The organism is Moorena sp. SIO3E8, assembly GCF_010692445.1.
In the GTDB taxonomy this organism is placed as follows: Bacteria; Cyanobacteriota; Cyanobacteriia; order Cyanobacteriales; family Coleofasciculaceae; genus Moorena; species Moorena bouillonii.
The window spans coordinates 59,520-117,190 of record NZ_JAAHHM010000002.1; the positions used below are offsets into that span (position 1 = coordinate 59,520).

At 41.9% G+C, this 57,671-nt stretch carries 45 protein-coding genes and 1 pseudogene (2 of these 46 cut by a window edge); 27 read left to right on the forward strand and 19 right to left on the reverse strand.

Features of this window, described 5'->3' with window-relative positions; all coding sequences use genetic code 11:
- The 5 genes from F6K46_RS00945 to F6K46_RS00965 form a co-directional block, all read right to left on the reverse strand.
- Window positions 1–1,352: the 5' portion of an aminotransferase class I/II-fold pyridoxal phosphate-dependent enzyme gene (locus tag F6K46_RS00945; RefSeq protein WP_293055049.1), read on the reverse strand. It extends 109 nt beyond the left edge of the window; 1,352 of the gene's 1,461 nt are visible here — the first part of the coding sequence; it begins with the start codon at window positions 1,350–1,352; its stop codon lies off the left edge, out of view.
- Window positions 1,353–1,895: 543 nt separating this feature from the next.
- Entirely contained in the window at window positions 1,896–2,312 is a 417-nt protein-coding gene (locus F6K46_RS00950) for a helix-turn-helix domain-containing protein (RefSeq protein ID WP_293055051.1), read from the reverse strand.
- Window positions 2,313–3,184: 872 nt separating this feature from the next.
- The gene (locus tag F6K46_RS00955) at window positions 3,185–3,682 is read right to left on the reverse strand and encodes a hypothetical protein (RefSeq protein WP_293055053.1); all 498 of its coding nucleotides are present in this window, start codon (window positions 3,680–3,682) and stop codon (window positions 3,185–3,187) included.
- Complete coding sequence (locus F6K46_RS00960) at window positions 3,592–4,254, reverse strand: WD40 repeat domain-containing protein (RefSeq protein ID WP_293055055.1); 663 nt, start codon at window positions 4,252–4,254, stop codon at window positions 3,592–3,594. Before F6K46_RS00960 ends, F6K46_RS00955 begins: the two co-directional genes overlap by 91 nt.
- Window positions 4,255–4,609: 355 nt before the next feature.
- Window positions 4,610–6,208, reverse strand: a complete 1,599-nt coding sequence (locus F6K46_RS00965) for a gamma-glutamyltransferase family protein (protein WP_293055057.1) — start codon at window positions 6,206–6,208, stop codon at window positions 4,610–4,612.
- 292 nt (window positions 6,209–6,500) lie between these two features.
- On the opposite strand from F6K46_RS00965, the gene F6K46_RS00970 reads away from it, so the two are divergent.
- The 7 genes from F6K46_RS00970 (at window position 6,501) to F6K46_RS01000 (ending at window position 14,627) form a co-directional block, all read left to right on the forward strand.
- A complete protein-coding gene (locus F6K46_RS00970) occupies window positions 6,501–8,207 on the forward strand; it encodes a hypothetical protein (protein WP_158069432.1) in 1,707 nt (568 codons plus the stop codon).
- Window positions 8,208–8,300: 93 nt separating this feature from the next.
- Window positions 8,301–9,845: a DUF1822 family protein gene (locus F6K46_RS00975; RefSeq protein WP_075897021.1), complete on the forward strand. Its 1,545-nt coding sequence runs from the start codon at window positions 8,301–8,303 to the stop codon at window positions 9,843–9,845.
- A gap of 49 nt (window positions 9,846–9,894) precedes the next feature.
- Entirely contained in the window at window positions 9,895–10,035 is a 141-nt protein-coding gene (locus F6K46_RS00980; RefSeq protein WP_293055060.1) for a hypothetical protein, read from the forward strand.
- 65 nt (window positions 10,036–10,100) lie between these two features.
- Window positions 10,101–12,488, forward strand: coding sequence for a CHASE2 domain-containing protein (locus F6K46_RS00985; protein WP_075896274.1), 2,388 nt, complete (start codon window positions 10,101–10,103; stop codon window positions 12,486–12,488).
- 416 nt (window positions 12,489–12,904) lie between these two features.
- Entirely contained in the window at window positions 12,905–13,054 is a 150-nt protein-coding gene (locus F6K46_RS00990) for a hypothetical protein (RefSeq protein ID WP_293055063.1), read from the forward strand.
- A gap of 386 nt (window positions 13,055–13,440) precedes the next feature.
- Window positions 13,441–14,370, forward strand: a complete 930-nt coding sequence (locus tag F6K46_RS00995; protein ID WP_293055065.1) for a DUF928 domain-containing protein — start codon at window positions 13,441–13,443, stop codon at window positions 14,368–14,370.
- Between the two features lie 56 nt (window positions 14,371–14,426).
- Complete coding sequence (locus F6K46_RS01000; RefSeq protein ID WP_293055067.1) at window positions 14,427–14,627, forward strand: hypothetical protein; 201 nt, start codon at window positions 14,427–14,429, stop codon at window positions 14,625–14,627.
- Here F6K46_RS01000 and F6K46_RS01005 read toward each other — a convergent pair.
- Entirely contained in the window at window positions 14,607–17,474 is a 2,868-nt protein-coding gene (locus F6K46_RS01005; protein ID WP_293055069.1) for a CHAT domain-containing protein, read from the reverse strand. The genes F6K46_RS01000 and F6K46_RS01005 overlap by 21 nt on opposite strands.
- 117 nt (window positions 17,475–17,591) lie before the next feature.
- Here F6K46_RS01005 and F6K46_RS01010 point away from each other — a divergent pair, with 117 nt between their 5' ends.
- Window positions 17,592–17,882: a hypothetical protein gene (locus F6K46_RS01010; RefSeq protein WP_293055071.1), complete on the forward strand. Its 291-nt coding sequence runs from the start codon at window positions 17,592–17,594 to the stop codon at window positions 17,880–17,882.
- On the opposite strand, the gene F6K46_RS01015 is transcribed toward F6K46_RS01010, so the two are convergent.
- The 5 genes from F6K46_RS01015 to F6K46_RS01035 form a co-directional block, all read right to left on the reverse strand.
- Complete coding sequence (locus F6K46_RS01015) at window positions 17,827–22,938, reverse strand: LamG-like jellyroll fold domain-containing protein (protein WP_293055073.1); 5,112 nt, start codon at window positions 22,936–22,938, stop codon at window positions 17,827–17,829. The genes F6K46_RS01010 and F6K46_RS01015 overlap by 56 nt on opposite strands.
- Window positions 22,922–24,205, reverse strand: coding sequence for an RNA-guided endonuclease IscB (gene iscB, locus F6K46_RS01020; protein ID WP_293055075.1), 1,284 nt, complete (start codon window positions 24,203–24,205; stop codon window positions 22,922–22,924). Before iscB ends, F6K46_RS01015 begins: the two co-directional genes overlap by 17 nt.
- A 552-nt stretch (window positions 24,206–24,757) precedes the next feature.
- Window positions 24,758–24,895, reverse strand: coding sequence for a hypothetical protein (locus tag F6K46_RS01025; RefSeq protein WP_293055077.1), 138 nt, complete (start codon window positions 24,893–24,895; stop codon window positions 24,758–24,760).
- 25 nt (window positions 24,896–24,920) lie between these two features.
- The gene (locus F6K46_RS01030; RefSeq protein WP_366510687.1) at window positions 24,921–25,148 is read right to left on the reverse strand and encodes a hypothetical protein; all 228 of its coding nucleotides are present in this window, start codon (window positions 25,146–25,148) and stop codon (window positions 24,921–24,923) included.
- 281 nt (window positions 25,149–25,429) lie between these two features.
- Window positions 25,430–26,359, reverse strand: a complete 930-nt coding sequence (locus F6K46_RS01035; RefSeq protein WP_293055079.1) for a pentapeptide repeat-containing protein — start codon at window positions 26,357–26,359, stop codon at window positions 25,430–25,432.
- A gap of 264 nt (window positions 26,360–26,623) precedes the next feature.
- Here F6K46_RS01035 and F6K46_RS01040 point away from each other — a divergent pair, with 264 nt between their 5' ends.
- The 3 genes from F6K46_RS01040 to F6K46_RS01050 all read left to right on the forward strand — a co-directional run bounded on the left by F6K46_RS01040 (window position 26,624) and on the right by F6K46_RS01050 (window position 29,652).
- Window positions 26,624–26,890 carry a hypothetical protein gene (locus F6K46_RS01040; RefSeq protein WP_293055081.1) on the forward strand — a complete coding sequence of 89 codons (267 nt, stop codon included), beginning with the start codon at window positions 26,624–26,626 and terminating at the stop codon, window positions 26,888–26,890.
- A gap of 5 nt (window positions 26,891–26,895) precedes the next feature.
- On the forward strand, window positions 26,896–28,683 hold the full coding sequence (locus F6K46_RS01045) for a metallophosphoesterase (protein WP_293055083.1): 1,788 nt from the start codon (window positions 26,896–26,898) through the stop codon (window positions 28,681–28,683).
- A 345-nt stretch (window positions 28,684–29,028) separates the two neighbouring features.
- Window positions 29,029–29,652 carry an IS607 family transposase gene (locus F6K46_RS01050; protein WP_198954275.1) on the forward strand — a complete coding sequence of 208 codons (624 nt, stop codon included), beginning with the start codon at window positions 29,029–29,031 and terminating at the stop codon, window positions 29,650–29,652.
- Between the two features lie 131 nt (window positions 29,653–29,783).
- On the opposite strand, the gene F6K46_RS01055 is transcribed toward F6K46_RS01050, so the two are convergent.
- The 3 genes from F6K46_RS01055 to F6K46_RS01065 all read right to left on the reverse strand — a co-directional run bounded on the left by F6K46_RS01055 (window position 29,784) and on the right by F6K46_RS01065 (window position 34,005).
- Window positions 29,784–31,100: a D-arabinono-1,4-lactone oxidase gene (locus F6K46_RS01055; protein ID WP_293055085.1), complete on the reverse strand. Its 1,317-nt coding sequence runs from the start codon at window positions 31,098–31,100 to the stop codon at window positions 29,784–29,786.
- A 96-nt stretch (window positions 31,101–31,196) separates the two neighbouring features.
- Window positions 31,197–32,519, reverse strand: a complete 1,323-nt coding sequence (locus tag F6K46_RS01060) for a tetratricopeptide repeat protein (RefSeq protein WP_293055087.1) — start codon at window positions 32,517–32,519, stop codon at window positions 31,197–31,199.
- A 142-nt stretch (window positions 32,520–32,661) separates the two neighbouring features.
- Complete coding sequence (locus tag F6K46_RS01065; protein ID WP_293055089.1) at window positions 32,662–34,005, reverse strand: tetratricopeptide repeat protein; 1,344 nt, start codon at window positions 34,003–34,005, stop codon at window positions 32,662–32,664.
- Window positions 34,006–34,106: 101 nt separating this feature from the next.
- On the opposite strand from F6K46_RS01065, the gene F6K46_RS01070 reads away from it, so the two are divergent.
- Window positions 34,107–35,156, forward strand: a complete 1,050-nt coding sequence (locus F6K46_RS01070; RefSeq protein WP_293055375.1) for an IS630 family transposase — start codon at window positions 34,107–34,109, stop codon at window positions 35,154–35,156.
- A gap of 1,454 nt (window positions 35,157–36,610) precedes the next feature.
- Here the strand turns inward: F6K46_RS01070 and F6K46_RS01080 are convergent.
- Both F6K46_RS01080 and F6K46_RS01085 read right to left on the reverse strand, forming a co-directional pair.
- Window positions 36,611–36,844, reverse strand: coding sequence for a hypothetical protein (locus F6K46_RS01080; RefSeq protein ID WP_293055091.1), 234 nt, complete (start codon window positions 36,842–36,844; stop codon window positions 36,611–36,613).
- A 570-nt stretch (window positions 36,845–37,414) separates the two neighbouring features.
- Window positions 37,415–37,594 carry a hypothetical protein gene (locus F6K46_RS01085; RefSeq protein WP_293055093.1) on the reverse strand — a complete coding sequence of 60 codons (180 nt, stop codon included), beginning with the start codon at window positions 37,592–37,594 and terminating at the stop codon, window positions 37,415–37,417.
- Between the two features lies 1 nt (window position 37,595).
- On the opposite strand from F6K46_RS01085, the gene F6K46_RS01090 reads away from it, so the two are divergent.
- Window positions 37,596–37,736: a hypothetical protein gene (locus F6K46_RS01090; protein ID WP_293055094.1), complete on the forward strand. Its 141-nt coding sequence runs from the start codon at window positions 37,596–37,598 to the stop codon at window positions 37,734–37,736.
- Window positions 37,733–38,482 (forward strand): prolipoprotein diacylglyceryl transferase family protein, encoded by a 750-nt coding sequence (locus tag F6K46_RS01095; protein ID WP_293055096.1) that lies wholly within the window; start codon window positions 37,733–37,735, stop codon window positions 38,480–38,482. The genes F6K46_RS01090 and F6K46_RS01095 overlap by 4 nt, the downstream gene beginning before the upstream one ends.
- Here F6K46_RS01095 and F6K46_RS01100 read toward each other — a convergent pair.
- Complete coding sequence (locus tag F6K46_RS01100) at window positions 38,472–38,651, reverse strand: hypothetical protein (protein WP_293116707.1); 180 nt, start codon at window positions 38,649–38,651, stop codon at window positions 38,472–38,474. The two genes, F6K46_RS01095 and F6K46_RS01100, sit on opposite strands and share 11 nt — an antisense overlap.
- A gap of 183 nt (window positions 38,652–38,834) precedes the next feature.
- On the opposite strand from F6K46_RS01100, the gene F6K46_RS01105 reads away from it, so the two are divergent.
- From F6K46_RS01105 to F6K46_RS01165, 12 genes and pseudogenes are all read left to right on the forward strand, one after another.
- Entirely contained in the window at window positions 38,835–39,908 is a 1,074-nt protein-coding gene (locus tag F6K46_RS01105; RefSeq protein ID WP_293055100.1) for a radical SAM protein, read from the forward strand.
- 979 nt (window positions 39,909–40,887) lie between these two features.
- Complete coding sequence (locus tag F6K46_RS01110) at window positions 40,888–43,086, forward strand: polysaccharide biosynthesis tyrosine autokinase (protein ID WP_293055102.1); 2,199 nt, start codon at window positions 40,888–40,890, stop codon at window positions 43,084–43,086.
- A gap of 123 nt (window positions 43,087–43,209) precedes the next feature.
- Window positions 43,210–44,568 (forward strand): lipid II flippase MurJ, encoded by a 1,359-nt coding sequence (locus F6K46_RS01115; RefSeq protein WP_293055104.1) that lies wholly within the window; start codon window positions 43,210–43,212, stop codon window positions 44,566–44,568.
- 50 nt (window positions 44,569–44,618) lie between these two features.
- Window positions 44,619–45,869, forward strand: coding sequence for a hypothetical protein (locus F6K46_RS01120; RefSeq protein ID WP_293055106.1), 1,251 nt, complete (start codon window positions 44,619–44,621; stop codon window positions 45,867–45,869).
- Between the two features lie 161 nt (window positions 45,870–46,030).
- Window positions 46,031–46,204 carry a hypothetical protein gene (locus tag F6K46_RS01125; protein WP_293116710.1) on the forward strand — a complete coding sequence of 58 codons (174 nt, stop codon included), beginning with the start codon at window positions 46,031–46,033 and terminating at the stop codon, window positions 46,202–46,204.
- Between the two features lie 57 nt (window positions 46,205–46,261).
- Entirely contained in the window at window positions 46,262–47,593 is a 1,332-nt protein-coding gene (locus tag F6K46_RS01130) for a hypothetical protein (RefSeq protein WP_293055110.1), read from the forward strand.
- A 23-nt stretch (window positions 47,594–47,616) separates the two neighbouring features.
- Window positions 47,617–48,324: pseudogene (locus F6K46_RS01135) on the forward strand (aspartyl/asparaginyl beta-hydroxylase domain-containing protein).
- Between the two features lie 40 nt (window positions 48,325–48,364).
- Window positions 48,365–49,690, forward strand: a complete 1,326-nt coding sequence (locus F6K46_RS01140; protein WP_293055112.1) for an O-antigen polymerase — start codon at window positions 48,365–48,367, stop codon at window positions 49,688–49,690.
- A gap of 318 nt (window positions 49,691–50,008) precedes the next feature.
- Window positions 50,009–52,273 carry a glycosyltransferase gene (locus F6K46_RS39980; RefSeq protein WP_366510688.1) on the forward strand — a complete coding sequence of 755 codons (2,265 nt, stop codon included), beginning with the start codon at window positions 50,009–50,011 and terminating at the stop codon, window positions 52,271–52,273.
- The gene (locus F6K46_RS01155) at window positions 52,270–52,488 is read left to right on the forward strand and encodes a hypothetical protein (protein WP_293055114.1); all 219 of its coding nucleotides are present in this window, start codon (window positions 52,270–52,272) and stop codon (window positions 52,486–52,488) included. Before F6K46_RS39980 ends, F6K46_RS01155 begins: the two co-directional genes overlap by 4 nt.
- 51 nt (window positions 52,489–52,539) lie before the next feature.
- A complete protein-coding gene (locus F6K46_RS01160) occupies window positions 52,540–53,580 on the forward strand; it encodes a hypothetical protein (RefSeq protein WP_293055116.1) in 1,041 nt (346 codons plus the stop codon).
- Window positions 53,581–53,594: 14 nt separating this feature from the next.
- Window positions 53,595–54,761 (forward strand): glycosyltransferase family 4 protein, encoded by a 1,167-nt coding sequence (locus F6K46_RS01165; RefSeq protein WP_293055118.1) that lies wholly within the window; start codon window positions 53,595–53,597, stop codon window positions 54,759–54,761.
- On the opposite strand, the gene F6K46_RS01170 is transcribed toward F6K46_RS01165, so the two are convergent.
- Window positions 54,756–55,286 carry a YdcF family protein gene (locus F6K46_RS01170; RefSeq protein ID WP_293055120.1) on the reverse strand — a complete coding sequence of 177 codons (531 nt, stop codon included), beginning with the start codon at window positions 55,284–55,286 and terminating at the stop codon, window positions 54,756–54,758. The two genes, F6K46_RS01165 and F6K46_RS01170, sit on opposite strands and share 6 nt — an antisense overlap.
- Window positions 55,287–55,779: 493 nt before the next feature.
- Between F6K46_RS01170 and F6K46_RS01175 the strand changes: the two genes are divergently transcribed.
- Window positions 55,780–56,790, forward strand: coding sequence for an NAD-dependent epimerase/dehydratase family protein (locus tag F6K46_RS01175; RefSeq protein ID WP_293055122.1), 1,011 nt, complete (start codon window positions 55,780–55,782; stop codon window positions 56,788–56,790).
- On the opposite strand, the gene F6K46_RS01180 is transcribed toward F6K46_RS01175, so the two are convergent.
- Window positions 56,773–57,671, reverse strand: the end of a protein-coding gene (locus F6K46_RS01180) for a nucleoside-diphosphate sugar epimerase/dehydratase (protein ID WP_293055124.1). The gene runs 1,021 nt beyond the window's last position; 899 of the gene's 1,920 nt are visible here — the last part of the coding sequence; its start codon lies off the right edge, out of view — the gene reads right to left on this strand; the stop codon is at window positions 56,773–56,775. The two genes, F6K46_RS01175 and F6K46_RS01180, sit on opposite strands and share 18 nt — an antisense overlap.

Below are 57,671 nucleotides of genomic sequence, written 5' to 3' on the forward strand. Positions count from 1 at the left end.
TCTCCTGGCATTAGGGCTGGTATTCCTGGTGGATAGGGACAGATTAATTCGGCACTGATCCGGTTGATGGTTTCGGTTACCGGTAGGGTTTCGGTGGGAGCAAAGAAGGCTTCACGGGGGGAGAGTAAGGGTTGCAGGTTACAGGTTGCAGGGTGCAGGTTACAGAAGGCAGGTTGCTCAGTGGAGGAATTGTCATTATTTTGGGCAACTTTGATGAAAGCTTGTACAAGTTGCTGAATATCGGTTTGGGTATTGCCTAGGCTAATGATAAAGGTTAAGTGGTGAAGTGTGGGTAACTCCGCTGTGACACCAAGCTGTTGATGAAGAATTTCATCGGCTTCAAACCCACTTAATCCTAATTCGGTCACTCTTACGGTTAAGCGAGTTGGGTCTAGGGCTTGGAATCTTCGGGGTTTAATTAGTTCTAAACCTGGAATTTGGCTGATTTTACTTCTGGCATCCTGGGCTAGCTGCAAGGTATGACTCATTAGTCGTTCTCCATGGAGTGCCATTTGTTGTCGTGCGGCATCTAGGGACGCGAGTAGTAAGTAACTGGGACTGGTGGATTGAACTAGCTGTAATGCTTTACTCAACTGCTGAGCATCAATGCGATTGCCCTGAATGTGCAACATCGATGCCTGAGTCATGGCACCGAGTACTTTATGAGTTGATTGTACGCTTAAATCGGCTCCGGCTGATAGGGCATCTAGGGGTAAATCGGGATGGAAAGCAAAGTGAGGTCCATGGGCTTCATCCACCAGTAGGGGAATATTATGTTGGTGAACTATTTTAGCGATCGCTTTTATGTCACCACAGATCCCCTGATAGGTTGGATAGACCATCATTACTGCTTTGGTGTCCGGATGCTGATTCAGGGCTTGGTTAACTGCAGTTGGGGTGATGCTATAAACCAAGTCAGTGGATGGGTCGTACTCGGGGTTAATAAAGATCGGGATAGCACCACACAAGACTAATCCTGCGATCGCGGATTGGTGGATATTGCGCGGTAATAGGATTTTGTCCCCGGTATAGCAGGTGGCTACTATAGCAGCCATCACCCCACAAGTGGAACCGTTAACTAGGAACCAGGTTTTGCTTGCACCAAAGGCTGCTGCTGCTAGGTCTTGAGCTTCTTGGATTACCCCTTCTGGAGCAAAAAGATTATCTAACTCCGGTAATTCTGGCAAATCAGCCCTAAATACTGATTTTCCCAGCAAATCCGCTAATGGCTCTGGTATTCCCTTCCCTTGTTTGTGTCCTGGTGCATAAAAGGCTGCATGGGGCTTCTGGGCTGATGCCCGCAGAGCCTCTAATAAAGGTGTCTTTTCCTGAGAAGGTGGTCGATTGTTCACAAATTTTTCCCAATGGCTCTAGCTTATCAAAAATTGAGCCAACTATGAACCTCTTTCTGAGAGGATATCTCCCAAGTTTTTTGATACTTAATTTTGCCCCCCTAGCCCCCCAACTTTGGGGGGAATAAGAGTCAATTTGCTTCTAAAAGTCCCCCGCCCCCCTAACCCCCCAATTCTGGGGGGAATTAGCGGATGCTTCGCTTTTTTACAGATGGGGACCAACGGGGGCTTGGATGTAGCAAATGAGACTTCTCAGACAACCTCTGAGGTGAGTAGGGATTCAAAACCAGTATACTAAGGGAATCGCGAAAAGTGATATCCTTGATCAGATTATCAAGTAATTTGTCAGCTAATGATCTCAACTATTACTGACTCACTAGTTTTTTAAATTCCGTTTATTGCTAGTAACGAATAATCAAATACTAGTCCACACACTGCTAGATACGGCCATGGATAAATTGCTTGCTGATTGATAACCAGGATATCGATAATTTTTAATTTATATTATGTCCGAAAGTTCGGATCACTGATAGCTTAGACGTTTCAGATCACTTGAAAATCAGAGATAGTCTCTATCCACACCCTTGCTCCACAATGTAGGGGATTATCAGGACGATACATTACTCTACATGGTCCATTGACTTCCACGGTATGACCATAAGTGTTTTTAGACCCTCGTTTTACGGTAATCACAGGGTTGCGCTCTCCGGTCTTGAGATTTTGGCGAATCACTTTCTGGTTAACGTGAATCACTGCAGGAGTGTAATTTGTACGCTTTGACCAGTTCCGCTTTGGTCCGCGAGTGCCGGGAGTGACCACTGGCATGCCGTCAAACAGAGGAATCACCCAAGTTCTACCCACTTTATAGGCTCCTTTGACTCTGCCTTTACCCAGAAGGTAACGGACGCGAGTGGCGGAAACACCTAGTAAATTGGCGGCTTGTGCGGTGGAAATCATCATAGCGGCTTAACCATTGCGTTTACTATACTGTTTATATTAGCATAATTTTAAGTAAAATGCAAGCTTTTAAAAAACTATTGCATTTTAGCAATGTAAAATACTATAAGTGCTGTAAATAGGGTAAGTGTGGTAAATAGGGTAAGTGTAGGGAGGTGGGAAGAAAGTGCTAGGTATGAATGGAACTCGAGTACAGAAAAACTATTGCACGCTCTGCAATAGATTGAGTTAGCGGTGCGCGTTCAAGCCTTATACTGATGACTGATATAGGAAAAATGCGATGCTCGGTAGAGCCGCTACGCGATCGCATCGGCTATCAAGTTGGATTTACCAACTTGGAGACATAAGAACTATTGCACTGTCACCATCAATTCGGTCAGTGGATGATCTTACTTTGATACTGACTACCGATATTCCAAAAATGAGATTGATGACCCTATCAAGTTGGTAAATCCAACTTTGGGAAATAAGAACTATTGCACTGTCGCAATCGACTGATTACCTAGGTGATCAAATCTTGGTCTGTTCGACTCAAGTGAAAAAAAATACCAATTAACGTAGGGTGGGCAAAGCCATCATTTTATTAATACTCATTTGAACCAAACTGTTTTTGCCCACCCTACAAGTAAGACAAATACCAATTAACGTAGGGTGGGCAAAGCCATCATTTTATTAATACTCATTTGAACCAAACTATTTTTGCCCACCCTACAAGTAAGACAAATACCAATTAACGTAGGGTGGGCAAAGCCATCATTTAATTAATACTCATTGGAACCAAACTATTTTTGCCCACCCTACAAGTAAGACAAATACTACAAGTAAGACAAATACCAATTCAAGTAAGGTGGGCAAAGCCATCTAATCATTAATACTCATTGGAACCAAACTGTTTTTGCCCACCCTACAAGTAAGACTTCCCCCGATTCCCGATTCCCGATTCCCGATTCCCGATTCTTGATTTCCTGTTCAAAACTAATCGGATTCAGGACTAACGACCAAATTCTAATCGTACCATCCTCCCCACCACTAACTATAGTGTTTCCATCTGGACTAATCGCAACTGACCAAACCCAGCCATCATTTCCAGAGAGAGTGCGCAGCAATTGTCTACTGTCTACATCCCATAGCTTAATAGTTTTATCACTGCCAGCACTAGCGATAGTTTTGCTATCGGCACTAATCGCAATGGTAAGAATTGGTGCAGAGTGACTTTCGAGGATAGCTAATTCTTCGCCACTGTTAATATCCCACAACTTGACGGTTTTATCAACACTAGCAACTAGTATCTTGCTATCTTCACTAATGGCAATATCAGAAATCTGGGTTGTTTTGAGATGGTTTTCCGCAATTCTAGGGTGGACAAATCCCAAATCTTGATAGAACGATCTGACCCGCCACTGGCACTAACCAAATGTTTTCCATCGGGACTAATGGCAACAGCAGTAACCCAGTCGGAATGCTCGGTAATGGTGCCTAAAGTTTTGCCAGTGAGGAGATCCCACACCATAACGGTCTTGTCAGGAGAGCCACTTACTAGGATTTTGCCATCGGGACTAATTGCGATTGATCTGACTATACCCGTATGTCCTTTCAAGGTACGAGGTGGTGCTCCAGTTTCTAGGTTCCAGATATTAATTTGTCTTTCTGTTGCGGCAGCGAGACGTTTACCATCAGCACTGATTACTAGAGAACTGGGCGTTCTGGTAAAGTCTTTGATCGTCTTCTGTAGCCTACCATCCCTGAGATTCCAAAACTTGATGGTTTTGTCTTTACTGCTGCTAATTAGGGTTTGGCTATCTGGACTAATGGCGAGAGAATTAACATCTGACCGATGACCTGAAATTAGTTGAGTCAGCTGAGCCTCTTGCCACGACTGGGCTAGCAATGGTTGTTGAGAATGTGAGCGTCCTAGGGTTACCGGATAGACTATCCCTGTAGCCATAGTTAAGATAACCGTAGTGCTAGATATATAGGACTTACGAAGTTTATTTGGTTTTGCCCCCCTAACCCCCCAAATCTGGGGGGAACTACTCTTAAAGTCCCCCAAGTTTGATACCGTTGGCGAAATTAATATTTCTTTACACAAGAGTAGCAGATGGGTAACTTTAAGTTCATGCTCCCCCAGAATTGGGGGTTGGGGGGCGATAAAGACTGCTGTCTTCAGGCTGATATTACTAAATGTTAAATTCGCCAGCAGTATCAAGTTTGGGGGATTTAGGGGGCAATGGGTAAGTCCTGATATAGTCAACAGCGGGATTAATCTTTCACTAAACATTAGTTGGATTGTCATTACTCCTTCACCCTACCAAGGCTAACCCATCACCACGGGGTTCAGATGCCGCTACCAAAACCCCTGACTGACGCCAGATAACTTGACCTTTCCCAAAATTTATGCTATCTGCCATAACCTGAATGTCATGACCCATCTCAGCTAGCTCCAGAGCAATATGACGGGGTACACTCTGTTCCAATAGGACTTGTGACCCATCCACAAATCGCCATCTGGGAGCATCTAGAGCAGCTTGAGGATTCATCCCGTAATCTGCTAGGTTAACCACTACCTGTACATGTCCCTGAGGCTGCATGGGGCCTCCCATAACTCCAAAGGGCCCGAGAGGTTGACCATTTTGAGTCAGAAAACCGGGAATAATGGTGTGATATGACCGCTTACCTGGTGCGACTTGATTAGGATGACCGGATTCTAGGGTAAACCCTAAGGCTCGGTTTTGCAAGGCAATCCCAGTGCCAGGGATAACAATCCCACTCCCAAAGCCTTGAAAGTTCGATTGGATAAAGGATACCATTAATTCCCCATCTGCTGCTGCGAGATAAACTGTGCCACCTTTGGGTAAACCGGGTTTTGCTAAGGCGATCGCTTCTTCCCCAATTAACTTCCGGCGTTCCCTGGCATACCCATGGTCTAATAGCGTTTCGATTGGGAGTTCCATAAACCGAGGGTCAGTGATATGGCGATGAACATCAGCAAAGGCTAGCTTCATGGCTTCGATTTGTAGATGGTAGCTTTTCGCTGATTCACGGGGATAGTGGCTTAAGTCAAAACCTTCGATTATATTCAATGCCATTAAGGCCGCCATCCCTTGGGTGTTGGGGGGAATCTCCCATACGGTCAGGTCACGATAGTTACTTGAAATCGGGTCTACCCACTCAGCTTGGTGAGTAGCTAGGTCAACTTTGGTCAGCACGCCACCAGTATTAGCCGCAAAGTTTGCGATCGCATCAGCAATTTCCCCTTGATAAAAGCTTTCACCACCACTGTTTGCTATCGCTTTCAAGGTCTTAGCATGATCCTTACTCCCCCATACCTCCCCAGCTACTGGTGCGCGCTGGTTAGGGAAAAATACCTGTTTAAATGGTTCAAACTCTGATCCAGTCAGGGACAGATACAGAGCTTCCGCTTGTTTCCAAGCTCTTGCTGTGACTGGAGAGACTGGAAATCCGGTTTCGGCGTATCGAATCGCTGGGGCAAACAATTGCTCAAAGGGTAGCTTTCCCCACCGTTGCCACAAACTACGCCATGCTGATACCGCTCCTGGCACTGTTACCGATAACCAGCCGATAGCAGGAATCTGACTCATGCCAGCAAAATGCTCAAGGGTCAGGTGTTGAGGGCTTTTGCCAGAGCCATTGATACCATGGAGTGACCCATCCCATACTAAAGCGAAGGCATCAGAACCGATACCATTACAGGTAGGCTCAACCACTGTCAACGCGATCGCTGTGGCTATAGCAGCATCTACAGCATTGCCTCCAGCCCAAAACATTTCCATACCAGCTAGGGTGGCTAGGGATTGGCTAGTGGCTACGGCAAATCGATTACCCATGACTACCCGTCGTCTTGATGGGTAGGGATAATGGGTTAAGTTACCCTTGAGCATAATCTTCGATTATCAAATGTTATGTAGTTATTTTATAGATAAGCTGCATAACCCCTAAGCTTGAGTACTAAGTAAATAATGAGGTTTCCTTCTACTTAGTTAGTTGTTTGACCTATGAATCGATTTAAGTTAGGAGTTAAGGTAAAGCGCTACTAGAAGCTAGGGTAAAGAATCAATGCCTACTAACAACTCAGGTATCAAACCGTTTTCGACATCTATTTATTTAAAAGACCCCCAAGGTGATAGGGGGCTCGAAGCGGTTTTTCAATCTAATTCTAGATTAGAGGGTTTCATGGCACATCTAGTCCAGTCTGAGCCAGACAGGAGCGAAGCCGATTGGGCTGCTTGCTTCTTATATCAGTTGAGACAAGCATCTGGTATTTACCGGATTTTATCCATGACTAATCCTGCGATAGTGGTGATCAGAGCTTATCTATTATTGTTAACCTTATCTGATCAGCTCTTATTCAATTACCTACAGTTTGTTTGTTGGTCTGCATCTCAAGCGATCGCCCATCAGTTGAGTAAATCTCATAATCTTGCGTTACATTATCCTGTAGAGGAATGTTTCATCATTGCTAGTGAAGCAGCCAGCCAGCCAGCTAAACTCCTCAGAGGATTTAATTTTTATGCTAAGTCTTCTATCAATGCCTATGCTTTCAATGCCCTCAAGCGAATTATTAGAAATCAAGTCGCCAAGGAACTCAGGTTAAAATCTATCAAATTTTCTGATTATGGCTTGTTGCGATATTTGGATAAAACCGAACTTGAGCAAGCACTTAATAACTATGGAATCACTAATCAAGATTTCAACTATTATCGTCTGGCTTGGCAATCGTTTAAAGACTACTTTAACGAGATTTATCCTCCCAGCAGCAAGGGAAAGTCTCGCCATCATTCCCCAATTAAATTCCTAAGCCAGCAACAGCTTCAACAAATTGCTATTCGTTACAACCAGCAGTTAAATCGGTTAACTCAAATGGTTAGTTCTGAGTTAAAAATTGCTGATTTTAAGAGGAATAACCCTAAAATAAGTGATTCAGATTGGTTAAGACAAGTAGTACGTTACTCAGCTAATGGGCCACGCCCACGCTACGGGAACAGCAATCAGCAATCAGCAATTAGCAATCAGCAATCAGCAATCAGCAATCAACACTCAGCATATGGGCTACGCCCACGCTACGGGAACAGCAATCAGCATATGGGCTACGCCCACGCTACGGGAACAGCAATCAGCACTCAGCACATTGAAGAAATGCTAGCCATTTGCATCCAAGCGGTGCGGATGTCTCAACACAGGAATTCAGTATCCTTAGATGAGTATGGGGAAATTACTGATATAGCATCTAATCCTTTGGAGGTGGTAATCCAAGAGGAAGAAAAGGATGAGTTGGCTCAAGTCAGGACTATTATCTTAAGAGAATTTACTGCTTTAGATCAGCTAGCTCAAACATCCCTAAGACTTTGGCTTGGTCTAGGCATCAATCAACAAGATTTTATCGAGCTTTTTGGGTTTAAAAAGCAATATCAAATTGCTCGCCAGTTTCAACGTTATTTTAAACGAATTTTGAAGGCAGTCGTCACCTTTTATTTTCAGGATGCTATGAGTACAAGTCTAACCTCTAAAGACATCAAGCAGCGCCTTAATGCAACCACTAAAACTAACTATATTAATAACTATCTAAAAGCTTACTTAAGTGCTGATAGTCAAGACTTATTTTCTAAAGTTATTTATAAAATTTATGATGAAGATATTGCTAACTCAATGACTATTAATTTTAGTAATTTAGAAAAAAATAAACTCAAAAAACTAAACCAGAGTTTACTTGAATTAATTCAACCAAGGTTTGAGGTATTAATTGAAAAAAAAATGTCTATAGAACTGATTGAATTTAGATCAGCTAAACCAGCGATAACTAAATTTATTGAGCGGTGGCTCCAGCAAAATCAGGCACTACTAGAGCAATCTCGATCAGGAAATAGGGCAAAACCAATGTAGCCAAAGTAAAACCTGAAACCTGAAACGTGAAAACACCAAATATCCCAATATCCCAAATACCAATTAACGATTAACCAAAAAGGAGATGAGTCAATGAAATTAAGTTTAGAGGATGTAGCTTTCCTACACCCAGACCAATTGTTGATAGAATTCTCCCCAGAAGAACGAGAACAAGCATGGCACCAAACCCAAGCTCAAGGTTATTCTAATCAAGCTGCTCGTTGGCGAGCGTATCTGAATTGTCTCTGTCTGAATACGTTTTTAAGCTATCTGGACACAGAAGCAAATTTAACAGAAGCAAATTTAACAGAACCAAATTTAACAGAACCAAATTTACTAGAAACAGCACTAGACACAGCACTAAAGAAACCACTAAACAAAGCATTAGTATGGCCAGAGTTGGGGGATTTACCAAGTTTCTGGGAAGTAGTGAATGGTACAGCTGTTGAGCTAAACCAGATGCGACTGGTATTAATTCCTAGTGAAGAAATCAAGTTTACAGCGTTGCGAGTACCGCGAGAGTGGGTTGATATTCCTGAGTGGGCTAGTCATTATTATGTGGCGATGCAACTGAATTTAGAAGAATGCTGGTTACAGGTGTCGGGATACACAACTTATCAACAGTTACGTGATCATGGTAACTATGACATCATCGATGAAACCTACGCTGTGGATGCAGTAGATTTAATTGAAGATTTGAATGTGATGTGGGTAACGGAGGAACTTGCTCCTAGTCCCAAACTGGTCGTAAAGCCAATGGCAAGATTATCCTGTGATGAAGCAACAACGTTAATCAAGCAATTGAGCCAGGAAACTCCTTATTCTCCGAGGCTAGATATTCCTTTTGCTAAGTGGCAGGCACTGGTATCAAATTCTAGATGGCGCAAGGAATTATATAAACAACGTTCCCTAGTTTACTCTCGTAAGCCATCTATAACCTTACTCTCATGGCTGGATAATTTCCTGGAGGCTGGTTGGCAAACTGTTGAGGAAATTCGAGCACGTAATGGTGAACCTACTTTAAGCTTAGCTTACCGGTCTCAACCGACTCGTTTGAAGGATCGTTTTAACGATAATTCTTCAGCATCTTCCCCTTTTTCGGAAAATATCCCTGAAGCTGTGACCGCAATTATTAAACTATTAAAAACCAATAGCAGTAAAGATACTAACTTACCCGCTATAGAATTATTGGGTGAAATTGGTCATAGTAACTTAGAGGCGATCGCATTGCTTGCTGAGATGATCAATACTACTGACGATCATGACTTACGTCGCCAAGCCGCTGTCAGTTTGGGAAAACTTGACCCAAATCATCCCCAAGCTGGGATTAGGCGAGTTAAGATAATTGATTTAGAAATGCAACTGAATGGGAGCAAAGTAGCATTTATGGTTACTTTCATACCTGAAGCAGATGGGGAAATTAATGTTCACTTACGGGTGTATCCTACTAAGAGTAAATATCTAAAACCTAATCTCGAATTGCTAGTACTTGATCAGCAGGAAGAAATTTTCTTGTCGGCTCAGTCGAGAAGTGCTGATAATTGGATTCAATTAGAGTTTAATGGTGAAAAGGGGGATAGGTTTATGGTAAAACTAGTACTGGGAGATGCCAGCTTTTCCAAAGAGTTTGTATTGTAATCTATCTTGGGTTGAAACTTTAGGGTTGAAAGTTGTGAGGTTGAAAGTTGTGAGGTTGAAAGTTAAAGGTTGTGAGGTGGAAGGTTTTCAGATAGCGTTTCTGATACTTATCAGGTACCTTCAAGTTTCTTACCCCGACTCCCGACTCCCGACTCCCGACTCCCGACTCCCGACTCCCGACTCCCTATAACCAAGGACTTTCTCTGCCACCCAATTGAAAATACTATTAATAAATTGAATTATAGGGGATTAAAAATGACGAAACTAGTAACCTTTAAAATAGTTGATGGTGATTTTAAAAAGGGCTTTCGGGTAATCCTAAAAATTGGGATTGATGCCAATGAAAATAATTTAATGGCTAGAGAAATTGACGGTTGGTTACCGCCAGCACCTGAGATTAACCAATTGTGCAACAGTTGGCTCTTAAGCTATCGTGCTCAAGGGAGAATCAAACTGCATCCACCGGATCGGAAACTGACAGCTCCCTCAGAACAGATAACCAACTATTCAATTATCAACTCAGCTCATGATTTAGAAGAGGCGATCAATAATTGGCTAAATTCAACCGATAGAAAGTTTCAACGCTTCCGGGATCAAGTGTTAAAATCTTTATCGACCAATGACCAGATTCGGTTTATTATTCAAACTAATAATATCAAACTTTGGCAATTGCCTTGGCATCTCTGGGATGTCTTGTCCGATTGTGATATTGAGGTTAATTTCAGTACCTCAGAATTTCCCTTACCCTCCCAAGCAATCGACCAATCTAGAAATAAAGTCAGACTATTGGCAATTCTAGGAGATGACACCGGGATTAATATCGAGAAGGATTTGGCATTACTCCAGGAGGAATTACCGGATGCAGAAATTGTCCCTTTAATCAGTCCCAAAAAAAAAGAATTAAGCCATGAATTATGGGATGAAAGGTGGGATATATTGTTTTTTGCTGGTCATAGTTTTACCCAGAAAGATAATTTACAAGGACGATTTTTCATCAATGAAGATGAAAGCCTAACCATTGAGGAGTTAAAGTATGGTCTAAGCAATGCGATTGAAAATGGTTTAAAATTGGCTATTTTTAATTCCTGTGATGGGTTAGGATTAGCAGCAGAATTGGTTAGTTTACCAATCTCGACAACCCTGGTCATGCGGGAACGGGTGCCAGATGAGGTAGCTCAGACGTTTTTAAGGTATTTTCTCAACGCATTTGCCACAAAGCAAAAATCCTTATCGGATTCAGTTTGGGAAACCCGGAAAAGATTGCAGGAGGAGGTAGAAGATAACTATCCCTGTGCCAGTTGGTTACCAGTGATATTTCAAAATCCTGCTCTGGAACCGCCAACTTGGGAAGACTTGATCCGAAATATTAGCAATCCTATTGATGATCGAGACTATCTCAAGCATAAACCCAAACTCCCAAGGGTTTTACTGGTAAGTTTGATTGTCACTATTGCAGTGATCACAATGCGATTGCTTGGGCTGTTACAAGGATCAGAATTACGTGCTTTTGACCATCTTATGGGTCTGCGACCACCTGAAAAGCCGGATGAGCGGGTTTTAGTAATTGCGGTGGATGAACCAGATATTCAGTATCAGGAAAAGATGGGTTGGTCGAGGAAAGGGTCGTTATCCGATACAGCCTTGGCAGAACTGTTGCGAAAACTCAACCGTTATCAACCGCGAGTGATTGGCTTAGATATTTATCATGACTTTGAGTTTGAACCTAACTTAGGGACTCAATTGAAACAAAATCCCCGTTTCATTGCGGTGTGCCAAATGAAAAGTAATGATCACCCTGGTATCGCTTCACCACCGGGTATGACATCACAACAGATCGGCTTTAGTGATTTCCCTCGTGACCCAGATCATATTATCCGTCGCCAACTTCTAGGGATGGGCTATCCGGATAATTGTAATACTCGTTACTCTCTAAGTTTACAAGTGGCTCTGAATTACCTAGCCGAAGAGGGAATCCCGCCGATGAAGAGAAATTCAGCAGGGGATGTAGAAATCGGTGATGTGGTGTTTCGGAAATTCGCACACAATGCTGGTGGATATCAGTTAAAGCCAGAACATGCAAGGGGATATCAGATACTCCTTAATTATCGTGCCAATAATCCCAAACAAGTTAATCTCCAAGACTTACTCAAGGGTAAACTTGACTCCCAACTGCCGGATTTAGTCAAAAATAAGATTGTCTTGATTGGGGTTGGTAAAGATTTAAAGGATGTACACCAGACTCCCTATACTAAAGGGCCATGGTCTGACAAAATACCTGGGGTTATGGTTCAAGCTCAGATGAGTAGTCAGATTATTAGTGCCGTTTTGAAGCAACGACCCTTGCTCTGGTGGTTGCCACAGTGGGGGGAAATGCTTTGGATTGGTAGTTGGTCTGTGGTGGGAGGCCTATTAGTTTGGCGTTTACATTCCCCATCCTACTTGGGAATTGCTGTTTTTGTTGGTATCAGCCTTTTATCTGGAGTCTGTTATGGTCTGTTACTCCAAGGGGGATGGATACCTTTTATACCATCAGCGTTGGCCTTAGTGGCAACCAGTGGAGCCATCGTAGTTTCTAGCATTTTTAAATCAAATGTAAACAAGGATGACAGTTTTTTATATTACCAAAAATCCCTAGATACTTGATTATATCTTGCTTTTTGCTTCTTGCATCTTGCCTTTACTAATCGCGCTTCTGTTTACATCTCAAATGTAAAGGCTAGATTGATCATCCAATTGTTTTAGATAATTTTGATAAAAAGATTATTTGTTTAAAGATTGAATAAATTTTAATCCAACTAAAGAAATGAGTCGGGCTTGATATGTAATACTTTTTTTGATCAATAAATCAGTCATCAGCGATGCAGAGGTGCGACCCGTGACGAATTAAATTCGCCACGGGTCAAGCGCACCTAAGCGCTCATGGGGAGGCAGCGCCGCCAAAGGGGGTCTCCCCACTCGCTATTGCCGTGGTTTCCCCCGGAGACGAAACCTGATTACGTTGAGCTGAGCCTTTATGGTTGGTAGGCTATGCAAAAAAGGTTAAAACTTATTGATTAGCGATGCAGCGCGGTCTTGGGGGTTTCCCCCATGAGCGACTGCATCAAGACAAGGCGAGCCTGTCTTACGGTAACTTCAAGGCCTGCCGACGCTTGGCCGTAGGCCACGCCAAAGGAGAACGCGAACAAACTACTCGCGCTTTGCATGGCTGACAAGGTCAACTGCGTCATTCTTCTCATAGCTACCAACCTAAGAGGATATCTGAAAAGTTTTTTGATACTGAATTTTGCCCCCCTAGCCCCCCAATTCTGGGGGGAACAAGAATCTATTTGCTGGTAAAAGTCCCCCAAAATTGGGGGACCAACGGGGGCTTATATGTAGCAAATGAGACTTCTCAGACAACCTCTAAAGGCGTAAAGCACAAGACACCCAGGTTGAGGTCAGCAGTTGAGATCTAGCCTTTCCCGATCTATTTGGAAATGCTCTATATCCGATCGGTGTGATAAGAAATGTAAAGGTTTGCAGAAAATCCCTGACTAAGGACTGATAAAGATTATGGAATCCTTTAAAAAAATTAATTTTTGTCAAACCTCTGAGTATGTATAACAAAAAGCTAGCCTTGTACAAACCTTCTTTGATCTTGACCCTGGTCTGGGTACTACTTAATTTCACCATTTACCCTCTACGAGCGCGTTCGCACTCTGTTGCCCTAAACAGTAACTCCCCCGCAAATAGTTTCTCTAAATCCGATACTCCATCAGCTCAACCAGATCTAGACTTTGACGGTGATGGTAGACCTGATCAGATTACAACAGCTGGAGGACGTTTATATTTCCTCCCACCAAATGCTACAGAACAGGAAAGCTTTGATGATGTCGGCAGACCACCGAAACGGACATCAGGAGGATCACGTGGTCTGTGTTCGGATCAGCTGATTGCTATAGTCCCTGGCAGTAGCGAGATTGTCGAGGCAACTGGCAACTGTAGTAATGACTCGAAATCTTTCTTAGCACTGACCTTAGCTGAGTCTCCTAGCTTTTGGTTTTATGTTCCTAAACAGTCTACTCCTGAACTGACGGTGGAGTTTGTACTGCTCGATCAGAACCAACACTCTCTACTACAAGAAACGATTCGGTTATCTGGAACTCCTGGTATTGTCCGTGTTCCCTTGAGCAAACCTCTAGAAACTGACCAGGTATATCGATGGCAGTTCTCTGTTGTAGTTAATCGCCGCCGCTCTGGGAATCCCAAGGTGGAAGGATTAGTAAAACGCATCATACCAGACTCTACCCTCAGTAGTAAGCTCAAGGCTGCTACTTCACCACGGGAGCGTATTGCTGTTTATGCCAGTCACGGTATTTGGCATGATGCGATGACAGCCTTAGCTGAACTACGGTACCAGAAACCAGAGGATTTGAGGTTAGAACGGGATTGGCAGGATTTCCTAGGTTCGGTGGGTTTGCGTGCGATCGCATTCAAACCTCTAGTTGATTGTTGTACAGCACAGGGAGTAGGGAGTAGGGAGTAGGGAGTAGCGATGCAGCGCGGTCTTGGGGAGGCAGCGCGGTCTTGGGGGTTCCCCCCATGAGCGACTGCCGTGGTTTCCCCCACTCGCTATTGCATCAAGACGGGAGTAGGGAACTTCCGAGTGGTAGTTCTGACGAAAATATCATCAACAGGCAACTTCATCCCGATTCCCGATTCCCGATTCCCGATTCCCTACTCCCGATTCCCGATTCCCAATTCCCGATTCCCGATTCCCGATTACAGCCAATTTCCGACTAAAACATAGGCTCCCCAGAAATATGGAGCTTGATAACCACGGCTTTTTAAGAGCTTAACTTGAGCACGGCGCAAGGCTTCAGCTTTGGTAACCGTTGCGCCAGAATCAGCTAATTCTTGGTAAAAAGATGCCATCAGTTTAGCCGTAGAGTCATCATCAATGAACCATAGGGAAGCCATAGTACTCCTGGCTCCTGACTGAATCGCTACTCCGGCCAAGCCTAAGCTAGCACGACTATCACCATCGGCAGTTTTACAAGCACTGAGCACTAGTAATTCAATTGCTTCTAAACTATTGTCACTTCTGTTCTGGATGACATTGCTTAAATCCTTGAGATTGATTCGCTTATCCCACGCCAGCAGAAAGGTCTCGTCTGGATCTGAACTAAACTCACCGTGAGTAGCTAAATGCACCACAGGAAATGCCACTGAACTGATTAACTCTTGCCATTTTTGACTGGTAAAGTCTTGATTGAGCAATTGCTGACTGGGAATTTGGGATTTAATTTCCCCTAATTCTGTTTTAACATTGGGTAGGTTAGCGAAACCTTCATGATCACGAAAACCCTCGCGCATGTCTGAAAGTCCAAAGGCTAAGGCATTTAACTCTACTTGAGCTAAGGGTTTGGGCTCCAGTAGACTCAAACCAGGAATGAGTGCGATCGCATAGCCTTTTTCTACTAGATACTGTTCACCATCATGAAGGGTAGCCATAGGAACATTGCGCAATCCACCATCAAGAACAAATACTAAGGTTTTAACTTGATTGGCTTCGAGCAACTCTTCCGCCGGTTGAATTAACCAGTCATAAACCTGTTGGGATAAGGCGAGACTTTCTTTAGAAATAAAAGGTCTTTCTAGCTGTATACGGAGACTTTCTAAGGTTTGCTCCAGTTTAGCTTTAGGTAAAGCAGTGGTGTAGTGAATAAATTCTCCTGATTTCGGTAATCTGACGATCACCACTAACCGGTCATCCAGAATAATCGGATAGACTAATGCTGCACTCGGATCGATTTCTTGCTCCGCCAATTCCACAATTTCAGAAAGGTTACACCCCAGAAAATTCTCAATTTGGGCTAGCTGAAGAGAGTCAATGGCTGCAGTAGCTTGCTTGAGCTTGTTCTCTGCGATCGCGTTATTTGCGATCGCGTTATTTGCGATCGGTTGAGCGGTTTGCTCGTCTTTCAAGAGTAAATCGACTAATTCTCGATAGACTTGCTCAACATTTTCCCGAAAGGAAAACTGCACATCTGAACTCAGAGCCAGTAAATCTTGGCGCAGAGAATCTAGGGTTTTGACCGTTGCTTGGTAAGCGGTAATTGCTTCTTCAGTTTTTCCCAGAGCTTGATAAATTCGTCCTAACTGCCATTGCCATTGATAGGCAATATCATCGGATTGAATTCCTTGAGCTATGGTTAGGGCTTTTTCGGTAAATTCTTGAGCTTGATACCATTGCTGAGTTTGTTCATATAGCTTACCCAGGGTACCGAGGGCATAGGATTCGGCTCGTTTATCGTCTAAAAGTTGAGCCTCTTGGAGAGCTTTTACTAATGTATGGGCAATTTCGTAAGGCTGAAGGATAAAGGATGACCGCTGAAGATTGTCTTGATGCTTGTTTGATTTTAGATCATAGGTGATCAGACTTTCGACAAAATTGATTTGAGCATAGATTGCGGTTCGACTAGCTGGTAATTTAGTAATCTCGCTGTTGAGTAATTCCTTGACTTGGTCATTAATTTTATATTTTAATTCTTGGAGCCTTGTAGTTTTGTTTTGATCTTTGTCTTCATCCGTTAAGGTCTCTAACCAATTGTGGAAGTCAATGATTAGACTTAATCGCTGTAGTTTCGGTTCAATATCTAAGCTGGTTGATGCTGATAATTTGCTTGACTCTTGAAGAGATTCTTGATAGTAGTTTAGAGCATACTTAAACTTATCATCAACTTTTTTTTGAACTTTTTCTTGTTGTTCTATCTGGTTATTTCTGGTGTATAATTGTTTATAGTGGTTGTACCAAGAACGTTCTGTATCTCCCAAACTCAGTAAGGTCTCTCGTTTTTCCAGAGGAGGTTGAGCTACTTTCAAACTTGCCTTAAGCACTTGCTGAGAGTGCTTCAAGTCCCCAAGGAGACGGAGAGTATTCCCAAGGCTACGTAAGCCAAGGATTTTAATCTGGGGATCAGGGGTTTGTTGAAAGGTTTGCAGCACCGTTTCAAACCTTTCTTGATTGGACAAATCGCAATTATTGTCCAGGTTTAAGGCTTGTAATAAGGTTTTACAGGTGCGACGGTGAAGTCCTAAGGCTTCCATCGCTTGAGCTTGATTAATTAGGGTACCTGTAATGCCAATGTCATCCTTTAATTGTTGATAAATCTCAGTAGCCAATTGCCAGGCTTCTAGAGCAGTGTCTGGTTGTCCTAAGGCTAATTCTAAACTACCTAGGGTGTTGAGAGCTTGGGCTTGGATTTGCTGGTAGTCTGGGCTATCCCTGAGATCTGCTCCGGTCTCTAACAGCTTGAGGCTAAATGCGATCGCATCTTCTGCATCAAACCACTGTTGCAGTTTCTGGTAAGCCAAAGACAGATAACTCAATGCCATCGCCTGATGTAGTTTATCCCTTTGGGATTCATAGGCTTGTGCTGCCTGTTCCCAAGTGCTTGCTGCTTGATTAAACTGACCTTTGGTGTAGAATGCTCTGCCTTGTTCCACTAAATCTGACGCTGACCAATCTTGAGGAATTGGCTTAACAGTTGTGGGATAGGATAAGACCGGAAGGATGCCAATGGGGAGAACTAAATTTAGGAGAAAAAAAATTAGGGTTTGTGTGCCAATTAGGGTCGCGCGAAGCATGAGGACGCTAAATCTAGGGTTTCTATTAAATTATCTCTTGAATGGAGTATGGTGTTTCATCGTAATAGTCAGGTATATCTAAATTTTTCTCATTGCTGAGGGGCGGGATGACTATGAGTGGGTTCGGCATCTTGTCTGCCTGAGGCAGAATACAGGCAAGATGCCTGTTCCACCCTTGATGCTGGGCAGGATACAGGCAAGATGCCTGTTTCACACCTGATGCCCCTGGAAATTGAAACAGGCAAGATGCCTGTTCCACGCTGCATCTGTGTTCCCGATTCCCGATTCCCGATTCCCGATTCCCGATTCCCGATTCCCGATTCCCGATTCCCAATTCCCTGCTCCCTGTTCCCTAGCGCAAATAACAAGACCCAGGTACCTGCCGAAATCCATCCGGTGTCACGGTAGTTGGATAAGCAGTCAGAAAGATATTGCCATCAGCATCAATCATCAAGCCTTGAGCTTCTATAATCCGTTTTGGCTTAGGGGTAGTGGGTTTAACAGGGGGGTTAACCAGTGCAGTCGGGGAACGATAGCGTCCACGGGCAGTGGGACGGCGTATATCTTCCCAAAGGGTATTGCTGCTGATTTCACCTGGGCGAGGAGGTAAGCCGCCACGTCCAGTATTGACAAAACTACTGCCAGTACTATTACCCGGTTGGCAGCGCTGGTCAAATTGAGCCTTGCCTGGTTCGGTGGGTAAGCTGTTGGGCTCCCGTTCCAGAAAGTCATTGGTAGTGTTGATGGTCACCATACCACTGTCTGTCTGACCAGAGGCATCTATATCATTGGTGCCATTGCCATCAATAGCTGGGCGCTCTTCAATACCAAAGATACTGAAGGCATTGATAGTGATATTACCGCCTTGTCCCATGGGAGCATTAGCAATGATATCACTACCATTAGAACCAGTTGCGGGGAAAGCAATCAGGAATGGGTTATCATTCGGATTATCATTACGGTTCTCATTAATAGTGATGTTACCTCCGTTAGCTTCTAAAGCCTTTGCGGAGATCAGACTTTCGTTTTTGAGCTGTATTAGGTCTGATATGTTTAGTATGATATTCGCTCCTGATTCCCCAGGATTTGGAGTTTGAGCAGTTTCAGCTTCTAGTGTTCCGTTATTGAGCAACAGGGAATTAGCATTAATTATCAGATTACCTGCTACCCCGTTCTCACTTCTGACTGTTATTATCCCTTCATCTTCAACCTTGAGGGAATTACTATTGATTCTGATATCACCAGCTTGAGCTGTCTTACTGCTTACGTTTATTTCCCCTCTATCCTCAACCTTCAGGGAATTAGTATCGATGGTGATTTCACCAGCTTCACCACTGAAATTGCCTGAGCTGCTAGACACTAAACCACTGGCAATGTCACTATTAGTGGGACTAACTCCAGAAATAGTAATGTCATCAGCATTGACTGTAATCTTACCAGCATTTGCTGCACGATCAGGTAAGGATTCCGGAGATACAAGATTTAGTTGCCCCAATAAAAAGTGACTAGTAATGGTTTCAGGGGATAAGGCTTTGTCATAGACTGCGACTTCATCAATCACACCATTGAAGGGTTGGTTGAATCCTCCGTTACCCCTCGTCCAATTGCCGATCAAGACACGGGGGTTTTGACTTTCAAAAGCACCTTGCTTGTTACTGTTGACTTCCCTACCATCCACAAAAATAGTGTTGGTGTTGGAGTCTTGGTCATAAGTAGCTACAATGTGATACCAAGTATCTGGTTCGATGATGTTACCTGGTGTTTCCAAGTCCTTTGGAAAGTCACCAAAACGAACAGACCCCTTACGGCTCACTCGGAAATATAGACTGTCACCGTTACCATCGTTGCGGTTATTGCTTGGATGTATCCCGAGATAAGATTGCTCTTTCAGTTCGTTTGGCTTTACCCAGGCTTCTACGGTGAAGGATTGATTGCTGATATCTAATTCCGACCCTGGTGCAATAATACCAACATCCACAGCATCATTGTTGCCATCAAATTCTCCTGCTGTGCCTGATACTCCTGGAACGCCCTGAATTACGCCATTCCTGTAAGTACCGTTGAAGCCATTGCCAGAACTGTCAACAGCCGTTATTGAAGTGGTTTCGTCTAAACGCCAGTAGGCTACTGGCTGATCTGCTAGCACAAATTCTTGATAGGACTGGTTGGTTAACTCTGGATTTAGAGCTGCTTGACTGACACCAAAGGTTCCTGCTTCGACCCGCCCACCATTAATAAGAGATAGGGAGGAAGTAGTGATCTCAATATCTCCTCCATCACCAGTAGCTCCCTCATTTACACGGCTCTGAATGAGTGCATCATCAACAGTTACTGTATTGCTGCTGGTTAATTTTATATTTCCACCATCCCCGCTGCCGCTGGTGCCAGCACCTAGGGTTCCACCATTAGTCACAGCAATGGAGTTAGCCTCAATGCTAATATCACCACCGTCACCATCTATTGTCCTAGGTCCCACACCAGTCAAGATCCGACTAGCTTCGTCATTAATGCCTATTCCGTCTATTAAAACCTGGTCACGAACCTTAATGATCACATCACCACCATCCCCCTTGCCTTCAGTACCAGATGCTAACTTGGCACCTCCAGTAATTTCCAATGAACCTTCTGTAACTGTTATGCTAATATCGCCACCATTCTTCTTGCCATCCGGTTGAACATCACTAACTATGGCACTATCTGCTCCAATCAGCTCGCTGACTCCATCAACTAAAACGCGATCGCGAGCTATTATTTCCACATCACCCCCTTTTCCTTTGCCACGGGTTTCAGAATTTATCTGAGCACCATTGGTAAAGTCAACTGACCCAGCATCAATCAATACGTTGCCACCGTTACCCTCTGCTTGAGGTCTAACGCGAGTGAAGATAATACTTGAAAATTTATTCTCCTTTCCCTTTACTTTATTCTTAGCAGCGCCATCAAAGATAACTTTATCTTCAGCAATAATTGATATGTTGCCAGCATTTCCTTTGTCATCGATTTCAGTACTTACTTGACCGCCATTGGTCACAAAAACTGACGTTGCCTCTATGGTGATATTGCCACCATTACCTTCAGCTTGTGATTGCTCACTCAAGGGTATGTCTTCTCTATCCGGACCGACCCGAGAGCGCAAACCGCTGGCTATATTATCCTTCTTATCCTTATTTGCTACTCCGTTGGATACGTTTGCCTTAGCTATCCCGTCAATCCTAACTGTATCGCGAGCTTTTATAGTTATCTCGCCTGCATTTCCTTTTCCCAGGGTGTCAGCTAAGACTCTAGCACCATTTTTGATAGTGACTGATTCGGCATCAATCGATATATTTCCTGCGTTGCCGATTGCGTCAGGATCCACTAGGGTCTGAATTGAGTTAATGTTCTTGTCAACGATAACTTGATCCTCAGCCGTAATTATTACACCACCACCATTTCCCTGTCCTGTGATCCTCGACTGCAAGAAAGCATCATTCATAAACAAAGAGCCTGTGGTAATGGAAATACCACCACTCTTCTCACCGGTAGCGTTTCTTTCTATGTTGTTGAAAATTCCAGTAGTCTCACGATTTTCCGAATTTTCCGTTTTCCCTTCAAAGGTGACTGTGTCATCAGCCACAATGGTAATTTTCCCAGCATTTGCTTGACCAAAGGTACTCGTTTCGATCTGAGCACCGCCTGTGGCAAAGAGTGACCCAGTATCGATAGTGATATCCCCACCCTTTTCGGTGCCGAAGGTGTTGCTAATAATGAAACTTCCGTTAAGGGATAGTTGACCATTTGTAACCACAGTAATATCCCCTGCTGTCCCAGAAGCCGAAGAAGCATCAATGCGTTCGCTTATTTCAATCCCGCCTCGATAATCGATAATCACATCACCACTATTTCCCACAAACCTACCGAAATTGTCATCGGTGCGGAGTGTTCCCATCTCCAGCTTGTTAGTAGGATTAGTTCCGTTCGGTTGATACTGATTGGTTAACAATACCAGTCCATTCGGAGCATTAATCGAGATGTCACCAATCGTGATATCAGCACCAGTTGCACCAGTAACCACATTAGGAGCAAGGTTTCCTGTATCCACATTTCCTGGAAAACCTCCCAGTAATGTCCAATCTATGCCAGCACGAATATCTAAGGTAGGTTGGTTACTACCATCAATTACGACAGACGTTCCGACTTGGTCCGATAAGGTAACATTGGCCAAACTTGCCAAGAACGGATTGGAGTTATCAGGACTAATGGCATTGTCGGCGGTATCGGTAGAGTTAATCTCCAGGTCTCCAACCGTAACACTCCCTCCTGCCAAAATATGGAGTGAGGCTCCGGTATAGTTTCCTAAACTGACATCTCCATTGGCCAGAATAATTGGGTCATGGGGGCTGACTAAATTTCCCGGTGATCCATCCAACTGCTCGATGCTGAAACTGCCGCCAGCGGTATAGTGAGCATCCCCTGCTATGGGACCCGGCGATTGGCCTTGGCCTTTGGGCCACGCTGCGCGAATGGCCACGCTACGCGAACGCAACCGTAAATCAGAACCAGCGAATAAACCACTATCGGTATGGTTATGGGCAGCAATATCAATGGACTGATTCCCCTGAATTAGCAGCAAACCACCGGCATTGGCAATAAAGGGTTGCGCTACACTATCGCTGATGCTAACCGTATCTTCTCCAAATAGAGTCAAATTGTTACCAGCCTCCAGTTGACCCTGTAAATCTAGATTGCCTGCAGCTAGAGTTAAATCTTGTCCTACTGCTAAATTCCCAGCATTTTGAATTGTTGTCCTGGGGTCATACTTGCCATACTGCAATCCTGGGGTAATATTAATGGTTAGCAGTGGCGGGGCTTGTGGGGATGTGGCACTAAACTCCTGCCCATTAGCAAAGACCAGGCTATTGGCAGTAGAGGCGAAAAAGGAACCAGCTACATCTAATCTCGACTGCGGTCCAAACACAATGCCATTAGGATTGAGCAAAAACAGATTCCCTGGCCCATCTACTCCCAAAGTGCCTAGAATATTAGAGAGATTACTTCCAGTTACCCGGGTTAGAATAGTCTCAATTCCAGAAGGATTAGCAAAATAAACCCGTTGTAGTTCCCCTACATTAAATTCCTGAAAACTGTGGAATAGGTTAGACCCTCGTGTTGCGCCACCTTCGATTTTATCTGCTATTTTTCCTCGGACATTGGTATTAGGTATCACCACAGACGATTCTGAACCTAATGTGCCATCCGGAACAATATCAGCCAAGGCATAGTTTCCCGACATGGCTAGGGTTAACCAACCCAGGGGGAACGCCATTGCCCTGGCCCAACCTAAGGTGAGGGTGATTACTAGCTTTCTTCCACCTAAAATAGCGGTAAGGGGGCGGACGCCTATACCCGTTAGGGTTAGCGTCTGGGGAATTACCGCCAACAAAAAAATCGAGCGGTAGCGAGTCCGTTTATAGTCTGTATTCATAGCCGTCCGCTCGGTGAATGGTTTTTAGGTATTTCGGATGTACATCAAAGCTTTTCTCTAATGTGCTCAGCTTAAAGCTTGGCCTATAGCGAATGGCAATTCGTCCGGTATACTTCCCTGCGTACTTCCGAGACGGGATATCGGCTTTTACTAAATCCCCCGTTTGAAACCCCATAAAAAACTTCTGTGAGGGAGCGTGGGCTATAGGAAAGCCATATCGGTCGGTTCGACATCGCTGCCGCCTCCCATGACCCTTGGCTTTGACGATCAGAGGTCTGACCCCTTTAAGTAGTAGTCTTTCGGGGGTAGAAGCCCCAACACAAGCCGCGTCTGTCCAGTGGGTTTTAGGAATGTTGCGGAGTTTGCGATTGAATTTAGTCCGACCACCAGTACCCGTTTCCACAGGGAACCCGTACCCTTTCAGTCTCCTCAGCAATTCCCATCGGGTGGAATTAACCGCCGCCGCATCTTTCAATGGGGCTAATGCTTGCGCCAATACCTGCTTGAGCACGTCGGGTTTCTTTTTGAGAAATGCCTCAACAGGTTTATTCCCCTTGGCTTGATTGCAAGGGCGGCAGGCTAGGGTGAGGTTACTGACTCGGTTCGAGCCACCCTTGCTCAAAGCTTGGATATGCTCGATTTCAAGGGGGGTTTCTTTGGCGCTACAGTAAGCACATTTTCTTTCCCATTTCTGGAGTAAGTATTCCTTTACTTCAAAACCGAACAACTCACCTCGCTGGTACTCAACGCCCCTAATTTCGGGGTTCTGCATTTTCTGCATGTCGAACCGTACTAATTCCATTGAGAGCGCGGAGATTGGACAGACCCTGATCATTCGCCCGACCCATGTCTCGACGTTGGCCACCCGGCTTTCTATCGAAGGAGCAAGCCATCCTTCTGGGCGAATCCGATTCAGGAACCTTCGCTTGCGATACCTTAGTTTCCGGTTACGTCGCCCTCGTCTTAAGGCTCTGCGAGAGTCGAGAGCCTTCTTGATTTGTTCTGTTCGGTGTTCGATCTCTAAGGCATGGGTCACCCGGTAGGATTGTTCCTGGACTACTGCCATTCCCGTGACCTTGGAGCCTGGATCAATTTTAAGTCGGTGGGGATGGGTAACTGAATCCTCCACCGTCCTGTCTAGCAGTACGATGGTGAACGGGTAGCGCTTAAACACCCTGGCGCGTCCGTTATTGAGCAGCTTTCTTGCCCGTGCTGGATGACAAGGATCAAGGGGTTTAAGGTTTTTATCTAGAACAAAGGCGTACATTACTGCACCTCTCAATTTCTTGGTAAGGTTTGCCTCGACGTTGTTAGTACTCGGTACTTTCCTGATCACACTGGCTTTTCCGAATGACCTGTTTAATGACCCGGTTGTAGAGCTTGGAACTGGCACGCATCCCAAGGTACGAACTTTAACCCTTGCTACTAACGGCTGCCTGAGGCGAGGCCAGAAATCCTCGTCTCGTCTCAGGCCATCTGGTCAACAGGCTTGATTCAAGCCCACACTGTACCCAGTAGGGTCAGTGTGCGGTAGTTGACCCATATTCAGTTCTAAGTTATTTCTTTAAATACTTTCTGGATAATTATACCAGTGATTGCTGCTTTTTATTGGAACTATGGGAATTTTAAGACGTGTGGTAAAATGGGGACAGATCACCCTATATTTATGAAATATCTAGGGTTTTTATATAGGTTTTAAACAGGCTTATGGTAGTCATTTATATGTATGGAAAATGGTAAATCTAAGAGGGGAAATAGCTTCGGAGTTTTATGGTTAAAGAAATAAATACTGCCTAATTTTACATCTCATTTATAAATGCTATAACGCCTTCAAGCTAGTAAGGTGCAAATTTATAGATTTTAGGGAGCAGGGAGCAGGGAGCAGGGAGCAGGGAGCAGGGAGCATAGAATACAAAAGTCGAAAGAGGGAAGAGGTAAAAAATAATCTGTACCTCATAGCTACGATAAACCCTATAACTTCATTATTTAAGAATTTCATCATACTGATTGCTGTCATCTTGTTGTTCCTTGATTGAGTTTATAATCTCGTTTAATGGCTTTTGGTTTAGCCACTGATGGCGTTCTTGCGTATAATCACCTTGACCCCAGTTAAAATATTGAATAAACCGAATTGCATCAACCATTCCTAAAGCATCAACTAAGGCTTGATATCCTTGTTTTATAATTTCCTGTTGGGGTTTAATGATCATCGTTATTATCCATTTGTGTAGATTATATTAGCCAACGCACAGGATTATCAACAGCTACATTGATTGCCCTAATATTTCGTTGAGCTTTGTTAATAAGTCTGTCATCTGTAGATCAGGGGGTGGCAAAAATCTAAAAATTAGGCGTTGCTTAATAATGGAATGATTTTAATAGTTTTTAGGTGCGCTTGACCTTGGCGAATTTAATTCTTCATGGGTCAAGCGCACCTTTGACTAAAATAAGCTATCAGCTGATAGCTGATAGCTTATAGCTTAGGTTGCTGTTACCCAAAAGGAACATTCAACGCGCCATTTTGCTTAAGCCATTGGCACTGTTGAGCACTTAATCCTTTAGCATCGGTAAACACCGCACCGGCCACCTCGCAGTTAGAGAAATCAACACCATTCCAAATAGTATTCTCCAAATTAGCGTACTGTAAATCAGCATTTTTAAGATTAACCTTAGATAAGCGAGCCCCTTCTAAATTCGCAGAAAATAAAGACGCTTCAGTTAAATCAACATCGTTTAATAAGGCATTTTCCAAACTTGACTCCAGCAACTGAGCACCACGCAAAATTACCTCGGTCAAATCAGCAGCTCTGAGATTAGCAACAATCAGATTAGCAGAGGTTAAATCTGCTCTGAGTAAACTAGCACGGCTTAAATTTGCCCGTTCCAAATCAGCACCAAGCCACTTAGTATCGATTAACTTAGCCGCCTCTAAGGTAGCTAGATCAAGGGTTGCCCCACTGAAATTAGCCTCAGGGAAATTCACAGCTCCTAAATTGGCCATCTTGAGATTGGCATTGATAAAGCTTATCCCTTTCCCAGTTGCTTCTCTCAAATCAGCCTTTTGCAGCTGGGCTAAGGACGCCTCAACCCCATCTAGTCTTGCTCCACAAAGCTTAGCCTTTGTTGCCCAAGCCCCTCGGAGATTCGCCCCCTCCAAATCAGCACAATTCAGTTGAGCTCCTGAGAGTCGGGCATAAACCAAAGTCGCCCCCGATAGGTTGGCCCAGCTGAGATTGGCTTGAGTAAAGTCTGTCTCTTGACAAGATGCTCCCGAGAGATTGGCATTACGTAGGTAAGCGTGGGCAAACTGAGCCTGATCCAGATTCAACCCCTGTAAATCAATATGACTCAGCTCGGCTTTCTGTAACGACAGTCCTTGCTTAAGTTGTTTAAGAACTTGATTAGTAGTTAATAATGTCATAGTATTGCTTATACAAAACCTGTAGTCAGTTCGTTTTGTATCTAATCTAACTTTATTGTCACACAATATGTGATTACAGCAATAATCTTTTACATAAATACATTGAGCGTTTGAGGCATAGGAGCAGTCAAAGTATTAGGGAATCGGGAATCGGGAGTCGGGAATCGGGAATCGGGAGTCGGGAGTCGGGAGCGGTGCGACCCGTGGCGAATTTAATTCGACGACTGTAAGCGCACTCCCTGGGAGTCGGAATGCAGCTCAGTCTTGGGGGAAACCCTTACTTGTGCTTTGCATCAAGACGGGGTAAGAAGCTTGAATCTACCTCATAAGTCTGATCAAAATAACTATGATCAAAGCTATACCAACTTCATCGAAAACTACTTCTTACCTCTGTTGTACCCCCTATACCCCCACACTTCCCCCTCTCCCCACACTTCCCCCTCTCCCCACACTTCCCCCTCTCCCCACACTCTTCTCCCGATTCCCGATTCCCGATTCCCGATTCCCGATTCCCCATTCCCTGCCCTATAGCTTTCATGGTCAAGTTTTCTATCAGTCGCTTTATCCTCATGGCAGCTATAGTTATCGGTGTAATTGTTCTTGTCCCAACTATCAAGCAAATTACCCAGCAGCGAGCCATGACATCCGCTTACGAATTACTGACTGACCCATTCTTGCAATTTCCTACAAAAGATTCCGTGCGGGTGGTTTGGTTTACCGAATTTCCTGGCTCCCGCCACACTGTTACCTACGGCACGAGCTCTTATCGTAAGGCCACTGCTACTACTACTAAACTCAGCCGCACTCGGGAAGACCAAAAATCCCGAGTAGGCAACCAGACCGAAGACGGCCAAGTCTACCAGAAGCCAATCATGCGGGATATTTGGCGTCATGAAGCCATCGTAACTGGACTGACTCCTGGTCTTCCTGTTCCCTATCAAGTCACCAGTGTCAAGGACAATGGGCAAGTTTTCACGAGCAAACTCTTTAGCCTCAGTGCTCTACCAAACCCTCAGACACCCCAGAAAATTCTTCTGACCTCTGACCATCAACTAATGCCGATGACAGCAGCTAATCTCCAGAAGGTGGTAGAAACTGTAGGCCAAATTGATGGGGTGTTCTATGTTGGTGATTTAGTTAATATTCCTGACCGGGCTTCGGAATGGTTTGATGATAACCGGGGTGGTGCGTTTTTCCCTTGTCTTCAGGGTCGAGCTAATTACCAATTGCAGAAGAATGGGGTTAAAACTACCTACCATGGCGGTGAAATTATTCAAAATGCCCCGATATTTCCTGTAGTTGGTAATCATGAAGTGATGGGGCGTTTTTCTATGGAAAAGGATTTGAATAGCCAATTCAATGACCCTTTTACTCGCGCTGCAGCACAAGCCATCTATCGGCAAAAAGCTGAACAGTTAAATCCAGATAATGACCCTAATTATTACCAAGATTGGCTAAAAAATAATACCTATAATACCGACACTTATAACGAGATTTTTTCCCTACCAAATGGCAAACCTTATTATGCCGTAACCTTTGGTGATATTCGCTTAGTGGTGTTGTACATTACTAATATTTGGCGGACACCTAGCTTAGGTCCTAATGCCAAAGGTAGGTATCAAGAACGGGAACAAGATTTAGACAATCCCATCGCTTGGGGATACGGACAACATATCTTTGAACCGGTTAGTAAAGGGAGTCCCCAGTACCAATGGCTCCAGGCAGAACTCAATAGCACTGAGTTCCAACAAGCTAAGTATAAAATTGTGATGCTTCACCATCCTCCCCATAGCCTAGGGGACAATATTGTCCCAGCTTATACTGACCCAGTGCAGATCATTGAGCGGGATCGGGCGGGTAAGGTGACAGCAGTACGTTATGAGTACCCCAAAGACAAGGATTATATCATTCGGGATGTGGTGCCATTGTTAGAAGCTGCTGGTGTGCAGTTGGTGTATTATGGCCATTCCCATCTATGGAATCGCTTTGTTGATGGTAATGGCATCCATTTTTTAGAATCCTCCAATGTGGGGAATAGTTATGGCGCTTATGTTGGTGAGAAGAAGCGCCCAGTACCAAATGGGTATAACGAAAACTATTCCGCTACTGGAGACCCCAATGGATTAGAGCCCGTTATGCCAACAATCGCGCCATTGTTAGGAGAGAATAACCAGCCCTTGCCTTATATCGCTAGTAATGACCTCACTGTATTTAGTATCTTCGATACTGGCACCGGTATAGTAACTAGCTATCGCTTTGATACGCGATCGCCTAATTCAGATGTGATTAAATTCGATCAGTTTCAGTTAAGGCTAAGGGATTAGCCTGGGGAGATGGGGAGATGGGGAGATGGGGAGATGGGGAGATGGGGAGATGGGGAGATGGGGAGATGGGGAGATGGGGAGATTTTTGATGAAGGGTAATTATCCTAAAATTCTATTATAGAATAATATATTGGCTACTCTTGCTAGCATGCCTATTGCCATTGCCTATTGCTAGCATGCCTATTGTCTGTTGCCTGTTGCCTGTTGCCTGTTGCCTGTTGCCTGTTGCCTGTTGCTAGCTTGCTTCTCTATAAAACATAGACACCATTGGACATTACTGACAAAATGGGTAATACTAGAGAGGTTGTGATTAGATCTAGCATTGATATGGAAAGTCATTCCGAGATGACATTAAGCATTGGGGAGGCAGCTAAACAGCTAGGAGTCTCTACCAAAACCCTAAGACGGTGGGCTGATGCGGGCAAAATCAGATATCAACGTTCACCTACTGGACAACGACGATTTTATCTTAAAGATATCAAACATATAACACCAAGAAATCCTCAGCCATTAACCCACAGATTGACAATCAACTATGCCAGAGTTTCCAGTGATGAGCGACAAAAAGACCTGAGGAGTCAAATTCAATTATTAGAAAATTTTAGCGCTGCTAATGGTTGGCAATACGAAACTATTTCTGATTTAGGGGGTGGTTTAAATTATCACAAAAAAGGATTGAACCAATTACTCAGAAAAATTATGACAGGGGATGTTGAACGATTGGTTATAACTCACAAGGATAGATTGCTGAGATTTGGATCAGAATTAATCTTTACCATTTGTGAAGAGTTTGGCACAGAAGTCGTGATCATTAATAAATCCCCAGAGGGAGTCAGCTTTGATGACGAATTAACCCAAGACATGATGGAATTAATCACAGTCTTTTCTGCCCGTCTCTATGGCGCTAGGAGCCAAAAAAATAAAAAATTACTGGATGGAATGAGTAAAGTGGTAAAGGAATTAGAGTAAGGAGTAGGTGGAGAGGGGTTAGGGTGGGGAGATTGGGGAGATTTTTATTAAGGGTAATTATCCCGACATGATATTAGAGAATATGGAAGAAACCCCGGCTGTGAAACCAACTCCCAACCGATGTGAGCCAATTATACATCAAAAGGGAAGAGGCGGTCGAGGAAGGGGTTAGAAAAAAGTCGATCAGGATCAAATTCTTTCATAAGTAGAGCGAAGTCATCCCAACGTGGGTATTGTGAGCGCAGATATTCCCGATTGGAATAAAAGTGCTTGCCCCAGTTGGGACGGCCACCATACTCTAATAATATCTGTTCGGCTTCCCGGTGATAGTTTTCAATCACCTTAAAATCTGACCCTGATAAGTTAAGGCTAATATATACCGATTCTCTTTGATACAGTGGGCTTAACCAATGCTCTTCGGAACTAGCAAATCGAACTGATATTGGTAGGTTTATCCTAAATCCCTGGTTTTTTATCATCTGGTGAATTTGCTCCAGAGCTTTGATTGCAGCTGACCTTGGTATGGCATACTCCAACTCGGAATAGGTGAAATTAATATTCTCAAAGGCGAGGATTTTAAAGCTCTTATCCCAACGGTTTAATCCCCGTAGATTAGTCAAAAAAGCTACTCTAAAGATGAGAGGAATTGTAAAAGGAAACGTCCTGGTAATCCAGTCACCGATTCCATTGCCTTCTCTAGATATAGTTCTAGATAGCTCGTCTAGGAATTGTCTCCAGAATGGCATGGGCGCAACTGGCTCATCCATTTTATTAAACTTAAACCAATAGGAGCGTGAGGTGTGGGGAAATTCAAAGAATTGGAAATGGTCGTTTTCTTTAACTAGTGTGTCTATTTCTTCTCTGAGAATGTTGGTCAACATAGGTTGTTGAATATCTCGCAAGAAGAATGTAGGGACACAACGAAGGGTTAATTTAGTAATAATACCAAGGGCACCCAAGTTGACACATACTCCATAAAATGTGGGATTATCTTGTTGGTAGCGGACAACTTCCCCGGATGCTTTCATTAGCTCTAGCTCAACCACTGCACTAGCCAGTGAGCCGTTTTTGTCTCCTGTTCCATGGGTAGCCATTGCTATTGCCCCAGAAATAGTCTGCTTGGTGATTGCTCCCAGGTTTTCCAAGGCCATGCCGTGTTGGTCGAGGTATTGATTCAAGCTGTTTAGTGTTATTCCTGGCTCAACAGTAACGGTGCCCCGTTCTCGGTCTAGCTCGATTACTCGGTTTAGTCGCTTTAATGATACAAGAACACCATCGGTGCATGCAGCTTCTGACCATGAGTGCCCCGAACCAACCACCTTAACTTTCATCCTTTCGGTTCGAGCCATGGCAAGAACTTTCTTGAGATCTTCGTTAGAAGACGGCTCGACAATACTTTTGGGGTTGCAAGAAACATTACCCCTCCAATTTGACCAAGTAACTGACATATTAATTTATTAAAAATATTGTAATGGTTATTCTATATTTTAGCATAGAATAGATAAGCTATCAGTTATCAGTTATCAGAGATCAGCTATCAGTTATCAGTTTCTTAGCTGAATCAGTAGTCTAGCAATATGACGTTGAAGGTTTTCCCAATCTTCAGGAAAGTCGTCACGGGTAAAGATTTCTGAGGCATGTTCATAGCATGCGATCGCATTTTCCAGATTCTCTGTAGTCTCTCCTACTATTCTGTTGCTGTAAGCATTACCCAGGTTATATAGGGTCCTTGCCCACTCTTCGGGGAAGTCTGGTTTGGTATAAACCTCCAAGGCTAGTTGGTATTGGGCAATGGCTTTTTCGAGATTATCAGCCCGGTCTCCACGGATTCTGTCACTATAGGCGATGCCCAGGTTGTTGTGAGTACTTGCCCAATCTTCAGGGAAATCTGGTTTGGTGCGAACGTCCAATGCTAGTTGGTATGCTTCTATGGCAATTTCGAGATTATCAGCCCGGTCTCCACGGATTCTTTCACAGTAGGCATTGCCCAGGTTATAGTGAGTCATTGCCCAATCAATGGGCAAGTCTAGTTTAGTGCGAATTTCCAAGGCTAGTTGGAATGCTTTAATAGCAATTTCGAGATTATCAGCCCGGTCTCCACGGATTCTTTCACAGTAAGCTATGCCCAGGTTGTTTTGAGTGCTTGCCCAATCTTCGGGGAAGTCTGATTTGGTATAAACCTCCAAGGCTATTTGGTATGCATCTATGGCTTTTTCGAGATTATTAGCCCGATTGCCACGGATTCTGTCACAGTAGGCATTGCCCAGGTTGTTTTGAATAGCTGCCCAAATTTCCGGATTACTCTGATTAGTAAAAACCTTTAGCATCGTTTGGTAACCAGCAATAGCAATTTCCCTGTTGTTGGCTGGATTACCCAGTGGAAAATCGCTGATCAGAGTGCTGAATTCCCAGATAGTATTAGCGATATCTGTTGCTGTTTCTGGTTCCGCTGCTGAGAGTTTAGCACTTGCCCAGGTTTGCAGGATATTGATAAAATTATGATCGAGTTTGTCTAGGTTTGCTACCAGGAGTTGGTAGACAGCTTCGCGGTCGCCTTTGCTGTTAGCGGTTGCTAGCAATACTTCCTCTAAGAATTGCTGATACTCTTCCGATGAAGCCTTAGCTGAAGTAAGGGTTTCTGAAATTGCCAGACCCTTTAAAAGCTTACTCCTGATACGTAGTAAAAAGTTAGCCGCGTTTTGGTGGCCATTTCCTGTTAGATATTCGGCTGATTGTGCCATTACCTGCAATAATTCGGCATCCACTAACTCAAGGTTGCTATTAATAATTTTCATTTCTTTACCCTTGGGACAAGTTAGGAGTTGGTGGAGCAATTTGAGGTATTGTTGTTTTCTTTGTTGGTTCATTTACTACTCCCTACTCGGCTGCATCTCCTAAAAGCTGTTTGACTCAGCAGTGGTGCTTTACGGGCAGCAACCTAACTCTGGCTACGAGGCGAAACATTAATGCCCCCCCTAACGCACCCTACTCGCTTTTGTCTAAGTATGATTAGTCATAATATGAGTTTTCTAACTCAATATCTAGTCTAGCAATATGACGTTGAAGGTTTTCCCAATCTTCGGGAAAGTCTTCACGGGTGAAGAATTCTGAGGCATTTTTATAGGATGCGATCGCGTTTCTGAGATTGTGTATATTATCTTCTAGTATGCTGTTACTGTAAGCATTACCCAACTTATATTGGATTTTTGCCCAATCTTCGGGGAAGTCTGATTTGGTATAAACGTCCAAGGCTCGCTGGTATGCTTTTATAGCAAGTTCTAGATTATAAGCCCGGTCTCCACGGATTCTGTCACTGTAGGCATCCCCCAGGTTATTTTGAGTTGTTGCCCACTCTTCGGGGAAGTCTGATTTGGTATCAACTGACAATGCTAGTTGGTATGTAGCAATGGCAAGTTCTATATTATCAGCCTTATCTCCACGGATTCTATTTCTGTAGGCATCCCCCAGGTTATCTTGAGTGTTTGCCCACTCTTCGGGGAAGTCTGATTTGGTATAAACTGACAATGCTAGTTGGTATGTAGCAATGGCAAGTTCTAGATTATCAGCCTTATCTCCACGGATTCTTTCTCTGTAGGCATCCCCCAGGCTATCTTGAGTGTTTGCCCACTCTTCGGGGAAGTGTTCTTTGGTACTAACTTCCAAAGCTAGTTGGTATACAGCAATGGCAAGTTCTAGATTATCAGCCTTATCTCCACGGATTCTTTCTCTGTAAGCATACCCCAGGAGAGATTGAATGGCTGCCCACTTTTTGGGGAAGTCTTCTTTAGTGCAAACTTCTAATCCTAGTTGGAATGCTTCTATAGCAAGTTCTAGATTATCTGCCTTATCTCCACCGATTCTGTAAAAGTAGGCATAGCCCAGATTATTTTGAATCCTTGCCCAATCTTGGGGGAAGTCTGATTTGGTGCGAACTTCTAATGCTAGTTGGAATGCTTCTATAGCTTTTTCAAAATTCTCAGCTTGATCTCCACGGATTCTTTCTCTGTAGGCATCACCCAGGTGGATTTGAGTGTTTGCCCAATTTTCGGGGAAGTCTGATTTGGTATCAACTGACAATGCTAGTTGGTATGCTTCAATAGCTTTTTCAAAATTCTCAGCTTTATCTCCACGGATTCTGTTTCTGTAGGCATCACCCAGGCTATCTTGAATGCTTGCCCAATATTCGGGTAAGTGTTCTTTGGTGATAACTTCTAATCCTAGTTGGTCTGCTTCTATGGCTTTTTCAAAATTCTCAGCTTCATCTCCATTGATTCTGTTTCTGTAGGCAATGCCCAAGAGGATTTGAGTGTTTGCCCAATCTTTTGGGAAGTCTGATTTGGTGCAAACTTCCAAAGCTAGTTGGAATGCTTCTATAAGCAGGTGCACAAAATTAATTACCTATTTTTGACATAATAAGATATAATTATATGAAATAACTGAAAATGGGTAGTTATCTGAGATTCATTAGAGAATTAAATACCGAAACTAAAAAACTGTTGGAAAGAATAAGTTGGCAAAGTAAATATCCTCAAGTGAGAGACCGAGCTAACTGTATATTGTTGAGTTATAAAAAGTTTTCTATCAATGAATTAAGTTCATTATTTGGAGTTACTCGAACAACTATATATAACTGGTTAAATAAATGGGAATATCAAAAAATAATAGGAATATATAATCAAAAAGGTAGGGGCAGAAAACCTAAGTTAAATCAGGAACAAAAGCAACAAGTAAAGGAGTGGGTAAACTCTGAACCAAAAAGCCTAAACTCTCTTGGTGCGCATTCCCTAGGTCGGGGAACCCGACCGGGGTCGCACCGCAAAGTTAAAATTAAAATCAATAAAGAGTGGAAAATAGATGTCAGTAAGGAAACTATAAAAAGAACCATAAAAAAGTTGAACATGAAATGGAAAAGAATGAAGAGAGGAACGAGTAAAACCCCTGATGACTGGGAGCTAGAGGTAAAAATACCCAGACTAAAAGAGCTAAAAGAGCAAGCTAAAAAAGGAGAAATTGAATTAAGATATTTAGATGAAAGTGGATTCTCTTTGAAGCCAGATATTCCTTATGGATGGCAAGAAAAATTAAAAAGAATAACTCTTAATAGTTCCCAAAGCAAAAGAATTAATGTTCTCGGATTAATGGGATGTGAAAATCAATTAGATTACGAAATACATCACGGCTCAATTGATAGTGAAATCGGGATTAATTTTTTAGATAGTTTTAGTCAAAAATTCGATAAATTAACTGTAGTAGTAATGGCTCAAGCTTCAATACACACAAGCAATAAAATCCTAGAAAAATTAGAAGAATGGCAAGGTAATAATTTAGATATATTTTGGTTACCTACTTACTCACCCAAGCACAACTTAATTGAAATTTTCTGGAAATTTATTAAGTATGAGTGGATTGAAATTGAGGCTTACGAAAACTGGAAAAGCTTTCTTAAATATCTCAAAAAAGTGCTTGACAATTTTGGAAAAGAATATGTAATTAATTTTGTTTAGGTGCTTAGCAAGTTCTAGATTATCAGCCTTATCTCCACCGATTCTGTCAAAGTAGGCATTACCTAGGTGGATTTGAGTGTTTGCCCAATATTCGGGTAAGTGTTCTTTAGTGCGAACTTCTAATGCTAGTTGGAATGCTTCAATTGCTTTTTCAAAATTCTCAGTTTTATCTCCACGGATTCTGTTTCTGTAGGCAATGCCCAGGTTATATTGAGTCATTGCCCAATGTTGGGGGAAGTCTGGTTTGGTATAAACACACAAAGCTAGTTGGTATGCAGCAATAGCAAGTTCTATATTATCAGCTTTATCGCCATGGATTCTGTCACTGTAGGCAATGCCCAAGTTCTCTTGAATCCTTGCCCAATCTTCGGGCCAGGTTTCTTTGGGATAAACTGACAAAGCTAGTTGGTATGCAGTAATGGCAAGTTCTAGATTATCAGCTTTATCTCCACGGATTCTGTGACTGTAGGCTTCGCCCAGGTCATTTTGAGTGAATGCCCAATCGTCGGGGAAGTCTTCTTGGAAATAAGTATAAACTGTTAGCACCTGTTTGTAACCAGCAATGGCGATTTCTATGTTATTGGCTTTATTGCCGAGTGGAAAATACCTGATAATTTTGCTAAAAATTTCAATATATTGTGCGGTATCTCTTGCTGTTTCTAGATCCAATAATGAAAATTTAAAACTTGCCCAGGTTTGCAGGATATCGATAAAATTATCATCGAGTTTGTCTAGGTTTGCTTCCAGGAGTGGGTACACTACTTTTTTGCGGTCGTAATAAGAGCTTTTTTTAATTGCTAGTAATACCTCTTCTAGAAATTCTAGATAGTCTTGGGATGAAGCCTTAAATAAGGTAGGGTATTCTGAAATTATTTCTAAAAGCTCACTCCTGACACTACCTAAAAGTTTAGCAGTTTTTTGCTTTCCATCGGCTGCGAGTAGTTCTGATAATACTACCATTGCCTGTAATAAACCTTCATCCACTAACTCGCGGTTGCTTTGAATAATTTCGACTTTTTCACTGCTATAACGAGTTAGCAGTTTACGGCTCAAATCGAAATATGCTTTTAGCCTTTCTTCGTCCATTTTTACTTATCCCTACTCTTTTACCCCCTTTTTTTAAGGGGGGTTAGGGGGGATCACAACTCCATTTAATAACTTCTATAAGTATAGCAATCAATAAAAAAAATCGGTCAAGCTCAGATAAACTATGATACTTGACCGAATTATATTGTGTAAACCTCAAAACATACAGCTAAGCTGCACTTGAACCATATAACTTCTGACTGATTAATTGTACATTATTCCTGAGTTATTCAGCAACTGCTGGAAAGCAACAACATACTAACTCATGCTTCATGCTGATTTATACCCCTCCCCAAAAAAAACTTTCATTCTTAATTCTACATTCTTCATTCCTAGTCGCCAGGGCGTGGCCCTGGCAAATTACTATCCTAATCTACGTAAAAATATCGAATTAAAGTCACCATAACCTCACCAGGATTTCCGGTAGGCTCGGGAGTGCTCCACTCGTCGGGATAAGCGTATTTAAGAGAATAGATGGCAAGAATTGTTTTCCGAACTTGTTCAGGAGAACCGACCAAGATGTGCTTGGCTTTCTTAGCTTTGCGACCTTGGTTTTCAGGGTTTTGATTGTCATCAGGGTTTGACGGAAAGTTTGTACTCATTAATCGTTATTGGTTTAAAGTGCTTACACTATTAATATAGTAACTTATTAATAAAACGTCAAGGGGTTTAGGAATTTTTTTTTATTACCAATTGACGAAGATTAATCGTAGGGTGGGCAGTGCTTTATTTCGATAAAATTAACTAGTAATTGCTTGGCTAGCACTGCCCACCAACAGGGAATAAATCAGTAAAAAAAATAATAGAAATAATATTCTGTGATTAATCGTAGGGTGGGAAGTGCTTTATACCGATAAAATTAACTAGTAATTGCTTAGCTAGCACTGCCCACCAACAGGGAATAATTTAGTAAAAATTAGTTAATTATTTATTTAAGAAAATTAATACTCTGGTGGGCAGTGCTCTATCGGATTTTTAACTATTACTATCCCTTGAGAAACCACTGCCCACCCTACAGGTATATCTGGCTGATTAAATTGAGGGGCTTTGGTGCCATTGATCCTCAAAAGTGGTTTAATAGAGCAGTAGCGTCTGGTATCCTATCTGACAGTGACAAGGGTGTTGTGCTTTCTCCTAAAACTGGTGGAACCCTTGTGATTGAGGATGTGCATCTAGATCAACTCAGTGGTGACGATTTCCATTTGGTATAGAATAGACTTCTTGCAGAAGTAGGGAATAGGGAACAGGGAACAGGGAACAGGGAACAGGGAACAGGGAACAGGGAACAGGGAACAGAGGATAACAGGGAACAGAGGATAACAGGGAACAGAGGATAATAGTGGAACGGGCATCTTGCCAGTTTCCTGCCTCGGGCGGGCGCACCGATTCCCGATTCCCGATTCCCGATTCCCGATTCCCGATTCCCGATTCCCTGTTCCTTATTCCCTAAAACCCAAAAATCTGTACCTCACCCAATTGACAAGTGCTGTATGAAATTTCCAGTTTATTTAGGGATTGGTTCATGGCGGATTCATCCCCATTTTTTATTTGAGTCTTTAGGGTATGCGATCGCATTTCGGTTACTGCTATTGAAGTCTCGCCAGGACACGATTGCTCCAAGTCAACGCAGCTCTGTGATTGTGGGGGGCATGGTGGGTGCTTTACTGGGAGCGAAAGGATTAGTATTGCTACAGCATTGTTATCTGGCTTGGGAGAATTGGCAACAATTGCTGTTACTGCTAGTTCAGGGAAAAACTGTAGTGGGTGGGTTACTGGGGGGCTTGATTGGGGTTGAAGTGACTAAAAAACTAATCGGTATTAAGCGCTCAACGGGGGATGTTTTTGTCTATCCCCTAATTGTGGGAACAGCAATCGGACGGATTGGTTGTTTCCTGACGGGATTAAGCGATCGCACTTACGGGATTGCGACCACATTGCCTTGGGGAGTAGATTTCGGTGATGGAATTTATCGACATCCTACCCAACTTTATGAAATTATTTTTTTGCTAGCCTTGATGGTATTTTTAAAGATTAGTACTCCCTATCAACGGCAAGAAGGAGATTTATTTAAGTCTTACATGGTCGCTTATTTAGGATTTCGCTTTCTGATGGATTTTCTAAAACCTGACTTTCATCTCATCTTCGGACTAAGTGCTATTCAAATCGCCTGTTTACTTGGTCTTTTTTATTATATTAGGTTTCTGGGTAAGCTACTTTCCTCCTTGGGTTTTAGGGAGTAGGGAGTCGGGAGTAGGGAGTCGGGAGCGGTGCGACCCGTGGCGAATTTAATTCGCCTACGGAAAGCGCACTCCCTGGGAGTCGGGAGTCGGGAATAGAGGGAAGTGTGGGAAGTGTGGGGAGATGGGGAGATGGGGAGATGGGAAGATTTTTATTAAGGGTAATTATCATCGACATCATATGACAGAAACAGTATGATAACAAGATAGCGGTTCTCATATTAATTTTTTACCCTTTTCTATCTTCCCGATTCCCGATTCCCGATTCCCGATTCCCGATTTCCGATTCTCTGTTCCCTACTCCCTACTCCCTGCTCCCTACTGCCTAAAACCCTGGAAATTCCCCTAAACTCCTATGCCTACTCGACCTTACCTATTTTATGCCTTAACCAATAGTGTGTGTTCAAAATGTTTAGTAAAAGTCGAGGCAAAAATTATTTTTCAGGATGAGAGGGTTTATCTGGTCAAACACTGTCCTACTCATGGTCGTGAAGAGGTTTTAATTGCTGATGATATCCCCTATTACAAGCAATGCCAAGACTTCATTAAACCAGGGGAAATGCCTCTCAAATTCAATACCCCGATTAAGTATGGCTGTCCCTACGATTGCGGATTATGTCCAGACCATGAACAGCATAGCTGCTTAACCCTGATTGAAGTCACAGACCGGTGCAATCTCTCCTGTCCCATTTGCTACGCCGATTCTGGTGTTCAAGATACTTTCCCAGGCTCCCATCAACCCCGACGCCACCGAAGCTTAGCCCAAATCGAGATGATGTTGGATGCGGTAGTGGCTAATGAAGGTGAACCTCAGGTTGTACAGTTGAGTGGCGGTGAACCAACTATTCATCCAGACTTCTTTGACATCATGGATTTGGCTAAGAGTAAGCCGATTCAACATTTAATGATTAATACCAATGGCGTCAGGATTGCTAAGGACCGCAAGTTTTGCGATCGCTTAAGTCAGTATATGCCAGGCATCGAGGTCTATTTGCAATTTGATAGCTTTTCTGAAGTAGCGCTCGGGGAGTTAAGGGGAGCGGATTTACGGGATGTGCGGGAAAATGCGATCGCTAACCTCAATCAGTTTAATATCTCCACTACTCTCGTGGTTACCCTCAAAAAAGGGCTAAATGACCAGGAAATTGGCAAAATCATCGACTATGCTCTACAACAGAACTGTGTGCGCGGTGTAACCTTTCAACCAATTCAGGCTGCTGGTCGTCTAGAGGGATTTGAAGCAAAACGCGATCGCTACACTCTCACAGAAGTGCGTCGCTCAATTTTGGACCAGAGCCCCTACTTTAAACCAGAAGATATCATACCAGTGCCCTGTCATCCCGACTGTTTAGCCATGGCCTACGCCTTGAAACTCAATGGTCAAGTCATCCCCCTAACAGGACTAATTGACCCGAGCAAGTTGGTTTAAATTGCACCGAATAGCGTCATTTACGAACAAGAAGAAGACTTCAAGAGTAAGCTTTTTGAGCTATTTTCCACCAGTCATTCCCCAGTCTCTTCAGCAACGTCCTTAAAACAGTTACTCTGTTGTTTACCCATGGTATCCGTACCAGAAGGGGGGATGACCTATGAAAATGTGTTTCGGCTAATGATTGTCCAGTTTCTTGACCCTTATAATTTTGATGTGCGCTCCGTGAAACGCTCGTAAGCATTCAGCGGTCAGCCGTCAGCGGTCAGGATTCAGCGGTCAGCCGTCAGCCTTTAGCTGATAGCCTTTAGCTGATAGCCTTTAGCTGATAGCTGATAGCTGATAGCTGATAGCTGATAGCTGATAGAAGTATACTCGTGAAGTATAATCAGGGTATGGTAAGGGCATAAACTCAGGGATAATCCTCCTATAAATAAAAATGAATTGAAATAATTATTGGTTACTTTTTGTATAAAGTATAGGTATTTTGTAAGCTGGTCTTCATTTAAATTTCATGGTTCTGACAGCAAGGGAGCAGGGTAAGCATTCAGCAGTCAGCCGTCAGCCGTTGGCCACAGGCCTTTGGCTGATAGCACCTCAAGTAGCACCTCAAGTAGCGCATTAGCTGATAGCACCTCAAGCAGCACCTCAAGTAGCGCATAGGCTGATAGCTGAATGCTTACGGAGCAGGAATCCCCCCTAACCCCTCTTAGTAAGATAGGGTTTGACGGTTTTTTTTCTAACTAAAATAATATCTAATTTAAATGCACAACAGCTTACTCATGATGACTATAGCCTTGGTAATGGAAAGCTTTTGGCCATAAATACTTGATGCTACAAGATCAAGTGCGGAAAGTGGGGTATTTATTTTCCTGATTATCTAGTTAGCACTTGTAGTAGTAATCAGCGTTTACTAAAGTGAAATTCGTTTTCACTCTAGATAGAATAGTTCTCGCTCACCAGAACTACTTAACAGAACATGAGCATGGAAGTAAAGACTGAGAGTGTTGAAACCGTACAAGAAGAGATCAACCTATTTGAACTGGGGTCCATTCTGCTTCGGTTTTGGAAAACTGCAGTAGCAGTGGCAACGACAGTTTTTGCAGGGGGGGCAGCAGCAACTTTTCTCAAGACCCCTGAATATGAGTCAGAGATGCTGATCCTAATGTATCGGGAAGCTTCCGTGCCTGATGTTCATGGGTTACAACCAACAGAAAAACCTAAAAATAAGGAAACTTTATCTACGGAAATTGAGATTCTTAAAAGTCGCTCTTTGGTTGCTAAGGCAATTAGCCCCCCAGAAAGCTCTTTTGACAAACTGTCTGTTAAAGAAGTAATCGAAAACATGTCCATTCGTCAGGTAGGGGATGCTGATGTACTGATCGTTTCATACCAAGACACAGATCCCCAAAGGGCTCAAAAAGTACTAGAAGCTCTCAGTTATACCTATGTCGATTACAGTATAGAGCGGCAGCGCTCCCAGGCAACTAATGCAATTCAGTTTATTGATGAGCAACTACCGAAAGCACAACAAGCCCTAAATGCAACCACATCAATTCTGCGTAGCTTTCGAGAACGCTATGGTATTGTGGAACCAGAAGCTTACGCTGTTCAGGTATCTGAACTCAAGCAATCTCTTGTGCAACAGGAGCAGCAAGTAGAAATTGCTCTGAGTCAGACTCAGCGACAGTTACAGGAGTTACGCCAACAGCTACAAGAAGCAGGTCAACAACCCCAAGCAGCTTTAGCCAATTCGGTCCTCAGCCAAGATCCTTACTATCAAAACTTAGCTAATCAACTTACAGAACTAGAATCCGAGCTGGCTCTAGAGCTAACTCGTTTCCAGGATAATCATCCTTCGGTGGAAAGCTTACAACTTAAGCGTAACCAAATACAGAATCTATTGCAGAAGCGTAGCCAAAGCATCCTGGGGTCAGCAAGCTCACAAATTGATATTAACCAGGTGGTGGGATACGGGGAAACTCGCCAAACATTAACTAATCAATTACTTGCTCTAGAGACAGGATTGGCGGCTCAGGAAAAGCAGCTAGAGGCTATTCGTAAAGCTCAAGCTGAAGTGGCAGCTCAGTTTCAGCAAATTCCCCAACTCCAACAAGTGTATACCGAGCTACAGCGTCAGTTGGAAGTTAGATCCCAAGCAGTCAATAACTTACTAGAAAAACGGCAAGAGTTACGGATTGCTGAAGCTCAAGAAATTGCCGCTTGGGAGATTCTTGAGTCTCCTTACCTACCAGAAAATCCTATTTCTCCCAATGTCAAACAGAATTTGATTTTGGCTTTACTTATGGGAGGATTGTCTGGGGTGGGAGCGGCATTCCTGCTGGAGAAGTTATCTCAGAAGGTAAAACGGGTCGAAGATTTAAAGCAACTAACGGAGCTATCTTTACTAGGGGCAATTCCCAATGTTGGACGACATATAACTGGTGTTACCGTCACAGACAGCAGACATCCAGAAAGCTACCAACAGCAAGCATTTACCGAGTCTCTGCACGTTTTGGCCATGAATTTACGCTATCTTGGTGCAGCTACAAACAGGATCAAGGTTTTGGCTTTCACTTCTGCAGTTCCCTCTGAAGGTAAGACAACGATTACCTATCATTTAGGAGCTGTTTTGGCTAAATTGGGACAGCGAGTTTTAGTAGTCGATGGGGATTTGCGTCAACCAACGTTACATCTATTGGCAGGATTGCCAAACCATGGGGGACTAAGTACAGCTCTTACCAGTGACCGTCCTTGGTATTCCCTGGTTGAGACAGGAAAGACTCAAAGTCTTGATCTGATCAGTTCTGGTCCTACTCCTCCTAATCCAGTGGCGCTGTTGAATTCCCAGAAAATGAAGCAGCTATTTGATGAGTGGCGGCAGACTTATGATTATGTGCTAATCGATACTCCTGCTGTGGCAGGGGTTGCTGATACCCAAAGTGTAGGCAGTTATGTGGATGGAATTATCTTTGTGGCTGGCATGGAATGCAGTACCCATGATGATATTACCCGTTCCTTGGAGGTGTTACGAAACAATCAGTGTACTTTAGCTGGGGTGGTAGCAAATTTTGTTAGTAACAAGCATGGTCACACTTACTCCTACGGGCAATCTGCTGGTAATCCTCCCCAGTCTAAGGATGAGAAGAGTAATTTTGGATTGGTTAGGGAGTCTTAGTAATCGTTACTTCACACAGCTATCAAAAATTTATAGGGTTCCGTGTAGGAATTGTGATAATTTTTGTTCCCTGTTCCCTATTCCCTGTTCCCTGTTCCCTTTGCTATAGATGAAATATTCACAGTGAAAAAACAGCCATTACATAATGCATTTAAGTTATGGAAAAATATTTCCAGCGGGTCGATTAATCGTCAAATTTTTGGCGCAGCTGCTAAAGTAACTGCCATGACTATGCTTGTAAAAATTGCATCTGTGGGCAAAGAATTTGTGGTTGCTTGGAGTTTTGGCACCAGCAATGAAGTAGATGCATTAGTGATGGCATTACTATTTCCTCAGTTTATTGGTAATGTAGTTGCTCGTTCTTTTAAACCTGCTTTTATTCCTACTTATATACGGGAAAGAGAGCAACAAGGACAACAACATGCTCAGAAACTGCTTTCTGGAGCAATGTCTTATGTAATTGGATTGTTAATCTTGGTTACCATCCTCATGGTAGCTTTTGCTCCCTTCTATTTACCTAAGATTGCCGCCGGTTTCGACTCTGGCAAAATCGACTTTACTTTCCAAATAATCTTAGCCGTTTCACCTCTAATTTTACTCAAGGGAATTGTTACGACTTGGCAGGCAGTTTTGAATTCTGGTGAACGTTTTGCCTTGGCAGCTATTTTGCCCATTGCCATCCCTGCCTTAAGTATTATTTTACTTGTAAAATTTTCATCTTGGGGAGTCTTTGCCTTAGTTATAGCACTACTAGGAGGAACTTTAATACAAATTATTTTCCTAGGTATATCACTGAGGCGAAAAGGCATTAGCTTAATACCAAAACTCTATAAGCTTGACTCTAAGCTTATAGAGGTCTTTCGGCTCTATGGAGCCTCTGCTGCTGCTGCATTCCTGATGGGAAGTACTAAATTAGTAGACCAATCAATGGCAGCCATGTTAGCACCGGGAAGCGTCGCCGCCTTAAGCTATGGCTACAAATTGACTGCTCTGCCCCTTAGTCTTGTCGCCATAGGATTAGGAACAGCGGTTACTCCTTACTTTTCTAAGATGATCGCCAGGGAAGATTGGCGAGGTGTAAAACATACGCTAAAAAAATATCTGAAGCTAATATTAATCACAACTATCCCCTTAACCATTATTCTCTTAATTTGTTCCGTTCCTATAGTTAGGATTCTCTTGCAAAGGGGAGCATTTACAGCTGATGACACATCTTTAGTGGCTCAGATTCAAGCTTTGTATGCCTTACAGATACCTTTTTATGTTGGCAATATTTTAGTGGTTAGACTAATTACTTCAATGAAGATGAATTATTTAATCACTTGGACTTGTCTTTTAAATTTAATAGTCAATATTTTATGCAATTTTTTATTCATACAATGGATAGGTATTCCAGGAATTGCTCTATCTACAAGCTTAGTTTATGTTATTGGTTTTGCTGTAAATATGACATTTCTCACTCAGAGAATGAACAGGAGTTAAGTTGAATTGATAGTTTGGTAAAAATTGATAGTTTTTAGAGGTTAATAATAATGAATATTAGAGGATGGCTTTATTCAAACTATTCTTCTCTACAAGGTAGAGGATACTCGACTATTTTTGACAAGCTTAGTCAAGAAAATAGTTCAGGAATACACCCTGAAACAACTCAAACAAACTTGATAAAAATTATTAACCATTGCCAAAAAACTGTCCCATATTATACTCAAATAATGGCTAAAATTGGCCATTATAAACTTATTGAAAAAAATCCAGAAGTATATATTCAAAAATTACCAGTTTTAACCAAAGATTTAATTCGACAAAACTTTGAACAAATAAAGTCTACGGATTTAAAACAACGACAGTGGTATTTAAATCAATCAGGTGGCTCAACCGGAGAACCAATAAGGCTTATTCAAGACCGGGAATATTTCAACCGTTCGATGGCGATTAAGTCCCTTTATTCTTATTTAGTTTCAGGGAGAAAAACTGGTGAGCCAGAAGCAATTTTATGGGGGTCAGAAAGAGATCTGTTTTCAAACAAAGGTATTAAAGCTAAATTATCAAGCTTTCTCAGAAATACGACCTATATGAATGCTTTCTTGATGACCCCTGAAAAAATGGCGGGGTTTATTCACAAGCTAAATAGCAAACCTCCTAAAATAATTATTGCCTACGCTCAGGCAATATATGAATTGGCACAATTTGCTGAACAGGAGCAAATAGCCATTGTTCCTCAAAAGGCAATCATAACTAGTGCTACAACACTTTATCCTTGGATGCGCGAAAAGATTGAGTCTGTATTTAAATGCCAAGTTTTCAATCGTTATGGCTCTAGAGAAGTGGGTGATATTGCTTGTGAACTACCTGATAAAGAAGGTCTATGGGCTGCACCTTGGGGCAGTTATATTGAAATAGTAGATGATCATAATAATCCCCTTCCAACAGGTGTTGAAGGAAACATATTGGTTACTAATTTAACTAACTATGCTATGCCATTAATACGGTACAAAATTGGCGATTGCGGTAGTTTGTTAGTTAACGAACCCTCAAGACAAATCTTAAAACAAATTTCAGGGAGAAGTGCAGATATGTTTAAACGTAAAGACGGCACTCTAGTATATGGAGCATATTTTACTCATCTTCTTTATTTTAAAGACTGGATTTATAAATTCCAAGTTACTCAAAAGAGTTATTTTAAAATAGTGATAAAAATTATTAAAGCAAATCCAAGTTATGATCCAAAACAGCAAGAATTAGACGAAATAGTTAACAAATGCAAAGTATTAATGGGAGAATAATATCAAGTTATCATTAGATTTGTTAATCAAATCGATCCAAGCAAGTCTGGTAAGTACCGATACACCATTTCAGAAATTTAAACAGGATTTGGAGCTTTTTATATATAGCGTTTCTCGCAGTTATGAGGTACAGTCTTCTTTGACGTTGATTTCCTGTCTTGATGCAGCGCATCCCTATTCCCTATTCCCTATTCCCTATTCCCTATTCCCTATTCCCTATTCCCTATTCCCTATTCCCTATTCCCTGTTCCCTATTCCCTGTTCCCTGTTCCATAAAATCCAGAAATTGTGTACCTCATAGCTATGATAATTGCTATATACTGATAAACTCCTAAAAAGCCTTTTGTAGAAACACCTGCTTGGAAAAAAGTTTTTGAAGATGTGAGTAAATAATGAATCTTAGAGGATGGCTTTATTCAAAATATTCTTCTCTACAAGGTAGAGAATACTATGCTATTTTTGACAAGCTTTGTCAAGAAATTACTTCAGGAATACACCCTGAAACAACTCAAACAAACTTGATAAAAATTATTAACCATTGCCAAGCTAATGTCCCCTATTATACTCAAATAATGCTTCAAATTGGCAATCCTACACTTCTTGAACAAAATCCAGAAGTATATCTTCAAAAATTGCCGGTTTTAACCAAAGATTTAATTCGCCAAAACTTTGAACAAATAAAATCTACAGATTTACAAAAACGACAATGGTATTTTAATCAATCAGGTGGCTCAACCGGAGAACCAATAAGGCTTATTCAAGACCGTGAATATTTCAACCGTTCGATGGCGATTAAGTCCCTTTATTCCTATTTAGTTTCAGCTATAAAAACTGGTGAGCCAGAAGCAATTTTATGGGGATCACGAAGCGATTTATTATCAAACAAAGGTATTAAAGCTAAATTATCAGGGTTTCTCAGAAATACGACCTATATGAATGCTTTCTTGATGACCCATGAAAAAATGGCAGAGTTCATTGAGAGACTAAACAACAAACCTCCTAAGATAATTATTGCCTACGCTCAGGCAATATATGAATTGGCACAATTTGCTGAACAGGAGCAAATAACCATTGTTCCTCAAAAAGCTATTATAACCACTGCGGGCACACTTTATCCTTGGATGCGCGAAAAAATTGAGTCTGTATTTAAATGCCAAGTTTTCAATCGTTATGGCTCTAGAGAAGTGGGTGATATTGCTTGTGAACTACCTGGTAAAGAAGGTCTATGGGCTGCACCTTGGGGCAATTATATTGAAATAGTAGATGATAAGGATAATTCCTTGCAAACAGGTGTTGAAGGAAACATCTTAGTTACTAATTTAACTAACTATGCTATGCCATTAATACGGTACAAAATTGGTGACCGTGGCACTTTGTTGGTTAACGAACCCTCAAGGCAGATATTTAAGGAAGTTTCAGGTAGAATTACGGATATGTTTAAGCGTCAAGATGGTAGTCTAGTATATGGATCATATTTTACTTATCTTCTTTGTTTTAAAGACTGGATTTCTAAATTCCAAGTTGTTCAAAAGAATTATTCAAAAATAGTGATAATAATCATGAAAGTAAATCAAGATTATCAACCAGAGCAAAAAGAATTAGATGAAATAGTTAATCATTGCCAAATAGCGATAGGAAAAAAATGCCAAATTAGTTTTGAATTTGTTGATCAAATTTACCCAAATCAGTCTGGTAAGTACCGATACACCATTTCAGAAATTTAAACACAATTTTGAGCTTTTTATATATGGAAATATTTGAAAAATTTACAGCAATTAGTAATCTTTCGCTTCAGTGTAAATTACCGCTTCAATTCTCCCAAGAAAGACTTTTAACAGATTACTATAATCTAATCAATAAATTTGGAGTAGAGCAACATTTTAGACATGATCACCACGATGGAGGATGGAAAACTATAGGTTTAATCACCTCTGGGGGAGATGTTTATACTGATAAACTTATTCCTGGGAAGCCTTTTTTAGAAACACCCGCTATGGGAATGTGCCCATATATTAAAGAGATTTTGACCAAACTTCCTGGCTCTAAGCGTCGTGTCCGATTAATGTTTCTAGAATCAGGATCTGTAATCAAGTGGCATAGAGATAAAACTGACACTCTTGATGGAGCAATATCTTCTCGTTTTCATATTCCAATTATTACCAGCTCTAAGATATAATTTTCGATTTGCCACAACCGTTGTCATTGGGTTACCGGTCATATTTATTATGGTGATTTTTCATTTCCTCATCAGGTACGGAACAATTGGGATCAAACCAGAGTACATTTAGTGATTGATCTGGTGCCAAATGATGATTTAAGGTCACTGCTTACCGAAAATTTTCGCAGTGAAAAGGATAAACGAACAATCCTGAGAAATATTTGTGCTAACACCTATTTTTTGCAGTATGAAATTCCGCGAAAGCTAAAAAATAGATTGAAGAAGAAAGTTATTTAGTTGATTGGCGACAGAAAACTTGTTAGAACCGAAAAAATAGATGTTATCAATTACCTATCTACTGTTGTTTTTTGCTGTCGTTTTTGTAGAAACTACCAGAAAAAAAGCAAATCTACTAGATTTTTTGACTTTTTTCAATCTTAATTTTGTTTTATTCTATATATTCCCTGGATTTATCTTTTCTAGAATTGCAGAATCACCCAGTAGCTATGCATTTGATTTTCAAAGCAATTTACAAATTGTAATATCTATATATTTAGGATACTTTCTCGTACTGATTGGCTTTTATTCAAAATCTTCTACTCAACTAGCAAAAATAATATATATAAGAAAAACTAATGAAAAAAAATTGATTAAAATAGCTATTTTTTTTATAGTATTTTCTTTTTTTTCTGTATTAATTTATAGTGCTCAGTATGGTGGTTTTTCTAATGCACTATCTCAGTCATCAGCAATTCGTTCTGGTCTGGTTGAAGGTGGTAGTTTAGTCCTATTTAAAAACTTTTTTGATTGTGCTGAATACGCATCTTATTTATTTGCTTCTTTGGCTTTCTTTGGGAAAAATACTAAAAACAAGTTAATTCTTTACTTATTTTTAGGCTTATCTATAGCATTAACTGTAATAACAATTCTACTTAAATCAAGTCGTTCTAGCATAATCAGATATTTTATTTCATTTGTATTGGCTTATATAATTGAACGCCAAAAATTTCCCTGGCTATCTATTATTATTGGTGTGTTTTTTGCCATAGCCGTAATTCTCTATGGAGATCCTTTTTTTGCAAGTTTATCTTCAATTCCAGAAGGATATGATAGTTTTATAGGAAATTTTTCTAGTCGCCTAGAACATCAAGCTAGCACAAGTACGGAAAGTAATTTTGAAGAGGATTTAGCTGGAGATTTTTCCTATACTCTAAAGTCATTGGATACTTCTTTTAACAATGAATATGAATTCCAGTGGTTTTCCGATTTTATATTTGGTTTTATGACCTTAATTCCAGAACGCTTAATTCCTATAGAAACACCACAAAGTGTGACTAGTATCAATACTTTCTTGGCTTTTGGTCATAATGAGTGGTCTTTTATACCTGGCTTTCTTGCCCTGGGAATTTATAGTATGTCCTGGATGGGATTAATCATGCTTTGTATTTCCTATGGATGGTTAGGACGTTACTTACAAACTATTCTTACTAAAGACAAAAATTATCCACCTTGGGTATCCTTTTTATACGTTGTAGTTATGAATGTATGGTCATCATTACTTTCTGGTGGAAATCCAGGAGGAATTATTAAGGGCAGTGCGGTTTTTTTCTTATCAATTATTTTTATATTTTATGTTTCAAAAAGAAAGATAAAAAAGTTTTAAATATAACTTCAAAAAGTCCTGTAAATTAATTTATTTTTTGCTATTTTACCAAACTATAAAGACTTAAAATAATTTAATTAATTAGTTAGAATATCCTAGGGTTTATATGATAAATTTTTATAAAAAGCAAATAATGGCTATAAATCTTGCTAAGTAATGCTTTTAGTGATTTAAAAATGCGATAAAAATATATTTTTAGTTTATTTAATCGCTCGCTATTGAAAGTATTAAGCTTAAGTTAAACTAAAAATTTAATATAATCAGTCTAGAATAGCCCTTATTGAAAATTTAAAAAATTACCTATTATTGCGCGGTGTAATGACTAGATCAACTCAAACAATAGCCATTTTTATAGCTTCTCTCCGGGGTGGTGGTGCAGAGCGCAACATGCTCAGACTTGCTAATAGTTTTGCGGAACAAGGTTTAAAGATAGATTTAGTTCTGGCCCAAAAAGATGGTGCTTATTTTTCGGATATATCTCCCCAAGTTAATCTAGTTCACCTTGAAGCCAAACGGGTGCTGTTGAGCCTACCTAAGCTAGTGCAATACCTGAAACAGGAAAAACCTGCTTACCTCATCTGCGCTATGGATTATGTTAACTTAGTTGGCTTGTGGGCTAAATTTATTGCTGGAGTACCCACCCGCATCATTGTTACTGTGCGTAACACTCTCTCTTCTGAGGGCAATCAATCCCCATGGAAAAACCCCTTAATTCACGGCTTAATGCATCACTGTTACCCTTGGGCAGATTCCATTGTAGCGGTATCGGGAGGTGTGGCAGATAACCTAGCCACTACAGTTAATTTAACCCGCAACCACATCAAAGTTATTTATAATCCAGTAGTTACCCCTAATTTACTGCTGAAAGCTCAAGCTACCATAGACCATCCCTGGTTTACCCCCAGAGAGCCTCCCGTCATTTTAGGGGTAGGCAGACTTACCAAGCAAAAAGACTTCCCTACCTTAATTAAAGCCTTTGCCATCGCTCAACAAAACTGTTCCGCTCGATTAATGATTTTAGGGGAAGGGGAGGAACGCCCGCACCTAGAAGCCTTAGTCAAAGAATTGGGCTTAGAAGATAAGGTAAGTTTACCAGGATTTGTTAATAATCCTTTTGCTTACATGGCTCAAGCAGCCTTATTTGTTCTGTCTTCTAATCGAGAAGGTTTACCCACGGTGTTAATTGAAGCTATGGCTGTGGGAACCCCTGTAGTAGCAACTAACTGCAAAAGTGGCCCAGAGGAAATTTTAGCAGGAGGTAAATATGGCAATTTGGTTCCAGTGGGAGATGTGGAGGGTTTAGCCCAAGCAATGGTAGCCACTTTGAATAATCCCATTGCCCCGGAAGCGTTGCAATCTAGAGCTAAAGAAGAATTCTCCCAAGAAAAGAGTACTACTGAATATTTAAAACTAATGGGTTCAATTAAACCTACCAAAGTTGACAATTTACCAGAGCAGTATCAACGCATTACTTTCTTGATTACTGGTTTAGACTACGGGGGAAGAGAGGTACAATTAGTTCAACTGGCATCTCAACTTAAAAATCGCGGTTGGCATGTGCAAGTTGTTTCGATGCTTGTTCCCAAAGCCTTTACCGATAAATTGGCTGCATTAGGAATTCCTGTTCATTCTCTGGGTATGCAAAGGGGAATACCAAATATCTCAGCAATTTTAAAATTAGCCAAAATTGTCAAAGATTTTAAACCTTATTTCTTACATAGCCATTTGGTTCATGCCAATTTGTTAGCAAGGGTAACACGATTGTTTGTTAAAGTTCCCCTCTTAATTTCTACTGCTGGAAATATCAAGGAAGGCAAACGCTGGCGTGAGATAGCTTATAGATTAACAGATCCTTGGTGCGATCTCACTACCAATGTCAGCAAGTTAGCAGTGGAACATTACATTAAAGTTGGTGCAGTTCCTCAAGATAAAATTGTTTATATTCCTAATAGTGTAGATACAGATAAATTTTCCCCTAACCTAGAAATGCGAGCTAGGAGCAGGCAAGAATTTTCATTAGGAGAAAACTTTACATGGTTAGCGGTAGGTCGTCTTGAAGAACAAAAGGATTACCCTACTATGCTCAAAGCTTTTTCACAAATTGTCCAAGGATTTCCAGAGAGTTTATTGCTAATTTGTGGTCAAGGATCTCTCAAAGAGCAATTAGCAAGTTTAGTCGAAGAATTATCTTTACAAGATAGGGTTAAATTTCTGGGGGTACGCAGCAATATACCTGAAATTATGAATGGAGTAGATGGTTATGTCATGTCTTCAGCTTGGGAAGGTATGCCTGGAGTACTACTAGAAGCAAGCGCAACAGGATTACCAATAGTAGCCACCAATGTTAGTGGTAATCGGGAAGTGGTATTAGATGGTAAAACGGCATTTCTCGTACCACCTCAAAATTCTGAAGCTTTAGCTAAAGCCATGCAACGTCTGATGGAATTACCTTTATTTGAGCGTCAGAAAATGGGTCAGCTAAGTCGAGAGTATATCGTAGCTAATTATAGTTGTGAGCAGGGAGTAATAAAGTGGTTAGAATTATATTCTCAGTTATTGAATCATAAAACAAACAATCTATGAAATGTAAGCATTCAGCTATCAGCTCTCAGCCGTCAGCTCTCAGCCGTCAGCTCTCAGCCGTCAGCTCTCAGCTCTCAGCTATCAGCTCTCAGCTTTTGAATAAAACAAGTAAGCATTGGTTTAATCTCTGTTACGTCAGCATCTCAAGTAGCGTGAGCCATTCCCGTAGCGTGGCCATTCCCGTAGCGTGGCCAACGGCCTTTGGCCTTGGCTGACGGCTGACGGCTGACGGCTGAATGTTAATTATGAAATTTAGGAATAATGAAATGTTTAGTTTTGTAATAACATTTATAAAACCGATCAAAACTTACTTTTTTATGTTCAAAAAAAACAATAAAACACTGATTAATGAGATTACTGTCGAATTAAATAGTTTATTCAGTTTAGAGAGTGTTAATTTTCCGAAACTAATAAACATTGAAATGCGTTCTAATTCTTTTTTATTGCTTTTTGCAATAAAAAATCAACCAAAACTTTATGTTAAAATAATAAAAAACTATAATACATCAACTCTTAGTAAAGCAATCAAGAATCACAATTCAATATCTAAGGGATTACATGAGTATAAGTCCCTTTTATGGATGAATGAAAATCTCAACTATTTTACAAATATAAATACCATTGAACCCATAACTTATTTATCAAAGTTCAATGGTATTGTCACCAAAGAAATAATCGGTTTTGAGCTTTATAAAAAACTCCATTATCCAAACATTGAAACCACTTTATTTTCCATCGGATCATGGTTATATGAATTCCATCAAAAACAAGGATATAACTATAAATTTGTAAGCCAAGCAGACTCTTTGTTAGAGCAGATAGATATTGAATACAAAGAAATACTGAAAGGCTCATATAGTCCCCAAAACATATCATTTGGAATTGGGCTTGGCAATTTTGACATTCGTGATGTTTTAATCAATAAAAATGATATTTATTTGCTAGATTTAAATACAACTCATGAGATAGTACCTCATTTACAAGATGTAGGCAGATTTTTGGCTTCGCTGGAATTAGCTTATTGGGGAACAGCTAAATTTGGAGTTAAGACTGTACCAAACAGCTTAGCTAATGCATTTTTAGATGGTTACTTTGAGCAGCAAAAATCAAAGGATTTGAGAAAAACTGCTAATTGGTTTGCTGCTCGCCATATCTTCAAACATATTACTCGCAATAATAAACGAATTAACGATACTAACAAAATTTATTTGAAATGCTACTATCAACTCTTTGCTAAACCTTATTTAGAAAAAATTGTTCAAAACAAATTCCTTGAGCAAGTTTATCAAAAGTACAACAGTAGATAATAATGTGAAACCTAGTGAATACCTATCTCAAAACCAAACCCAAAATATTACATCTCATCAGCCGTTTAGCTGTGGGAGGGGCACAAGACAACACCCTCCTGACAGTGGAAAAACATGAGCGTAATCAATTTGAGGTTCACTTAGCCTCCAATCCAGAAGGACAATGGTTGAATCGCGCTCAACAAAGTGCGGATACCTTCCACCCCATACCCCATTTAGTCAATCCTATCAACCCTGTCTATGACCTTAAAGCCTTCACAGAAATAGTGCAACTGCTGCGCCGAGAGGAATTTGATGTTGTGCACACCCACAGCTCAAAAGCAGGAATTCTTGGTCGTGTAGCTGCTCGCATTACTAAAGTTCCTGTGGTTGTCCACACTATCCATGGTTTTGCTTTCCATGACTTTATGCCTAGTTGGAAGCGCCAACTCTATATTAATCTAGAGCGTAGTATGCGCCCCTGTACAGATTTTTTTCTGACTGTTAGCGAACTTAACCGTAAACAAGCTATCCAACTGGGCATCCTGAGTCAAGAAAAATCCCAAACGGTCTACAGTGGAATTGACTTTAGTAAATTAGACCGTCCTTGTCATCTCCCACAACTTCGACAGCAACTAGAAATTCCCGATGGTTGGCAAATTATTGTGATGGTGGGACGTTTAGATGAACAAAAAGCACCCTATTACTTAATTGAAGCTTTTGCTCAAGTTCTCAAACACTCCCCCGACACTCTGTTACTACTGGTTGGTGAAGGGGAATTGCAACCCCGTTTACAAACTCAAACTCAACAACTTGGTATTGAAAATCAGGTTAAATTCTTGGGGTCCAGGGAAGATGTACCGGAAATCCTGAAAATAGCTGATATTTTTGCCCTTTCCTCCCTCTGGGAAGGTTTAGGTAGAGCCATGACTGAAGCTATGCTATTAGGTAAACCTGTTGTTGTTCCTAATATCTATGGTATTCCCGAAACTGTCCATCATGGCGAAACGGGTTTACTATTTCCTGCTAAAGATGTTGCAAAATTAGCTCATCATCTAGTTTACCTACTCCAAAATCCCCAGGAACGGAAACGTCTTGGTCACAATGCCCAACAGCTAACTAGAAAGCTTTTTGATGTGGATCAGATGGTGCAACAGATTGAGCAGATTTACCAGCAATTATTAAATCAGAAACCCTCATGATTTAAGATCTGGGTTCAAACTTGCCCCACTCTTTCCAGTCACTATCCAGAGGAGAGAACGAATACAGTCTCGAATAACTCGTATTTTGGACTCTTTTGGATAGCCTTTTGATGGAACAGGAACCGGAGTAATTGCAATACCTCGACTACCCAAAACAAAAGTTGCTATTGCCCGTGACCTTACCATATGATAATCCGAAGTTACTAGGTAGATATGTTGAATATCCTGCTGAGCAAAATAGTTAACAGTGCAAGTAAAATTCGTTACCGTATCCGTAGGACAAAAATCATAGTGCATTCGCTGCTCTGAGATTCCTACTTTTCGGAAAATCTGCCTGTTACCCTCAAAATTACTGTAGTAGTCAGAAACCCAAATATCTAATTCCGGATGGGAGTGGGAAAACTGGGCAGTGAATTTGAAGCGATCTTTATTACCACCAAGAACCAAAATAGCCTGGGGTTCTGGTGCTTGATGGCGTGCAATGGCTAAACGCAAGGGAATGATACTAATAAACAACAGTCCCATAGGAAGCAAAACAAGCCAGAACTTATTGAGTCTATTTTTTGCTCTTGGAAAGCTCATAAAATCCTTGAACAGCCTATTGTTTATACTCATAATCCTCCTTAATAACTACCCATCCAATTCGGACTCTAATAGCTCTTAGTGTAGTTAGTAGTTGCGTAGTGGCATGGCACACCTAAAAATGTTGGTTGGGTTGAGCGGTAGGGAAACCCAACAAAGCGTTACTGGTGTTGGGTTTCATTCTTCAACCCAACCTACGCTTATTGCACCATTTTAGATGTGCCAGTCCAGTAGGGTGCGTTAGGGACGGGCTCGCCCTCATTTTCCGCCTCTTCGCGCCTTGTTGGGATAGCCCGCCCCGTAACGCACCACCGGATCAAACAGCAAAAGTGAGATACACCCATCCAATTCGGACTCTAATAGCTCTTAGTGTAGTTAGTAGTACCGATAGTTTAAAGCCATCACTGAATCACTTCTAACTTAGCACATAGCGATTATGAAACATATTCTTGTTACTGGCGCAACTGGCTTCATTGCTAGTCATCTCCTCCCCATTCTCCATCAGCAAGGTTGGCAAATCACTGCAGCAGTGCGTAACCAATTTCCCCATCCCCCAGCCATACCCCTCAAAACCGTTGCTGTAGGTGATATCAATCGTCATACTGATTGGAGTAAGGCTCTTGAAGGCATCGACACCGTAATTCACCTAGCCGCAAGGGCTCACATCTTACAGGACGACGCACCGAATCCGGAAGCAGAATTTCTGGAAGTGAATACCTTAGGTACTACTCAGCTAGTTAAACATGCCATTAAAGCTGGTGTACAGCATTTTATCTTCATTAGCTCTATTGGTGCTATGGCAACCTTAAGTGATCAGATTCTCACCGAAAACTCTCCTTGCCAACCTGATACTCCCTATGGATGCAGCAAATTGAAAGCAGAACAGGCTTTAATTGAGTTAGCAAGCTCAAGCAACAAGATGACTTGGACTATTTTGCGTCCTACCCTAGTTTATGGTCAGGGAAATCCAGGTAATATGGAACGTTTAATTAAATTAGTACAGAAAAAATTCCCCCTACCCTTTGGTTCTTTGAAAAATCGCCGTAGTTTGGTTTTTGTAGGTAACTTAGTAGATGCGATCGCCACTATTATCACCCATCCCCAAGCTAAAAACCAAACTTTCCTGATCAGCGACGGCGAAGACCTCTCAACAACGCAACTGATCAGACAAATTGCTCAATGTCTAGAACTACCCTGTCATATCTTGCCAATTCCCCTGAGCTTATTGAGGCTAGCCGGTAATTTGGGAGATACTATAGAACTAATCAGCAGGCGAACTTTCATGCTCAATAGTTCAACGATTTCTCGATTGGATGGTTCCCTATGGGTTGATAGTAGCAAACTTTGTCAGACTCTCAACTGGCAACCACCCTATACCCTGGAGCAAGGATTAAAAGAAACATTACAAAGCTACACAATGAATTTTCCCTCACCCCCCAACCGGTGACTTAATGGGGACATTACAACGAGAAGGCTGGTACTCTGGCACCAGATTACACAGTTGAGTAACAATACCTGCACGATCATTGAGTCGAGCTTTATCAAGGAGAACTATCAACTGCGGTTGCAAAATCTCCCAACTCCAAAAATGTTCTTGAGCAGAGAAAATTTTCTGATGTCGGGTGGGTTTGACATTATCCCCAGATATCAGCAACTCCTCATAGAGTTTTTCCCCTGGTCGCAATCCCGTTATTTTGATTTCAATGTCCTGTTGGGGAATAAGCCCACTCAAACGAATCATTTGCAAGGCGAGATCGTAAATGCGAATTGGTTCTCCCATATCCAGCAAGAAAACCTCTCCTCCACTTGCCATTGCCCCTGCTTGCATCACTAAGCGAGCCGCTTCAGGAATGGTCATGAAATAGCGAGTAATTTCCCGATGGGTAAGGGTAATGGGTTGACCTTGGGCAATTTGTCGGGAGAAGCGAGGCACAACCGAACCACTACTATTAAGGACGTTGCCAAATCTGACAATGGCAAAGCGGGTAGAATGTCCTGGTTGAGCTGCTAATGCCTGTACTACCAACTCTGCTACCCGTTTACTAGTGCCCATAACATTGGTAGGACGTACCGCTTTGTCAGTGGAAATCAAGACAAAGTTTTTCACAGCGCACTCAATGGCACAGCGGACAGTAGTCCAGGTTCCTAAAACGTTGTTCTCAATGCCTCGCGCTGCATTTACTTCTACCAGAGGAACGTGCTTGTAGGCTGCTGCATGGTAGACTGTCTCGACTTGATGATCCCTTAAAACAGTACTGAGATGATCCTTATCGGTGACATTGCCTAGGTAAGCAAAGCGCTGCAATTGAGGATAGGTTTCTGCTAGTT

Coding starts and splice junctions, on each gene's coding strand:
- F6K46_RS00950 (WP_293055051.1), bottom strand. CDS start 2,312: ATGATGATTTCCACCGCACAAGCCGCCAATTTACTAGGTGTTTCCGCC.
- F6K46_RS00960 (WP_293055055.1), bottom strand. CDS start 4,254: ATGGCTACAGGGATAGTCTATCCGGTAACCCTAGGACGCTCACATTCT.
- F6K46_RS00965 (WP_293055057.1), bottom strand. CDS start 6,208: ATGCTCAAGGGTAACTTAACCCATTATCCCTACCCATCAAGACGACGG.
- F6K46_RS00970 (WP_158069432.1), top strand. CDS start 6,501: ATGGCACATCTAGTCCAGTCTGAGCCAGACAGGAGCGAAGCCGATTGG.
- F6K46_RS00975 (WP_075897021.1), top strand. CDS start 8,301: ATGAAATTAAGTTTAGAGGATGTAGCTTTCCTACACCCAGACCAATTG.
- F6K46_RS00985 (WP_075896274.1), top strand. CDS start 10,101: ATGACGAAACTAGTAACCTTTAAAATAGTTGATGGTGATTTTAAAAAG.
- F6K46_RS00990 (WP_293055063.1), top strand. CDS start 12,905: ATGCAGCGCGGTCTTGGGGGTTTCCCCCATGAGCGACTGCATCAAGAC.
- F6K46_RS00995 (WP_293055065.1), top strand. CDS start 13,441: ATGTATAACAAAAAGCTAGCCTTGTACAAACCTTCTTTGATCTTGACC.
- F6K46_RS01000 (WP_293055067.1), top strand. CDS start 14,427: ATGAGCGACTGCCGTGGTTTCCCCCACTCGCTATTGCATCAAGACGGG.
- F6K46_RS01005 (WP_293055069.1), bottom strand. CDS start 17,474: ATGCTTCGCGCGACCCTAATTGGCACACAAACCCTAATTTTTTTTCTC.
- F6K46_RS01015 (WP_293055073.1), bottom strand. CDS start 22,938: ATGAATACAGACTATAAACGGACTCGCTACCGCTCGATTTTTTTGTTG.
- iscB (WP_293055075.1), bottom strand. CDS start 24,205: ATGTACGCCTTTGTTCTAGATAAAAACCTTAAACCCCTTGATCCTTGT.
- F6K46_RS01025 (WP_293055077.1), bottom strand. CDS start 24,895: ATGAGGTACAGATTATTTTTTACCTCTTCCCTCTTTCGACTTTTGTAT.
- F6K46_RS01030 (WP_366510687.1), bottom strand. CDS start 25,148: ATGATCATTAAACCCCAACAGGAAATTATAAAACAAGGATATCAAGCC.
- F6K46_RS01035 (WP_293055079.1), bottom strand. CDS start 26,359: ATGACATTATTAACTACTAATCAAGTTCTTAAACAACTTAAGCAAGGA.
- F6K46_RS01045 (WP_293055083.1), top strand. CDS start 26,896: ATGGTCAAGTTTTCTATCAGTCGCTTTATCCTCATGGCAGCTATAGTT.
- F6K46_RS01050 (WP_198954275.1), top strand. CDS start 29,029: ATGACATTAAGCATTGGGGAGGCAGCTAAACAGCTAGGAGTCTCTACC.
- F6K46_RS01055 (WP_293055085.1), bottom strand. CDS start 31,100: ATGTCAGTTACTTGGTCAAATTGGAGGGGTAATGTTTCTTGCAACCCC.
- F6K46_RS01060 (WP_293055087.1), bottom strand. CDS start 32,519: ATGAACCAACAAAGAAAACAACAATACCTCAAATTGCTCCACCAACTC.
- F6K46_RS01080 (WP_293055091.1), bottom strand. CDS start 36,844: ATGAGTACAAACTTTCCGTCAAACCCTGATGACAATCAAAACCCTGAA.
- F6K46_RS01085 (WP_293055093.1), bottom strand. CDS start 37,594: ATGCCCGTTCCACTATTATCCTCTGTTCCCTGTTATCCTCTGTTCCCT.
- F6K46_RS01095 (WP_293055096.1), top strand. CDS start 37,733: ATGAAATTTCCAGTTTATTTAGGGATTGGTTCATGGCGGATTCATCCC.
- F6K46_RS01100 (WP_293116707.1), bottom strand. CDS start 38,651: ATGATAATTACCCTTAATAAAAATCTTCCCATCTCCCCATCTCCCCAT.
- F6K46_RS01105 (WP_293055100.1), top strand. CDS start 38,835: ATGCCTACTCGACCTTACCTATTTTATGCCTTAACCAATAGTGTGTGT.
- F6K46_RS01110 (WP_293055102.1), top strand. CDS start 40,888: ATGAGCATGGAAGTAAAGACTGAGAGTGTTGAAACCGTACAAGAAGAG.
- F6K46_RS01120 (WP_293055106.1), top strand. CDS start 44,619: ATGAATATTAGAGGATGGCTTTATTCAAACTATTCTTCTCTACAAGGT.
- F6K46_RS01125 (WP_293116710.1), top strand. CDS start 46,031: ATGCAGCGCATCCCTATTCCCTATTCCCTATTCCCTATTCCCTATTCC.
- F6K46_RS01130 (WP_293055110.1), top strand. CDS start 46,262: ATGAATCTTAGAGGATGGCTTTATTCAAAATATTCTTCTCTACAAGGT.
- F6K46_RS01140 (WP_293055112.1), top strand. CDS start 48,365: ATGTTATCAATTACCTATCTACTGTTGTTTTTTGCTGTCGTTTTTGTA.
- F6K46_RS39980 (WP_366510688.1), top strand. CDS start 50,009: ATGACTAGATCAACTCAAACAATAGCCATTTTTATAGCTTCTCTCCGG.
- F6K46_RS01155 (WP_293055114.1), top strand. CDS start 52,270: ATGAAATGTAAGCATTCAGCTATCAGCTCTCAGCCGTCAGCTCTCAGC.
- F6K46_RS01160 (WP_293055116.1), top strand. CDS start 52,540: ATGTTTAGTTTTGTAATAACATTTATAAAACCGATCAAAACTTACTTT.
- F6K46_RS01170 (WP_293055120.1), bottom strand. CDS start 55,286: ATGGGACTGTTGTTTATTAGTATCATTCCCTTGCGTTTAGCCATTGCA.
- F6K46_RS01175 (WP_293055122.1), top strand. CDS start 55,780: ATGAAACATATTCTTGTTACTGGCGCAACTGGCTTCATTGCTAGTCAT.